General features: G+C 69.2%; 51 protein-coding genes and 2 pseudogenes. 26 read left to right on the top strand and 27 right to left on the bottom strand.

Going from position 1 to position 42,232, the window contains the following annotated elements:
- On the top strand, positions 1-1,130 hold a 1,130-nt coding region (locus tag AC1DXK_RS16610), incomplete at its 5' end, for an ATP-binding cassette domain-containing protein (RefSeq protein ID WP_477298372.1).
- 449 nt (positions 1,131-1,579) lie between these two features.
- Here AC1DXK_RS16610 and AC1DXK_RS16605 read toward each other — a convergent pair.
- The 6 genes from AC1DXK_RS16605 to AC1DXK_RS16580 all read right to left on the bottom strand — a co-directional run bounded on the left by AC1DXK_RS16605 (position 1,580) and on the right by AC1DXK_RS16580 (position 6,366).
- Positions 1,580-2,254: an antibiotic biosynthesis monooxygenase family protein gene (locus tag AC1DXK_RS16605; RefSeq protein WP_457105951.1), complete on the bottom strand. Its 675-nt coding sequence runs from the start codon at positions 2,252-2,254 to the stop codon at positions 1,580-1,582.
- A 544-nt stretch (positions 2,255-2,798) separates the two neighbouring features.
- On the bottom strand, positions 2,799-3,095 hold the full coding sequence (locus tag AC1DXK_RS16600) for a DUF6166 domain-containing protein (RefSeq protein ID WP_457105952.1): 297 nt from the start codon (positions 3,093-3,095) through the stop codon (positions 2,799-2,801).
- Entirely contained in the window at positions 3,092-3,310 is a 219-nt protein-coding gene (locus AC1DXK_RS16595) for a hypothetical protein (RefSeq protein ID WP_457105953.1), read from the bottom strand. Before AC1DXK_RS16595 ends, AC1DXK_RS16600 begins: the two co-directional genes overlap by 4 nt.
- A gap of 28 nt (positions 3,311-3,338) precedes the next feature.
- Complete coding sequence (locus AC1DXK_RS16590) at positions 3,339-3,728, bottom strand: hypothetical protein (protein WP_457105954.1); 390 nt, start codon at positions 3,726-3,728, stop codon at positions 3,339-3,341.
- Positions 3,729-3,791: 63 nt separating this feature from the next.
- Positions 3,792-4,583 carry a sterol desaturase family protein gene (locus AC1DXK_RS16585; RefSeq protein ID WP_457105955.1) on the bottom strand — a complete coding sequence of 264 codons (792 nt, stop codon included), beginning with the start codon at positions 4,581-4,583 and terminating at the stop codon, positions 3,792-3,794.
- Positions 4,584-4,941: 358 nt separating this feature from the next.
- Entirely contained in the window at positions 4,942-6,366 is a 1,425-nt protein-coding gene (locus AC1DXK_RS16580) for an MFS transporter (RefSeq protein WP_457105956.1), read from the bottom strand.
- A 164-nt stretch (positions 6,367-6,530) separates the two neighbouring features.
- Between AC1DXK_RS16580 and AC1DXK_RS16575 the strand changes: the two genes are divergently transcribed.
- Positions 6,531-7,292: a GntR family transcriptional regulator gene (locus AC1DXK_RS16575; RefSeq protein ID WP_457105957.1), complete on the top strand. Its 762-nt coding sequence runs from the start codon at positions 6,531-6,533 to the stop codon at positions 7,290-7,292.
- Between the two features lie 138 nt (positions 7,293-7,430).
- On the opposite strand, the pseudogene AC1DXK_RS16570 reads toward AC1DXK_RS16575, so the two are convergent.
- Both AC1DXK_RS16570 and AC1DXK_RS16565 read right to left on the bottom strand, forming a co-directional pair.
- Positions 7,431-7,639 (bottom strand): annotated as a pseudogene (locus tag AC1DXK_RS16570) (integrase); the annotation flags it as partial.
- Positions 7,640-7,877: 238 nt separating this feature from the next.
- The gene (locus AC1DXK_RS16565) at positions 7,878-9,605 is read right to left on the bottom strand and encodes a diguanylate cyclase (protein ID WP_477298368.1); all 1,728 of its coding nucleotides are present in this window, start codon (positions 9,603-9,605) and stop codon (positions 7,878-7,880) included.
- 527 nt (positions 9,606-10,132) lie between these two features.
- Between AC1DXK_RS16565 and AC1DXK_RS16560 the strand changes: the two genes are divergently transcribed.
- The 5 genes from AC1DXK_RS16560 (at position 10,133) to AC1DXK_RS16540 (ending at position 15,377) form a co-directional block, all read left to right on the top strand.
- Positions 10,133-11,089 carry a GlxA family transcriptional regulator gene (locus AC1DXK_RS16560; RefSeq protein ID WP_457105959.1) on the top strand — a complete coding sequence of 319 codons (957 nt, stop codon included), beginning with the start codon at positions 10,133-10,135 and terminating at the stop codon, positions 11,087-11,089.
- Between the two features lie 102 nt (positions 11,090-11,191).
- Entirely contained in the window at positions 11,192-11,638 is a 447-nt protein-coding gene (locus AC1DXK_RS16555) for a (2Fe-2S)-binding protein (protein WP_457105960.1), read from the top strand.
- A gap of 10 nt (positions 11,639-11,648) precedes the next feature.
- Positions 11,649-13,871 carry a xanthine dehydrogenase family protein molybdopterin-binding subunit gene (locus AC1DXK_RS16550; protein ID WP_457105961.1) on the top strand — a complete coding sequence of 741 codons (2,223 nt, stop codon included), beginning with the start codon at positions 11,649-11,651 and terminating at the stop codon, positions 13,869-13,871.
- Positions 13,872-14,028: 157 nt separating this feature from the next.
- Positions 14,029-14,307 (top strand): hypothetical protein, encoded by a 279-nt coding sequence (locus AC1DXK_RS16545; protein ID WP_457105962.1) that lies wholly within the window; start codon positions 14,029-14,031, stop codon positions 14,305-14,307.
- A 14-nt stretch (positions 14,308-14,321) separates the two neighbouring features.
- Positions 14,322-15,377, top strand: coding sequence for an SLAC1 anion channel family protein (locus tag AC1DXK_RS16540; RefSeq protein ID WP_457105963.1), 1,056 nt, complete (start codon positions 14,322-14,324; stop codon positions 15,375-15,377).
- 792 nt (positions 15,378-16,169) lie between these two features.
- Here the strand turns inward: AC1DXK_RS16540 and AC1DXK_RS16535 are convergent.
- The 8 genes from AC1DXK_RS16535 to AC1DXK_RS16500 all read right to left on the bottom strand — a co-directional run bounded on the left by AC1DXK_RS16535 (position 16,170) and on the right by AC1DXK_RS16500 (position 18,848).
- On the bottom strand, positions 16,170-16,328 hold the full coding sequence (locus AC1DXK_RS16535) for a hypothetical protein (protein ID WP_477298365.1): 159 nt from the start codon (positions 16,326-16,328) through the stop codon (positions 16,170-16,172).
- A gap of 127 nt (positions 16,329-16,455) precedes the next feature.
- Entirely contained in the window at positions 16,456-16,674 is a 219-nt protein-coding gene (locus AC1DXK_RS16530) for a hypothetical protein (protein WP_457105965.1), read from the bottom strand.
- 155 nt (positions 16,675-16,829) lie between these two features.
- Positions 16,830-17,102 carry a hypothetical protein gene (locus AC1DXK_RS16525; protein WP_457105966.1) on the bottom strand — a complete coding sequence of 91 codons (273 nt, stop codon included), beginning with the start codon at positions 17,100-17,102 and terminating at the stop codon, positions 16,830-16,832.
- Between the two features lie 9 nt (positions 17,103-17,111).
- Positions 17,112-17,357 (bottom strand): hypothetical protein, encoded by a 246-nt coding sequence (locus AC1DXK_RS16520; protein WP_457105967.1) that lies wholly within the window; start codon positions 17,355-17,357, stop codon positions 17,112-17,114.
- 255 nt (positions 17,358-17,612) lie between these two features.
- Positions 17,613-17,849, bottom strand: a complete 237-nt coding sequence (locus AC1DXK_RS16515; protein WP_457105968.1) for a DUF7241 domain-containing protein — start codon at positions 17,847-17,849, stop codon at positions 17,613-17,615.
- An 82-nt stretch (positions 17,850-17,931) separates the two neighbouring features.
- The gene (locus AC1DXK_RS16510) at positions 17,932-18,129 is read right to left on the bottom strand and encodes a hypothetical protein (protein ID WP_457105969.1); all 198 of its coding nucleotides are present in this window, start codon (positions 18,127-18,129) and stop codon (positions 17,932-17,934) included.
- 41 nt (positions 18,130-18,170) lie between these two features.
- On the bottom strand, positions 18,171-18,533 hold the full coding sequence (locus tag AC1DXK_RS16505; RefSeq protein ID WP_457105970.1) for a DUF6481 family protein: 363 nt from the start codon (positions 18,531-18,533) through the stop codon (positions 18,171-18,173).
- A gap of 105 nt (positions 18,534-18,638) precedes the next feature.
- A complete protein-coding gene (locus tag AC1DXK_RS16500) occupies positions 18,639-18,848 on the bottom strand; it encodes a cold-shock protein (protein WP_043346616.1) in 210 nt (69 codons plus the stop codon).
- Between the two features lie 432 nt (positions 18,849-19,280).
- Here AC1DXK_RS16500 and AC1DXK_RS16495 point away from each other — a divergent pair, with 432 nt between their 5' ends.
- Positions 19,281-20,609, top strand: a complete 1,329-nt coding sequence (locus AC1DXK_RS16495; protein ID WP_457105971.1) for an alpha-amylase family glycosyl hydrolase — start codon at positions 19,281-19,283, stop codon at positions 20,607-20,609.
- Between the two features lie 156 nt (positions 20,610-20,765).
- On the opposite strand, the gene AC1DXK_RS16490 is transcribed toward AC1DXK_RS16495, so the two are convergent.
- Positions 20,766-21,134, bottom strand: a complete 369-nt coding sequence (locus tag AC1DXK_RS16490) for a hypothetical protein (protein ID WP_457105972.1) — start codon at positions 21,132-21,134, stop codon at positions 20,766-20,768.
- A 241-nt stretch (positions 21,135-21,375) separates the two neighbouring features.
- Entirely contained in the window at positions 21,376-21,750 is a 375-nt protein-coding gene (locus AC1DXK_RS16485) for a hypothetical protein (protein WP_457105973.1), read from the bottom strand.
- Between the two features lie 989 nt (positions 21,751-22,739).
- Between AC1DXK_RS16485 and AC1DXK_RS16480 the strand changes: the two genes are divergently transcribed.
- The 10 genes from AC1DXK_RS16480 to AC1DXK_RS16435 all read left to right on the top strand — a co-directional run bounded on the left by AC1DXK_RS16480 (position 22,740) and on the right by AC1DXK_RS16435 (position 28,836).
- The gene (locus AC1DXK_RS16480) at positions 22,740-22,940 is read left to right on the top strand and encodes a hypothetical protein (protein WP_457106039.1); all 201 of its coding nucleotides are present in this window, start codon (positions 22,740-22,742) and stop codon (positions 22,938-22,940) included.
- 95 nt (positions 22,941-23,035) lie between these two features.
- Complete coding sequence (locus AC1DXK_RS16475; RefSeq protein ID WP_457105974.1) at positions 23,036-23,209, top strand: CsbD family protein; 174 nt, start codon at positions 23,036-23,038, stop codon at positions 23,207-23,209.
- Between the two features lie 67 nt (positions 23,210-23,276).
- Positions 23,277-23,783: a CsbD family protein gene (locus AC1DXK_RS16470; RefSeq protein WP_457105975.1), complete on the top strand. Its 507-nt coding sequence runs from the start codon at positions 23,277-23,279 to the stop codon at positions 23,781-23,783.
- Positions 23,784-23,825: 42 nt separating this feature from the next.
- Positions 23,826-24,758: a PhnA-like protein gene (locus tag AC1DXK_RS16465; RefSeq protein WP_477298360.1), complete on the top strand. Its 933-nt coding sequence runs from the start codon at positions 23,826-23,828 to the stop codon at positions 24,756-24,758.
- A gap of 56 nt (positions 24,759-24,814) precedes the next feature.
- A complete protein-coding gene (locus AC1DXK_RS16460; protein WP_457105977.1) occupies positions 24,815-25,018 on the top strand; it encodes a CsbD family protein in 204 nt (67 codons plus the stop codon).
- A 76-nt stretch (positions 25,019-25,094) separates the two neighbouring features.
- Positions 25,095-25,478 carry a CsbD family protein gene (locus AC1DXK_RS16455; protein WP_457107524.1) on the top strand — a complete coding sequence of 128 codons (384 nt, stop codon included), beginning with the start codon at positions 25,095-25,097 and terminating at the stop codon, positions 25,476-25,478.
- Positions 25,479-25,863: 385 nt separating this feature from the next.
- Positions 25,864-26,376: a peptide-methionine (S)-S-oxide reductase MsrA gene (msrA, locus tag AC1DXK_RS16450; protein ID WP_457107523.1), complete on the top strand. Its 513-nt coding sequence runs from the start codon at positions 25,864-25,866 to the stop codon at positions 26,374-26,376.
- Positions 26,377-27,255: 879 nt separating this feature from the next.
- Positions 27,256-27,519: a hypothetical protein gene (locus AC1DXK_RS16445; protein ID WP_457107522.1), complete on the top strand. Its 264-nt coding sequence runs from the start codon at positions 27,256-27,258 to the stop codon at positions 27,517-27,519.
- A 67-nt stretch (positions 27,520-27,586) separates the two neighbouring features.
- Entirely contained in the window at positions 27,587-28,135 is a 549-nt protein-coding gene (locus tag AC1DXK_RS16440) for a cytochrome b (RefSeq protein ID WP_457107521.1), read from the top strand.
- 5 nt (positions 28,136-28,140) lie between these two features.
- The gene (locus tag AC1DXK_RS16435) at positions 28,141-28,836 is read left to right on the top strand and encodes a VIT1/CCC1 transporter family protein (protein ID WP_457107520.1); all 696 of its coding nucleotides are present in this window, start codon (positions 28,141-28,143) and stop codon (positions 28,834-28,836) included.
- A 3-nt stretch (positions 28,837-28,839) separates the two neighbouring features.
- Here AC1DXK_RS16435 and AC1DXK_RS16430 read toward each other — a convergent pair whose 3' ends face one another.
- The 3 genes from AC1DXK_RS16430 to AC1DXK_RS16420 form a co-directional block, all read right to left on the bottom strand.
- Positions 28,840-29,088 (bottom strand): hypothetical protein, encoded by a 249-nt coding sequence (locus AC1DXK_RS16430; RefSeq protein ID WP_457107519.1) that lies wholly within the window; start codon positions 29,086-29,088, stop codon positions 28,840-28,842.
- A 118-nt stretch (positions 29,089-29,206) separates the two neighbouring features.
- On the bottom strand, positions 29,207-29,458 hold the full coding sequence (locus AC1DXK_RS16425; protein WP_457107518.1) for a hypothetical protein: 252 nt from the start codon (positions 29,456-29,458) through the stop codon (positions 29,207-29,209).
- 133 nt (positions 29,459-29,591) lie between these two features.
- Positions 29,592-29,951: an ArsR/SmtB family transcription factor gene (locus AC1DXK_RS16420; RefSeq protein WP_457107517.1), complete on the bottom strand. Its 360-nt coding sequence runs from the start codon at positions 29,949-29,951 to the stop codon at positions 29,592-29,594.
- A gap of 105 nt (positions 29,952-30,056) precedes the next feature.
- Between AC1DXK_RS16420 and AC1DXK_RS16415 the strand changes: the two genes are divergently transcribed.
- Positions 30,057-30,803, top strand: coding sequence for a glucose 1-dehydrogenase (locus AC1DXK_RS16415; protein ID WP_457107516.1), 747 nt, complete (start codon positions 30,057-30,059; stop codon positions 30,801-30,803).
- Between the two features lie 138 nt (positions 30,804-30,941).
- On the opposite strand, the gene AC1DXK_RS16410 is transcribed toward AC1DXK_RS16415, so the two are convergent.
- The 4 genes from AC1DXK_RS16410 to AC1DXK_RS16395 are packed head-to-tail and all read right to left on the bottom strand — an operon-like array spanning position 30,942 to position 34,761.
- Positions 30,942-31,271, bottom strand: a complete 330-nt coding sequence (locus AC1DXK_RS16410) for a DUF6285 domain-containing protein (protein WP_457107515.1) — start codon at positions 31,269-31,271, stop codon at positions 30,942-30,944.
- Positions 31,268-32,311 carry a phosphotransferase family protein gene (locus AC1DXK_RS16405; protein WP_457107514.1) on the bottom strand — a complete coding sequence of 348 codons (1,044 nt, stop codon included), beginning with the start codon at positions 32,309-32,311 and terminating at the stop codon, positions 31,268-31,270. The genes AC1DXK_RS16410 and AC1DXK_RS16405 overlap by 4 nt, the downstream gene beginning before the upstream one ends.
- A 16-nt stretch (positions 32,312-32,327) precedes the next feature.
- Entirely contained in the window at positions 32,328-33,506 is a 1,179-nt protein-coding gene (locus AC1DXK_RS16400; protein WP_457107513.1) for an acetyl-CoA C-acyltransferase family protein, read from the bottom strand.
- A 49-nt stretch (positions 33,507-33,555) separates the two neighbouring features.
- Positions 33,556-34,761, bottom strand: a complete 1,206-nt coding sequence (locus tag AC1DXK_RS16395; RefSeq protein WP_457107512.1) for an acyl-CoA dehydrogenase family protein — start codon at positions 34,759-34,761, stop codon at positions 33,556-33,558.
- 156 nt (positions 34,762-34,917) lie between these two features.
- Between AC1DXK_RS16395 and AC1DXK_RS16390 the strand changes: the two genes are divergently transcribed.
- Positions 34,918-35,619 (top strand): TetR/AcrR family transcriptional regulator, encoded by a 702-nt coding sequence (locus AC1DXK_RS16390; protein ID WP_477298355.1) that lies wholly within the window; start codon positions 34,918-34,920, stop codon positions 35,617-35,619.
- Positions 35,620-35,952: 333 nt separating this feature from the next.
- Positions 35,953-37,902, top strand: a complete 1,950-nt coding sequence (locus AC1DXK_RS16385; protein WP_457107510.1) for a putative bifunctional diguanylate cyclase/phosphodiesterase — start codon at positions 35,953-35,955, stop codon at positions 37,900-37,902.
- Positions 37,903-37,942: 40 nt separating this feature from the next.
- Here the strand turns inward: AC1DXK_RS16385 and AC1DXK_RS16380 are convergent, their stop codons facing one another.
- Both AC1DXK_RS16380 and AC1DXK_RS16375 read right to left on the bottom strand, forming a co-directional pair.
- Positions 37,943-38,563 carry a glutathione S-transferase family protein gene (locus AC1DXK_RS16380; RefSeq protein ID WP_457107509.1) on the bottom strand — a complete coding sequence of 207 codons (621 nt, stop codon included), beginning with the start codon at positions 38,561-38,563 and terminating at the stop codon, positions 37,943-37,945.
- A 179-nt stretch (positions 38,564-38,742) separates the two neighbouring features.
- Positions 38,743-38,988 carry a DUF6894 family protein gene (locus AC1DXK_RS16375; RefSeq protein WP_457107508.1) on the bottom strand — a complete coding sequence of 82 codons (246 nt, stop codon included), beginning with the start codon at positions 38,986-38,988 and terminating at the stop codon, positions 38,743-38,745.
- Between the two features lie 235 nt (positions 38,989-39,223).
- Between AC1DXK_RS16375 and AC1DXK_RS16370 the strand changes: the two genes are divergently transcribed.
- The 5 genes and pseudogenes from AC1DXK_RS16370 to AC1DXK_RS16350 all read left to right on the top strand — a co-directional run.
- Entirely contained in the window at positions 39,224-40,324 is a 1,101-nt protein-coding gene (locus AC1DXK_RS16370) for an SMP-30/gluconolactonase/LRE family protein (RefSeq protein ID WP_457107507.1), read from the top strand.
- Positions 40,325-40,431: 107 nt separating this feature from the next.
- The gene (locus AC1DXK_RS16365; protein ID WP_457107506.1) at positions 40,432-40,836 is read left to right on the top strand and encodes a hypothetical protein; all 405 of its coding nucleotides are present in this window, start codon (positions 40,432-40,434) and stop codon (positions 40,834-40,836) included.
- A gap of 197 nt (positions 40,837-41,033) precedes the next feature.
- Positions 41,034-41,207, top strand: a complete 174-nt coding sequence (locus tag AC1DXK_RS16360) for a hypothetical protein (RefSeq protein WP_457107505.1) — start codon at positions 41,034-41,036, stop codon at positions 41,205-41,207.
- Between the two features lie 58 nt (positions 41,208-41,265).
- The gene (locus tag AC1DXK_RS16355; protein ID WP_457107504.1) at positions 41,266-41,493 is read left to right on the top strand and encodes a hypothetical protein; all 228 of its coding nucleotides are present in this window, start codon (positions 41,266-41,268) and stop codon (positions 41,491-41,493) included.
- 162 nt (positions 41,494-41,655) lie between these two features.
- Positions 41,656-42,232 (top strand): annotated as a pseudogene (locus AC1DXK_RS16350) (hypothetical protein); the annotation flags it as partial.

Here is a 42,232-nt window from a genome sequence, read left to right as displayed (position 1 = left end):
ACCGCGCGACGGCGGCCGCGCTCCTCGCCTTCGTCGGCTACCGCGGCGCCCTCGACCGCCCGGCCGCCGAGCTGCCCCATGTCGACCGGCGGCTCGTGGAGATCGCCCGGGCGCTCGCCGGCGGCCCCGCGGTGCTGCTCCTCGACGAGCCCGCCGCCGGCCTGTCGCGGGCCGATACCGACCGGCTGGCCCGGCTGATCCGCCGGATCGCCGACAGCGGCGTCGCGGTGGTGCTGGTCGAGCACGACATGCCGCTGGTCATGGGCATCTCCAACCACATCCTCGTCATGGATGCCGGCCGCCCGATCGCGCGGGGCACGCCCGCGGAGATCCGGCGCGACCCGGCGGTGCTGCGCGCCTATCTCGGCGGCGCCGATACCCCAGCCCGGCCGCGGAGCGCGCCGTGGCAGGGGCCGGCGGACGCCGTCCTCTCCGTCCTCGAACTGACGGCCGGCTACGGCGCCGCGCCCGTCCTCGACGGCGTCCATCTCGACGTGCGGCCGGGCGAGACCGTCGCCCTGCTGGGCGCGAACGGCGCCGGCAAGTCCACGGCCATGCGGGCGCTCGCGGGGCTGCTGCGTCCGGTCGCGGGCACGATCGTCTTCGACGACCGGCGCGTCGAGGCGCTGCCCGCGCACCGGATCGCCCGCGGTGGCCTTGTCCTGGTGCCTGAGGGCCGGCAGGTCTTCCCGGAGCTCACCGTCGTCGAGAACATCCGCCTCGGCGCCTTCGGGCGCGGGACACCGATCGACCCGGCCGAGATCGAGCGCCTGCTCGACCGGTTCCCGCGGCTGCGCGACCGGGCCGGGAGCCGGGCGGGCCTGCTCTCCGGCGGCGAGCAGCAGATGCTGGCCATCGCCCGCGGATTGATGGCGCACCCGCGCATCCTGCTCCTCGACGAGCCGTCGCTCGGCCTCGCCCCGGCGATGATCAACGCCCTCTACGCCACCGTGGCCGAGTTGCGCGACGAGGGCGTGACTATCCTGATCGTCGACCAGATGGCGGCGCTGGCCCTCACGGTCGCCGACCGCGGCTATGTGCTGGAGCAGGGCCGGGTCGTCGCGCGCGGAACCGCGGCGGAACTGTCGGAGGACAAGGGCCTGGAAGCGGCCTATCTCGGTGCGGCGTAACGGGGACACGGTGTGGAGACGCGTTTGTGAGACGGTCGCTCCGGGTACAGCGCCCTGCCCGGACAAGCCTGGGGGATGCGGCTGGCGGTCCATCTCGGGCCGAACCTCGACAGCCTCGCGTTCGGCGAGGGCCTGGGCGTAGAGCTGGCGCCGGGCGGCCCGCAGCCGGTGCGCTGCCGACCGGCGCGGACCGTCGCGCCGACATCTGAGCGACCACGGGAGGGGCTATCGCCGATCGCGCTCCGGCGCAGTCGGCCCAAACCATTGACGGCAGCGCGATGCCTCTCGCCGGCGACCGCTCGCTCTCTGATCGGTCTCACGAGGGTGCTCCGCGGCCCGCCCGGTTGTGCGGCTGCCGCGACGGCATCCCAGACGTGGATTTTGCGTGTCGCAATTGCCATGCAGCCTCGGCCGCCTGCCGTGTCGGTAAGGCGGAGCAAGCGCCAGGCTCACCGTTTCTCCCGTCGATCGACCGGCGGGTAGAACTGCGGGCTCTCGCGGCGGTCGAACATGCCGTAGTCGCGGATCACCCGCACGGTCCGGATGCGCATGCATTCGGCCTCGGCCGGCGCGACAGGCTTGAACGCCGAGGCCACGTCGGGGTCGACCCATGACAACAACAGCATGACCTTGCCTGGATTGTAGATCGAGTCGAACACGTCTGACGCCACGAGGCCATCGGCTGCGGGCGCGAGCCCGAGTGCACCGACGAGACCGTCGGGCAGGGACTGGCCCGCACGCGGCACCGTCTCGCACAATTGGCACACCTTGGCGCCCCCGATCTCGGTGGCGTCGAACCGCTGCTCGCGCACGGCATGTCCGTGAGGCACGTGGGTATCGGCCGTCACCTCGCCGACCCGAAGGTGATAGTCGGAAAAGACCTCGACCCTGCCCTTCTCCTGGACGACGTGGTGGCCCGCATGGGTTCGCCAGCGGATCACCGACTTCTCGTCCCGCCACGTCGAGTGCGACAGCACCCAACCCGGCCGGGTCCGACTCGTGAAGCGCTCGTTGTCGATGAAGCCGTCGATGTTCTCCAACTCAGGCTTCAGCAGCTTCCCGTGCTCGAGGTACGCATCCGTGCAGCCCTCGCCGGGATGGACTTCGAAGATGACCGAGAACATGGCTTCTCCTGTTGGAGCGGGACTTTCTAGGCTGGCGTGCCCTGGCACAGAAAGGCGGCAGACGCCTGCCTGCGCACGCCACGCCGGGCTCCACGGTGCATCAGGTGCGTCCGGCGCACGATCGTGAGGTTGCTCGGGTCGAACGGCCCGCTGAGAGCATCACACAGTCAGCGTGCGTCGGCATCACTAGCCGGGCCGATCCAGGTGTCACGGAAGTCGCACACGGGCGCGCGGATGAGCGATGGGTCTTGTAGCATCTCGCCGCTCCAAGCGCGCAGGATCTCAACGAATGCCAGTGCACACCGTCAACCCTGCGGCCACGCCTGACGCGGATTCAGATGTGCTTTCGCCTCTCGATCAGGGTCTGAACCGTTTCGTACTTTGGGCGGCGCGAATATCGAGGATCGTCCGCTTGCCGGTCTTCTCGGTCGGCTCCTTCGGCGATGGTGCCGTTGCCGCACGCATGTCCGCCCTTCCAGGATACGACGTGGGTCGAGGCGGCTAAGCCCGGCCGTCGACTTCAGTTCGCGCTCGCGGTGTTCGCCTAGCGCAGGCGCTGCAGAACGCGATCGATGTCAGCCGTCGTCATCTCCCACTCGTTTTGGAAGTTGGCCACGACGCTGCGCATGAACTGCGGTTGGAGGCGTTCCGCCTCGGCCGTGTCACCGAGGTGGTCGACCAGCATCGCGTACGCGAGTTGCGAAGGCTCGGATCCCTCGTAGCTCCACTCGAAGCCGTTGCGCGAGTAGCGCTTGGAGTCCGTCCTGTCGGGAAGCGGCTTTCCATCGACCGTAACGACGATCCCGTCGATGGTACGGTCCCCCAGGTAGACCTTGTTCATGACCGTGCCTCCCTCATCTGGTGGCGCGGGGTGCGGCCATCGGAGCGGGAGCGCATCACCTCGGGGAAGATCCAGAGGCTGACGACCATGAAGGGGCCGAGGAACGCGACGGCCCATTGTGGGCCGGGTTGACCGAGGTAGCCCATGTAGAACCACCCGGCGAGCGCGGCCAAGGCGACGGCGACGGACAAGCCAAGCTTGATCGGAAACGGCATCGGATTCTTCCCGGATCGGTGGTCGTTCTTACACGGTGAGGACGGAACCGACCTGCAGCAGCAGGCCGAGTGCCCCGCCGAGCCCGGCCAGCATGATGGCGAGGCCGACCAAGCCGTCACGCCACCGCTGGGGCCAGACGTTGAACAGGCCCGGGGCGAACAGGATGGCCATTCCGCCCACGATGACCAGGCTCGTCCAGCGCAGGTTGGCGGCACCGTAGGCCAGACAACCGCAGACCAAGGCCAGCAGAAGCACGACGTTGGCTGCCAGCAGCAACAGGCCAAGCGGCCGCCCCTTCAGGTCAGGGCGGGTTTCCAGCGGAAACATGCCCGCGAGGACATAGAAACCGACGCTGGCGACGCCGGCAAAGAGGGCGAACCACGCGAGGGCGGCGACGTTCGGTTCGATCATGCTCATGGACAACCTCCCAAGTGTCGGGGCGGCGTCCCGTGGGCGCCGCTCGTCGCGTGTAGCGGAGGCTTACTCGGCCGCCTGCATGGCGCTGGACTTCGAAACACCGGGTGTGCGTGAAGTCCTGCGCATGTCCGTCCTCACGTGGCGGGTGTCGTAGCCGTTGAAGAGCGTCCCGAGCAGGCCACGGTTCAGGTCGGACGTGCCGAACAGCCAGTCCATGATCGGGAAGGTCAGGTTCATGTTGCGCTCCATCATGATCGATTGGTCGTGATGGGCCGTGTGATGCCGGCGGTTCGTGTTGATGAACGGCATGTTGCGGACAAACCAGTTATCCTCGACGTGGCAGCAGAAGTGCATGAACTCGTAGATCATGTAGATGCTGGTCGTCGTTGTGATGAACAGCCAGCCGACGTTCGGCGTGAACACGTTGCCGAACACGATGGCGCCCGGGATCGACATCAGCGTGAAGGTCGCCAGCGCGTAGGGTGGAAAGAACGTCACCCGGTAATCACGATGATCGGCGAAGCGCATCTCGTGGTCGGTGAAGAACTGATGGTGCTGGAGGGTGTGCCGATTGTAGACGGCGCGGCCGATCGGATTGCTCTGCGGTCGATGCATCACGTAACGATGCAGCCACCACTCGAAAAAATTGCAAAACAGGAACACGACCGGCACCGTGGCGAGTTCCGCCCAGGTCGGCCCCTTGATGTTCGAAGTATAGATGTACAGCGCCGTCAGGCCAATCGTGTAGATGATCGCGATGTGCAGGAAACCGTTGTACCAGCCCGCGACGCGCTGCCGATAGTTGGCTCGGTAGTGTCGTTGCCGCTCGCTCATCCTGGTGACTGCGAGTTCCATCGGGAGTCTCCCTTGTTCGATATCTCTTGAGGCGGCCGCCGCAGTCACTCAAACGAAGATGTTTACTGGAACGCTATCGCCGCTACGGCCTGCCGAGCGGTCTGGGCGGCCACTGCTCGGGACGCGACCACAGCTTGGCCGCGGGACGAGCGCGGGCCGCGGGTTGGCTGCCCGTGCATCCGCCGCATCCCCACAGACCTGTGCGCCGCCGCCTGTCATCCGCGTCGCGAGCCTTGGGGAACATGACGCTTTCCGTGATATGCAGCTAGCAGGATATCAGTGATATATCAATCGTCAATTGCAACGCGGCATTCCGGCGGCGCGGGGGTGCGGGCCGCTCGCATCCCCGCGGGTCCGCTCAGTGTGAGATCGCTTCGAGCGACTTGCCCTTGGTTTCGATGCCGAGGATGCCGACGCTGGCCGCTGCGATGACGAACGATCCGGCCCCCAGGGCGAACACCCCGCCGTGGCCGAGCGTCGGCAGGATGATTCCGATCACGTAGGGGCCGATGAGCGAGCCCACGCGGCCGACGGCCGAAGCGCAGCCGGCTCCCGTCGCGCGCGCGCGGGTGGGATAGAGCTCGGGGGTGTAGGCGTAGAGGACCGACCACATCCCGAACAGGAAGAACTGCATCATCAGCCCGAAGCCGATCAACCAGGCGAAGCTCGGGGAGTGGCCGTAGAGGTAGGCCGCGACGGCGCTGCCGAGTAGCATCAGCACGGCGGTCGGCTTGCGGCCCCAGCGCTCGACGAGGATGGCCGAGGTGATAAAGCCCGGCACACCGGCGAGCGAGATTAGGATCGTGTAGGTCACGGATTTGGCGACGCTGTAGCCCGCATCCTGCAGCAGGACTCCGAGCCACGTGGTGAGCCCGTAGAAGCCCAGTAGCGCGAAGAACCACGTCAGCCAGATCATGACCGTGCGGCTCGCGTAGCCCGGGCTCCAGAGCTCGAGGAAGGAGAAGCGACGCTCGCCCTGCGCCAGTTCAGGCCGGACCTCCGGCTCGGACAGTGAGCGGCCGTCAAGACGCGCGGCCACCTTCGTCTCGATGGTCGTCATCACGCGATCGGCCTCAGCGTACCGGCCGCGGTCCGCAAGCCAGCGAGGAGACTCCGGCACCAGGAAGCGGATCACGAACAGGAACAGGGCCGGCAGCGCCTGGGCCAGGAACACCGCTCGCCAGTCGAAGTAGCTCAACAGGACGTAGCTGAGGCACCCCGCCGCAATGAAGCCCAGGGGCCAGAAGCCTTCCATGATGGCGAGGTATCGGCCACGCTTGGCCGTTGGCAGGAACTCGGAGACGATGGCCAGGGCCACGGGGAACTCCATACCCATGCCGAACCCGAGGAGCAGGCGGGCGTAGCCGAGCATGGTCGCATCCGACGCGTAGGCGCACCACGCGCTGCCGAGCCCCCAGAATACCATGCTGATTTGGAAGACGAGCTTCCGGCCGAAACGGTCGGCGAGCATACCGGAAATCGCCGCGCCGGCGAACATGCCGATGAAGCTCATGCTCGACAGAAGGCCGACCTGGGCCGTCGAGAGGCCGAACTCAGTCTTGATCGAGCCGAGCAAGAAGGTGAGCGAGCCGAGGTCGATCGAGTCGAAGAACCAAGCCGTCGCGATGATGAGGAAAATATTGCGCTGGAACCGGGTCATCGGCAGGCGTTCCAGCCGTGCCGCGATCACCGCGCTCGACCCAGCTGCAGCGCGGGCGGGGGTTTCCGCTGTAGCCTGTTCCGGCAGCAGGCCGCCCGTGGGTATCGCGATTTGCCCTGCCATTCCTTGCCTCCCAGCGTTTTAGTATGCGCATAGTGTTATTGCAGGATACTGCTAATCTGCGCAAGATATATCAGCGATATGCCCCTTGCGTAGGGAAGCGCACGGCACCATGCAGGACGGCGGGCAGCGGCGAGCGGGCTGGGAAGGGTAAAGGGGCGTCGTCGATGAATTTCGTGACCGGGAAGACGACGTCGGTCCGCGCCGCGCAGCGTGGCGAGAAGCGGGCCAGGAAAGCCGTGAAGGGGGCGATCAACGGGGCCGACGGGGCTGCCGGAGGCAATGACCTGCCCGACCTGACGCTCACCGACAGAGCCTACCAGCAGTTGGAGGAGATGATCACGACGCTTGTGCTCCCGCCCGGCATGGTGCTGGGCGAGCAGAACCTGGTTCAACGTCTCGGGATCGGTCGCACCCCCATTCGCGAGGCTTTGCAGCGTCTCGCCCGCGATGGCCTCGTCGTGGTCATGCCGCGCCGCGGCATCCTCGTCTCCGAAATCAACGTGCGCACGCAGCTGCGCCTGCTGGAGACTCGACGTGTGCTGGAGCGCTTGATCGCCCGCCTCGCCGCGGAGCGTTCCACGAAGGAGGAGCGGGACGTTTTCGCCGGTCTTGCGCAGGATATGCGCGAGGCATCCTCGGCGTTGGACGACTTGGCGTTCATGCGCCTGGACCGTCAGTTCAATGACCTGATCGCAACGGCATCGCGCAATGAGTTCGCAGTGCGCTCATTGGAGAGCATGGCGGGCCTGTCACGGCGTTTCTGGTACCAGCACTACAAGCAGGCGGCCGATCTGCCGCTGACCGCCAATCTCCACGCCGATGTCTGCGAAGCGGTCGCTCGACGCGACGTCGATGCCGCCGGTGCCGCCTCGGACAAGCTCGTCGACTACATCGAGAGCTTCGCTCGCAAGACCCTGGATCATTGAACCGCGTAGGTTCAGAAGAGCTGACCACACGATGATACCGAGCGTTGGTTTACGTTGATACGTCTGAAGTGTCGGACGGCGGCTCGGCTATTGGCGCAACCTTTTTGAGCGTCCTGCGCCACAGATGTGAGGAGCGTCGATTGTGAGCTCGACGATGTCGCAGCCGCGCAGCTTGCTATCGATGGCGAGGTCGAACATGGCGCGGTCGCGCACGCGCCGTTCGCGGTCGAGCCGGAACCGGATAGCCCAGACTTGCCGAGGTTTCAGCGCGCGCATGGCGCCGAGCTTGCGGCCAGCGCTCCAGGCCTGCGACCCTTCGCGGCCGGATCGTATGCGGATCGTCCCATCGTCTGTCTCCTCGCCGGCCGATGCCGCTGCAGCGAGGGCAGCATAAGCTGACGGACCGCTTGCGACCCGTACCAGCCGCCCAGACCAACCCCTTCGCCTCTCCGAAGCCGCCGTTCGTTCTGTGCCATGCAACTTCGGCATGGGGTAAGCGGCTGCCGTCGACCGATCGTTTAGCAGCCGTCCCGGCAGCGATCGAACCGTACTTCCGGTGCGATGCGTTTCATTCTCGTGGCCACACTAGGCGGCCGCTCGAAGGTCTGGCGATACTGTCGCATCAAACGATCGCACGCAGTTGCGCCCACCCGACTTGGCCGCATAGAGAGCGCGGTCTGCTCGTTCAATCGTGTGGTCGACGTCAACGTCCGTGAACTCCGCCTCGGCCATGCCGATGCTGATTGTCGCTCTGAGGCACGGCCCCTCGGGCTCGAACACGGTGGTTGCCACCGTCTGACGGATCCGGTCTGCGAAGACGGCCGCGCCTTTCAGATCAGTCTCACGGAGCAGGACCACGAACTCCTCGCCACCGAAGCGCGCAACCTTGTCGGTCGTCCGGATCGCGTCGCTGATGATGCGTCCGACTTGGCGGATGACCTCGTCGCCTGCGGCGTGGCCGTAAAGGTCGTTGACGCGTTTGAAGTGATCGATGTCGATCATCAGGATGCAAATCGATCGCTTGTAGCGCCTAAAGTAGCTCATCGCGTCGTTGGCCAAGGGCAGGAATGCGCGCCGGTTGAGCAGGCCGGTCAGCGCATCGGTGTCGGCTAGAACCTGCATCGCATGCAGATCGGCTCCAAGACGTCTGACCCGGTCCTCGGCGGCTTCAACTGCGTGCGTTGCCTCGGCCTCACTGAGGCGTGCATCCGCCTCAGCCGTGCCGATGCGCCTCAGCAGTGACCTGATTGAAGTAGACAGGCGCAGGACCTCGGGAGAGCCGTGCACATGGCGCGTCATCCTCGCATTCGGCTCGCGGCCGATGCGGCCGACGGCTTCGGTGAGCTGCGCCAAGGGCCGGGTCAGCCGCGCCGCGACCCACCAGATCGCGACGACGCCGAGTACAGCCGTGGCGAGCCCGAGCAGGAGGATCAGTCTGGTAAGACGGTTTGCCCCGGCCAGGGCGGTGTCGACCGGCTGCAGCGCGACGACAATCCAGCCCAGGCCCCGATAGTTGCCACGCCCGCGAGTTGCGGCGGCCGCGGCGAGCTGATCGCCTCCAGTGCTGTGAACGATGAAGTGCCCGGACGCGAGATCTGCGGCCGTGTACGGCGTCGCTCCAGCGTCGGATCCGAGCAGAACCCTGCCGGAGCGATCGAGGACGACGACGTCCTCCCTCAACTCCGGCCTACGTGACGACAAGACCTCACGCCGAACGACGTCAGCCCATCGCCAGCTGAGATGAGTACCGAGAACACCGACGATCTGGCCCGAGACATCGCCGACCGGGACGGCCACATCCACGAACCGGAACGGCGTTCCGTCGCTGTTGGGAGGAAGCTTGGATGCCAGCAAAGTCGCCGCGTGCACATCCTCGACCGCGGCCTGCCGGAAGCCGTCGGCAAACCAGGGGCGCTCGCTGACGCTCGCCCCTTCGAGAATGCCGCCTGTGGCGGCACGGACTTGGCCGCCGCGATCGGCAAACCCGATCCAGGCGTAATCCGGCAGCGTCCTCTGCATCGTCTCCAGCACTTTGCGCAGGGCGCCGGTGTTCTCCAGCCAGTGGGGCTGCAGCGGCTCAAGCGCTCCGACGTTGCGGATTTCGCGCAGGCGCTCGGCCATATCCTGATCGAGCCGATCGGCCATCGACCGGKCAACCTGCAGGAGGGCGTTCTGCGCCATATCGGTGGCCTGCCCGCGCGCCAGCAACGCGGACCCGAGCGTGGTCACGCAGACAATTGCAAGGCCGATGGTGCCGGCGAGCAGGCTGATCTGACGCCGTAAAGAAATGCGGTCCGCGAGCCGCTTGAACATCTTGAACGATCCTCGACCAGCGAGGATTATGCGGCCCAATCCGTGACAGCGAATGAAATTTATTCGTAAACAATGCGCTGCTTGTGCGGTCCGGCGGCAACCGCGCACCCACCCGTGACGGCGGAAGATTGTGTCTCACCAAGACACATAAAGGCGGATGTTCCGCGCTTCTGCAGAGGGACGGAAGCGGGCGCAGCGGCGACGTCCGCTTCAATGCATCCGCCGCCCGTAAGCGGTCGGGCAGAAATCCACCCAGCCCCGCCGTTCAAGGGCGCCCGCTGACGGGACCGGTCGTGGCCGTCAGCGGAACGGCCGCCGCGCTTGCGGACACAGGCTCCGCTCCGGCCGAACTTTGCCGCTCACCACGTCTTGTGGGGCGCCGAGAAGCCGTTGCGCGGCCCTATGCCGGCTCGCCTCGGGCGGAGGGGGCTGGAGGAAGAGGCCTCGTTTTCAGCCGTCCTGCTTGTCGTGGCTCGCCTGCGGCCTGATGTACACAGGCTCGGACGGGTCGGCGAGAGGAGTCCGCGATGGCTGACGTCCGGCGCGTTGGACTCGTGCTGTGTCCGGACTTCGATTTCATGGGCTTGGCCGTGACCTCGCCCTTTGCCGTCGCCAACCGGTACGTCGCTGACACGACCTACGACATCCGAGTGCTGTCGGAGGCGGGCGGCCTCCTCCGCTCGGGGTGCGGCCCCGTCGTCGGCACCGAGCGGCTGAGCGATCCGTCCGCCTTCGACACGATTATCGTCGCCGCGGGGATCAGCCTTCCCGAGCCGAGCCCGGATCTTGTCGCCTACCTGCAAGAGGCGGCCCGTTCGACGCGCCGCTTGGCGGGTCTGTGCCTCGGTGCCTTCGCCCTGGCCGATGCGGGCCTGTTGAGCGGGCACCGTGCGACGACCCACTGGCGCTACGCGCCCCAATTCCGCGCGCGCTATCCCGACTGCCACCTCGACATCGACAAGATCTACGTCGCGGACGGCAACATCTGGACGTCCGCTGGCATGTCGGCGGGGATCGATCTCGCGGTCGGCATGGTCGAGCGCGACCATGGCCGGCAAGTGGCCCGTACCGTAGCGCGGGGCCTCGTCATGGAGCGCCGCCGGGCCGGGGGCCAAGCCCAGCACTCGGCCCTGCTCGACTTCGACGCGCCGAGCGACCGGATCCAGAGCGTCCTCGCCTATGCGCGGCAGAACCTGCGGCGTCCACTGACCACAGACGATCTCGCAGCGGTCGCCTGCCTGAGCCCGCGCCAGTTCACGCGGGCTTTCCGGGCCGAGACCGGCGTCTCGCCGGCCAAGGCGGTCGAGGTGATGCGCGTCGAGGCTGCCAAGCACATGCTGGAGCAGAGCCGCCTGCCCATCGAGGAGATCGCCGAAGCCACCGGCTTCGGCAACCGCGAGCGGATGCGCCGGGCTTTTGTCCGCGTCCAGGGGGAAGTCCCGCGGGCGATCCGCAGGGCGGCGGGACCGCTCGCCGTCGTCTGACGCATCGGCATGGCCGAAAACGTGGCAATTATGACGTGGTGGGTGCCGAGACCTCAGCTTAAGCATGGCCGGGGGGCTACTTCCTGTCGGGGATTCGCGGCCATGGTGAGCCTGACGATCAACGGTCGCCAATATGCAGTCGATGCCGAGCCCGATACGCCGCTGCTGTTCATCCTGCGCGACACGCTCGGCCTGACCGGCACGAAATACGGCTGCGGCATCGCCCAGTGCGGAGCCTGCACCGTCCACTTGGACGGGCAGGCGACGCGGTCGTGCCAAGTGCCGCTGGAGAGTGTCGGCAACCAAGCCGTCACCACCATCGAGGCGATCGAGCAGGACACGGTCGGCCGGAAGGTCGTCGACGCCTGGGTCGCGCTGCAGGTGCCGCAATGCGGCTATTGTCAGTCCGGTCAGGTCATGGCCGCCACCGCCTTGCTCAAGCAGACGCCGCACCCGACGGACAGCGACATCGCCGACGCGATGACGAACCTCTGCCGGTGCGGAACCTACAACGCCATCGCCGCCGCCGTGCGGCAGGCCGCCGCCTGAGGCGCCCGCCATGCAGCCGCTCCCCCGCCCCGCAGCCCCGTCCCGTCGCCGCGTCCTCGCGGGTGCCGGCAGTGCCCTCGTCCTCAGCGCCCTCCTGCCGGTGCGCCTCGCTCGCGCCGAGGCGCAGGGTCCCGCGGAGGGCGCAGGTGCCCTTGCGCCGAAGCCGGGGACGCGGGTGGCCGCCTTCCTGGAGATCCACCCCGACGGCACCATCAGGCTTCTCAGCCCCTTCGTGGAGGGCGGCCAGGGCGTCGCCACCGGCCTGGCGCAGATCGTCGGCGAGGAATTCGACGTACCGCCATCCCGCTTCGTCGTGGAATGCGCGCCGCCCGGCCCGGACTACGCCGTCGTCAACGGTATCCGCATGACCGGCGGCAGCTTCTCGACCCGGTCGAGCTACGAAACCATGCGCCGCCTCGGCGCGACCGCCCGCGACCTGATGATCCGCGCGGCGGCAGCCAAACTCAAGGTACAGGACGGTGAACTCACCACCCGCGACGGGGTCGTGCTGCACGCGGCCACCAACCGGGCGCTCTCCTACGGCGACCTCGCCGCCGAAGCCCTGAAGCTGAAGCCGAACGAATCCGTCCCGCTGCGCGACCCGGCGACATTCCGCTACATCCGCCAGCCCATTCCCCGCCTCGACGTGCGGGACAAATCCACGGGCCGGGCGATCTACGCCATCGACCAGACGGTCGAGGGCATGCTCTACGCCGCCGTACAGCACGCGCCGCGCCTGGGCACGGAGCCGAAGGGCCTGGCAAACGAGGCCGAGGTCAAGGCCATGCCGGGCGTGCACTCGGTGCACCGACTGCCCGGCGCCGTGGCGGTCGCCGCCGATAGCTGGTGGCGGGCGCGTAGGGCGGTCGAGGCCCTGAAGGTCGAATGGACGGCCGCCGAGGCCAGCGGCATCGGCACCGTCGCGGCTGACTTCTCGTCCGAGGGCATGCTCGCCGCCCTCAAGGCCTCCGCCGATCCGGGCCATGTCGCGGAGGAGCAGGGCGACGTCGCCGCCGCCTTCGCCAGGGCCGCCAAGGTGGTGGAGGCCGATTACGAGGCCCCCTACCTTGCCCACGCGCAGCTCGAGCCGCCCTCGGCCATCGCCCACTTCGACGGCGACGGGACCCTCGACGTCTGGCTTCCGAACCAGATGCCGGAGGTGTTCCAGGCCGTCTCGGCGAAGGTTGCCGGGCTTCAGCCGGCCCAGGTCCGCATCCATTCGCCCATGCTCGGCGGCTTCTTCGGCCGCCACTTCACCTATGAGGCCGGCAATCCGTTCCCGCAGGCGATCCTGCTCGCCAAGGCTACGGGGCGGCCCGTGAAGGTGCTGTGGTCGCGCGAGGAGGAATTCGCCCGCGATGCCGTGCGTCCCTTGAGCTTCAGCCGCTTCCGCGCGGCCCTCGACGCGGCGGGGCAGCCGGCGGCGATCGAGGTCCGCACCGTCGGTGAAGGTCCGATCGGCCGCTACTTCAGCATGATGATGCAGACCCCCGTCGACCCTTCCGCGGTCGAGGGCATCGTGGAGAAGCCCTACGCGGTGCCCAACCGGCGTATGACCTTCACGAAGGTCGCCCACCCCGTGAACATCGCGTTCTGGCGCTCGGTCGGGCACTCGATGAACGACGCGTTCTACGAGAGCTTCCTGGACGAGGTCGCCCAGGCTGGCGGCCAGGATCCGTTTGCGCTCCGCAGGGCGCTTCTCCAGGGCAGCGCCCGGCACCGGACTCTTCTGTCGACGGTGGCAGAGATGTCCGGCGGCTGGCAGCGCGGGCCATATCCCGCCGAGGGTGGGATGCGCGCCCGCGGCATCGCCATGGCCTCGCCCTTCGGGTCGGAGACGGCGACGATCGCGGAAGTCTCGGTGGAGGGCGGCGAGGCCCGCGTCCACAACCTCTGGATCGCGTTCGACCCCGGCAGCATCGTCAACCCGGCCATCGTGAAGGCACAGGTCGAGTCGGCGGCGGCGCTGGGCCTGTCCTCGGTCCTGTTCGAGCAGATCGTCTACCGCGACGGCGTGCGGCAATCGCAGAACTACGACACCTATCCGGTCCTGCGCCGCGCGCACATGCCGAAGGTCCATGTGCGCATTGTCGAGAGCGGCGCGCCGATGGGAGGGGTCGGCGAGCCGGGCCTGCCGGGTGTGCCGCCCGCCGTCCTCAACGCCATCGCGGCGCTCACCGGCCAGCGGATCCGTGCGCTTCCGATCGCCAACACCAAGCTTTCCTCCGCCTGACGCGGGATCCGCGATGACACAGCTCACAGGCACGGCGCTCGTAACGGGCGCCTCCTCGGGGATCGGTGCGGCTTAGGCCGCGCACAAGGCCGTCGTCCTCGCCCTGACGCAGGGGCTCGCAGCCGAGGTCGGCGGCAAGGGTGTTCGCCTCCAGGCGGTGCTGCCCGGCGTCACCCGCACCGATTTCTTTGATTGGGCTTGCGCGGATATCGGCCAGATCCCTGCGGAGATGATCATGGAAGCCCGCGACCTCATGGCAGCGTCGCTCGCCGGCCTCGATGCGCGCAAGACCGTCACGATCCCCGCGCTGCCGGACATCGCCGACTGGCAGGCCTTTGAGGCCGCCCGCCTCCGACTGGGTCCCAGCCTATCCCACCGAGTGCCGGCTGCCCGCTACACTATCGGCGGATACGACAGGCGTTCGGTGCCTGCCTGAGTGGGAGTCGGTCGATGCCGCAGATCGTCGAGAACGCGGACGGCGCACCCGCCTCCGAGGCCGCACTGACCGCCCATCGCGCTCCGGAGCAAGCAAAGCTTCCGGGAGGCTGGCGGCAGATCGAGGGGTTGCCCGTCGGCGTGTTCGCGGCGGTGATGGGGCTGACCGGCCTCAGCGTCGCCTGGAGGTTGGCGCATGCCCGGTACGGGTTCCCTTTCTGGGTCGCGGAGGCCATCGGGCTCGTCGCCTGCGCGGCCTTCGTCGCCATCGCGGCGGGTTACGCCGTCAAGGCCGTCATCGCCGCCCAGGCGGTGCGGGCCGAGTTCCGCCATCCCATCGCCGGCAACCTGTTCGGCACGCCATTGATCAGCCTGCTTCTCTTGCCGTTCCCGCTGGCGCCCCTGAGCCTCACCCTGGCGCGCATATCCTGGATTGTCGGTGCCTTCGGCATGACCCTGTTCGCGTGGCTGATCGTGACCCGTTGGCTGAGCGACCGGCAGCAGGTCGCGCATGCGACGCCGGCCTGGATCGTGCCTGTGGTCGGCCTCCTCGACGTGCCGCTCGCCCTTCCCGTACTCGGCCTGCCGCCGATGCAGGGCGTGATGGTCTTCGGGCTGGCCGTGGGGCTGTTCTTCGCCGTACCCTTGTTCACGCTGATCCTGTCCCGCCTCCTGTTCGAGCCGCCCCTGCCCGCTGCACTCCAGCCGTCGCTCCTCATCCTCGTCGCGCCCTTCGCGGTAGGATTCTCGGCCTATGTGGCGACGACGGGCACGGTCGATCTGTTCGCAGAGGCGCTCTTCGCAGTCACACTGTTCCTGCTCGCCGTGCTGCTGCCGAAGCTCGCCCGGTTCGGTCGGAGCTGCCCGTTCCGCGTGTCGTGGTGGGGCGTGAGCTTCCCCCTCGCCGCAGCGGCGGTCGCGGCTCTTCGGGTTGCGACGGCGGAGACGGGACGTGCGACCGACATTCTCGCCCTCTGCCTGCTCACGCTCGCGACGCTGGTCATCGCCTGGCTGTTCGGTCGGACCCTGATCGGCCTCGCTCGCGGAGAGCTTCGCACACTGGGGCAGTGACATCCGGGGGCCGGGCAGTGGCTTGTTCGCGACGCTGAGTTCCAACGTGCGCATCAGAGAAGCTGCGAGAGCGAGATGCGTGGCCGCGAAGGGCGCGAAGCGGAACGGCGGCTTTAGCAATCCAAGATCCGAGGACTTATTCCCGCCGGACGCACGCTCGCCTGTTTACGACCGCCCCTTCCCGGCTCGCATGAGCAGAGAACAGACCGCCAAGTCGCGGAGACATTTCGATAAACTCATCCCACAGACGCTCAGCCGTCGATGTCCCGGGACGGTACCCTGTATTTACCGCTCGGACAGGGACGTTACGCGCCGAGACCGGTTCGCATCCGACTGCCAGCACCACCAAATTCTTCACGGCAGCGCTTTAGGCTGCCACAGCGAGAAGGTAGCGGGCATCTGGCCGGACATGCCGACGGCGCTGGGTCACGGCCTTGGGTCTTTCGAAACGATGCGGTCGGACCGGCCGCGAGCCAGCGCCTCCGGACGGGACATGCGACGTTCGCGGCGCCCTGATCGGTTTGGGCTGGATAAGCGGTGGCGTGCGCGGCTTCGGCCTCTGGCGCCATGTGGTCGGGCCGGGATCGGCAGGTGGCGGCCTGCGCCAACTCCGACCCACCTGCGGACGGCCTGCACGCCCGGCCCAGACCCGATCGACCCTCGGATCACGCCTGGCCAGGACATCGGGGCCTGGAGATCGGGGCTCTCGGGCGTCGGACACGGATCCCGGGCGAGGGATCGCGGAGTCCGAACCGGGGCAAGCCCGATCCCGAGAGCCCCGTGAGCGAGCCGTCAGGTCGACACGGGCGGCTTGCTGGTCTTGAAGTTCTTGGTTTTGGGCTCCGGCTTGCGGAATTCGGGCTTGTCGGCGAGCAGGCGCTTCACACGTTCGTTGAATTCCTCAGGCGTGACCGCCTGCGCTTTGCCGGTCGTGAATTCGCGTGCCATCATGGCCTCCGCTTCGTAGCCCAGGGCACGGGATTGCGCGGAGGGATGCGCTGCCTATGCGCCTTCTGACGCCGAAGCGCCACCGCCCCGGCACGACGCGTGCGGCCCACCGGCATGTCCCTGCCCCGCATCAGGCCGCCGGTCGCCGAACCAGCCGCCAGGCCGCGATGGCCGTGCGGCGATCCTCGAAGGTCGCACGCAGGCGCGTGCCCGGCGCGCCCTGGCGCTCCGCCCCGTAGCCATGGTGCAGCACTGCATCCGGTCCGAAGGCCCGCTGCATCTCGGCACGCCACAGCCGGTCCGTGACGGCGAGCACGCTCTCGGTTTCGGCCAAGCGTTCGATGTCCATCCGGGACCGTCCTCAGCCTGCCGTTCGTTGCCCCAACGCGCGGCGCGCGGCAGAGGTCCCCTTCCGATCCCCAGCGCCGGATCGCCGACCGGGATCCGCCGTGACGTCCTGCGATCGCAGGCGCGTCCGCAGACGCGTAGGGGCGTCGCGCCGCGTCAGAGCGCCCGCGCGAGACCCGCCTCCAGATCGAGGGCGCTGGCCGTCTGTTGGGAGAGTCGCACCCCCGTCGGCTCGACCTCCGCATCCGCCTTCACGGCCCGACGCACGATGGCGAGCGCATCGGCCTCGGAAGTCGTGATCGCGGCGTAGAACATCACCAAGCGGCCGGATGGCTCGGCATCGTCGGGGCGCGAGACCTTGAGGATGTAAGCCGTCTGATTGGGCTCGATCAGCGCCGCGGCGGGGGAGTGGGAATCGGCCTTCGACATGGCTGGGTCCTACACGCTCAAGCGCTTCGTGTTCGCGGCGACGTGCTCGCGGTAGCGCGCGATGACGGTCTCGGGTGAGCCGCCCCTCATGAGCGTCGCCATGGCTTCGGCCGCCGCGTCGACCTTCTCGACCACCATCGACTGCGCCTCGGCCAATCCTTCGCTGCCGCCGCCGGCGAGACGGACCAAGCGCAGGGCGATGACGCTCTGCGACTCGATCGCGAGCATCAGAGAGGACAGAAAGAGATTGTACACGGCAGACTCCGCGCCGCTGCAGTTACGGCAAAGCTCAAACGCGGCTGAACCGCGGAATGATCCGAGATGCGAACGCAGGGCAGCTGCGCCTGCCCGGTCCGGCTTCAGTGAAACGGGCGTCCGATCCCGACGTTGGTCGATGCGTATGCCACGAGACCTACGCCAAGCCGTCGCCGGCCGCTTCGGTCCACTGCGGACGTCCGTGGACCGGTCGTTTCCTATCCGTGAGATTCCGGTCGCGCCGGAGCGCCGCGCTCAGCCGACGGGTCGCCAATCCCGGAGCGAGAGGGTCCACGCCTGGGCATCGTGGTATTCGACCGACAGACAGCCGTGGCGGACGATCCGGGCCAGCATGACCCTGTCGCCGAGAGCCGTGATCTGGATGACCGTCGGGCCGTAGCCGGCATCTCCGACGAGGCATGTCCCGACGGTCCAGCCGTGCTCGCGGCAGATCTCCGCGGCGTACCGGTTATCGTGCCGCGTGCTCGCCATGACCGGACGGTCTCTCCTGCGGTGGGCTCGCGCGCCTGTCGCGCCGCGATCCCGACGCGGTGCCGGGACCGGCCTGAAGCGATCAGGAGGCCGGCGTGAGTTCGCCTTCCCGTGCAGCCCGTTCGCCCACCTCGGACCGGATCCGATAGGTCGGCTCGCCCGAGCGGTCGTCCGGCAGGAGCCGGATCACCTCGAACAGGCCGTCGACAATGCTTTTGTTGCCGGCGTAGCTGATCCCCAACTGCCGGACATGCTGACCGACCTTGAACTTGTGAGACATGTATCGTCCTCCGGAAGAGTGCTGTGGGGGCGGGGGCCGGCCTACCGGCGGGCTCGGGCCTTGCGGGCCGCAAAGCGGGCGTCGCGCGCCGCCTTCTGTTCGGCGGCCTGGGCCGCCTGCCGCTCGGTCGCCTCGGCCGCCAGGCGGACCTGCTCAGCCGCTTCGCGCTCGCTGGCAGCGAGGATGTCGGCCTCGCGCTGGGCCGCCTCCGCCTGCCGCGCGGTCTCGCGCTCGGAGTTCCGCACGTCGCGTGCCTGAACCACCGCGTGCCGGGCAGCCTGTCGAGCGAGGACGACCGGATCGTCGGCTGCGGGGCGAGCCCGGAATCGCGCGAGGGTGTCCTGTCGTGCCTTGGCATTCGCCTCGAGACGATCAACGAGCTGGCTGGTTCTGAATTGGCCCACGAACACTCCTCATGCGCGCTGGAGTCCGACTCCGGCGGCGGGAAATAAATGAAGCCGTTCCCGGGGGAACGGCTTCGCAAGACGGTCTCGGAAGAGGCGTGAGGCTCAGACGGCCTGGAGGCTGCCGGCCGACTGCTTGCCGCTGCGGCGGTCGGTTTCCATCTCGTAGGAAACCTTCTGGCCTTCGGTCAGGCCCTGCATGCCGGCGCGCTCGACGGCGGAGATGTGCACGAAGACGTCCTTGCCGCCGTCATCCGGCTGAATGAAGCCGAAGCCCTTGGTGTCGTTGAACCACTTAACGGTGCCGATGCTCATAGGTATTCCATATCATTATAGGCAAACAAAGAGGTCGAGCGCATGCATTACACGCGCCCGGTCGCTGGTCGTCGAAAATGGGAGAGATGCAGAGCGCTCGCCCTGTTCAGGCGATGCGGCCGAATATCTGGCCAAAAGTCGATCCAACACACATAGACCATCCGCGAGATAATAACAACCACACGGCACGGATGCGGACATCTCGGTCCGGCGCGGCGAAGAAATAGGCTTTGCAGCGCGGCGGCGCATTGGCGTGCGTCGGACGCGCCGCGAAGTCCCGATCGGCCGCCTCCTATCCTGCGAAGGGGGATCGGAGCGCCGGCAGCCCGAGGGGGGCCGGAGACGCGGAATGGCGCGCGGGCGCAACGATTGCGGCGGACCGCGAGTTCGCTCGCGGACGAGGACCGGCGGAGATCCGGCAGCGGAGGTCAGGTGGCATCTTGGATTGAACAGGCTGTCTGGTGGCAGATCTTCCCCCTCGGCTTCGTCGGCGCCGCGCCCGAGGCCGACCCGGGCGTGCCGGTCGCGCACCGTCTCTCCCATCTGCTGGGCTGGCTGGACTACGCGGCCGACCTCGGCGCGTCCGGGCTGGCGCTCGGGCCGATCTTCGCGGCCTCCACGCATGGCTACGACACCATCGACCACTTCCGGATCGACCCGCGCTTGGGCGACGAGGCCGACTTCGATGCGCTGATCGAGGCCGCCCACGCCCGCGGTCTGCACATCCTGCTCGACGGGGTGTTCAACCATGTCGGGCGCGCCCATCCCGCCTTTCAGGACGTCCTGCAACACGGCCCCGAATCCGGACAGGCCGGCTGGTTCCGGCTGTCGTGGCCGCGGGGCTCCGGCCCGGGCCTCGAGCCGGACTACGCCTGCTTCGAGGGCCATCGGCAGCTCGTCACGCTTAATCATGAGAACCCGCAGGTCGCCGATCACGTCGCCGCCGTCATGGTCCATTGGATCGCCCGCGGCGCCGACGGGTGGCGGCTCGACGCAGCCTACGCGGTTCCGCCGCACTTCTGGGCGCGCGTGCTGCGCCGGCTCCGCCTCGCGCATCCCGAGGCCTACATCGTCGGCGAGGTGATCCACGGCGACTACGCCCGCTTCGTGCAGGACACCGGCCTGGACGCGGTGACCCAGTACGAACTCTGGAAGGCGATCTGGAGCGCCCTCAACGACCGCAACCTGTTCGAACTGGCCCATGCCCTGGACCGACACAATGCCTGCCTCGACACGTTCGTGCCGCTGACCTTCGTGGGCAATCACGACGTGACGCGCATCGCGAGCCGGCTCACCGACGAGCGGCACCTGCCGCACGCCCTCGCGATCCTCCTGACCTGCGGGGGGACCCCCTCGGTCTACGCCGGCGACGAGCAGGCCTTCCGGGGCGTGAAGGAGGAGCGCGTCGGCGGCGACGACGCCATCCGGCCGGCCTTCCCGGCGACCCCGGCGGATCTCGCACCGTATGGCTGGCCGATCTACCGGCTGCACCAGCAGCTCATCGCGCTCCGGCGGCGGTATGCCGGGCTTCACCGGGCGCGGAGCCGGACCCTGCACCTCGCGAACGAACAACTGGTGCTCGCGATGGGCGACGGGGCGGCGCAGGTGATACTGGCCCTGAACCTCGCCGACACGGCCGCGCTGCTGCCCGTGCCGGATGCGGGGGCGATCGAGGCGGGTGACGGTGATCTGGCGCAAGCCGGCGGCCGCGATGCCCGCGTGCGCCTTCCGGCCCATGGCTGGGCCGTCCTGACTGCCTGATCGCCCTGCCGGCTCTTACGGTTCGGCGACGCGTCCCGAAGGAAGGGAAAGGCGCGCCGTCCGGTACGGTTTGCATGAGGCCCGGCCGTCGCCTGCGCTGCCGGGACCGGGCGATCCAGAGGCCGTTGATGCCCGGAGAAGGCGGCCCTCCCTGATTCAGAGTCCGACACTCGCCGCGCCGGCCGCAGCGGCCTGCTCCACGGAGGCGCCCCCGCGCAGGGCCATGGCGATGGCCGTCGACATGGTGTCGATGGCGAGGGCACGATCCTGCCCGTAATCGTAAGAGCTGTTGTTGCCGGAACTCAGCCTCGCATAGTAGCTGTCCGGAAATCTTTTATCGATCCGCAGCTTCAGCATGCGCGTGGCGGCGTTGTAGTCGTCCTCGAAGTTTCGGGCTCTGCCAGCATGTTCGCCTTCGAAGGTACCGGCCTCTCGGTCCTTCGCCATCGCACGCGCCCGGCGCGCCTGCGTCTGGCCGACAAGCAAGGCGTTGATTTTGGCGATCAGCCAACGAATGACGGGCATTGACGCCTCCTGCGGTTCGGGAGGGACAACGCCTCAGAACGCGATTGGAAGCGCGGCTTCGCCGCCGCGACGCATCGATCGCCTGCCGCAGGCGCGTGCCGACGCCCCGCCGAGGGCGAATCGACGGATCATCCCGCTGATCGGAGCCCGCCCGCAGGTGGCGGCCTGAGGCCCGCTTCGCCCGGTCGTCGCAAACACACCCGGCCCGCGGCGGCAGGCATGGGCTACCGCATCCCGTAGCTCACCCGGTGCGGCGCGCCGTCCAGCGACCCGAACACGCGCCCAGGCCGGACAGCGTCCAGCGGCCGATCCCGCCCGATCCGCGCAGGCGGCCCGAGACCGAGACGCTGGCGAGCCCCTTGCGGATCGTGCCGGTGATCCGGCCGTCCTCGCCGGCCCGGCCGGACGCGTCGATGCCGTTGCCGCCGCCATCGTCCACGGTCCCGTCCCGGATGACGATGGGGTAGCGGTAAGGTCCGGTACAGCTCCCACTCTCCGCGGTGGCGACGACCGACCAAGCCCCATCGAACCGGTTGGCCGCGGAGGCGTCTGTCGGAGCGCCGGAGAGGGTGAGGAACAGGGCGGGCGCGAACATGGCAGCACGAAGTCGGGTCATGGTCTCCTCTGTGAAGGCCTCGAACTCGGATACGGGACATCGCGTCGGGGTGGCCCTGTCGAAGGCCGCGGCGCGATGGCGGACCGGCAGCCGGCGCGGATGCCCGACCCGGCTTGCGCGCCAGGGGCTGTCCGCGGACCGATGCCGGGGCTGAAGCGCCGGGTGTACCGTCGACGGGGCCGGCAGGCTCCGGACCTGGGAGACCGAACCTGCTCGTCGAGCGCCCCTTGCCGGGACAGGGAAAGGGCAACGGGCCGGACACGCGCTCGGAGTGGCGCGAGCGCCCGGCCTCGCGGCCGTGCCGGACAAGAGGGCCATCCGCCCGGCACAACCTCGCAAAAAGGTCCGGAACTGCGGATGCACCGATGGGGCGACCCCGCGTTCCGAGGCTCGATATGAGCACTAAGCCCTTCCTGTGAATGAGAGATATTTACCGGTACGCGGAATTTTTTTAACGCGGCGGCCTGAACGGACGTCGACGGGGAAGGGCGACCGTGTCCTTCCTCCGGACCGGGGCGAACCTGTTCAGCATCGCCTGAAGATCCCGGTCGAGAGGCGCATGCGGGCCAGCGCCAGCGTGAAGCGTCGCAGATGCGGCACGGCGGCGGACAGGGCCTCCGAGCGGCGTGCCGGCACGCCGCCTAGACGAGAAACCAATTCGATGTCCACAACTTCTGGGAAGTTTTGTCGAAGGTTCGTCCGCTAGTCTGCGCCTGGCCCATAGATCACGGCGGCCTGTCCCGTAGGGCCAGGCAGTCGTTCATCGATGTGCGGCCCGCGAGGCCACCTCGAATCCGGTCCGAGGTTCCAGCGAGATCGCGCAGCCGGGCATTCCGATCGGCTGAGGATTAACGTTTGGCGCAAATCGGCCGCGTCCATGATGCGTGTATACCAAGAAAATAACGCAGATGAGGGAACCGCCTTGTGCGCAACCCGTTTGTGCCCCGCTGCCGATCGGGCACTGACCGCACGAGGGGGTAGAGCGAGCTGTGACGGCGGAGGTCGACAGGCATGAACTCCGGCAGATCATCGCCGGCCTGAGCGAGGGCGTGATCCTGGTCGAGCCCGATCAGACCATCGCGTATGCCAACGCTCCCGCCCTCTACCGCAAGATTGGCATCCACAGGCGCAGCGAGGCCGGCGTCTGGGGACGCGAAAACGGATTTCCGCTCAGCACATCTGACGGATGAATACCGCTCTACCGGTATAGAAAAACCATTGATGGCGCAGCTTCGACGCACATCTCCAGGCCGGCCGGGGTTTCCTCAAACACCACGAGGCGCCCGTGACCGAGAACAGGACAACGACTTCCGCCGAGCATCTCAAGGGCTCGGTGAAAGAGGCCATCGGCAAGCTCACCGGCGATGCCCGGACGGAGACCGAAGGCCGACGCCAGACGCGCGACGCATCCGCATCGAAGGCCGGCGAAGCCGAGCCCACGGGACCGGGACGGCGCTGACGGATGTGACCCGGCTTCTCACGGTGAGGGGCCGCCCACGACGAGCGAGATCACGAGGGAGAACGACATGGTCGATACGGATCGGATCACGGGGGCCGCCAAGGACATCGGCGGCAAGATACAGGGCGCGTTCGGTGATCTCACCGGCTCGAAGCGGGACTCGGCGGAGGGTCGCGTCCGCGAGGCGGCCGGACAGGCCGAGAACCTGTACGGGCACGCCAAGGACACCGTCCGCGACGCGGCCGACCACGTCGCCGACACCGCCCGCGACGTCGGCGGCAAGATCCGGGATGCCGTCGGCGGCATCGCTGGATCTGGCGACCTCGAGGCCCGTGCCCGCCGCGCCCAGGATGCCGCGGAAGACCACTACGCCCGGGCGGAACGCACCGTGCGCCACGCCGCCGACGAGGCCTACGACTACGCCGAGGAAGCCTACGAGCGGGGCGGCCAGTCCCTGCGGCGGAGCGGCCGGGCGGTCGGCCATCAGGTCGCGGAATACCCGCTTGCCTCCCTGCTGATCGCCGGCGCCGTCGGCTTCGGCCTCGGGCTGCTGGTCGGCGCCCGCCGCGACTGAGCCACCCTCGACGTTCGACGAACCACCACCCGGAGTGACAGCGTGACCATCCAGACCACCGCATCCCCTCTTTCCACCCCCGCCTCCCACCTCGCCGCCGCCGACACGCGCGCCGTCCTGCTCAACGAGGTCTCCTGGGGGGCGATCTTCGCCGGTGCCGTCACCGCCCTGGTGACCCAGGTCATCGTCAACCTCGTCGGCGTCGGCGTCGGCCTGGCCTCGGTSGGCACCACCGCCGCCGACAACCCGGCCGCCTCGACMGTGTCGATGGGGGCGGGTGTCTGGTTCGTCGCCTCCGGGATCGTCGCCTCGCTGGCCGGCGGCCTGATCGCCGGCCGGCTCTCGGGCAAGCCGCTGCCGGGCGCGGCCGCCCTGCACGGCCTGGTGTCCTGGGCGGTGACGACGCTGGTGGTCCTGTACCTGTTGACCTTGGCGGCGAGCGGCTTCGTGGGCGGCACGCTGAGCACGGTCTCGGGGGCGCTTGGGGGCGCCGGTAACCTCGTCGGCGGCACCGTGCAGACCGCCGCCCAGGCCGCGGCGCCGTCGCTGTCGAAGATCACCAACCCGCTGGACGGCATCGAGCGGACGGTCCGCCAGCAGGCCGCCGGCCAGGACCCGCAGGCCGCCCGCGACGCCGCCGTGGCGGCCATCAAGGCGCTGTTCACCGGGGATGCCGGGCAGAAGCAGCAGGCCGAGGCGCGCGCCGCCGACGCGCTGGCCAAGGCCCAGAACATCGCGCCCGACCAGGCCCGCCAGCAGGTCCAGGATTACGAGAAGCAGTACGAGCAGGCGGTGGCCACCGCCAAGCAGAAGGCCGAGGCCGCGGCCGTGACGGCCAAGTCCGCCGCCACCCAGGGCGCCTTCTACGCCGCCCTCGCGCTGATCCTCGGTGCGCTGGCCGCGCTCTTCGGGGGCCGCCTCGGCGCCCCCAAGCCCGCGACCCTGCTCGGCRCCTACGAGACCCRGCGCGCCTGATCGCCCCGCGGCCGGATCCACCCCGATCCCACCCCCAACCGCAAGGAGCGCACGCGATGAGCAGCACCACCGACAAGCTCAAGGGTCTGGCCAACGAGGCCGTCGGCACCGTCAARCAGGCGGCCGGCAAGGCCACCGGCAACGACAAGCTCGTGGCCGAGGGCAAGGCGCAGGAGCTGAAGGGCGAGGCGCAGAAGACGGTCGGCGACGTCAAGGACGGCGCCAAGACCCTCGCCGACAAGATCACCGGCACGCACTGACCGCGGCCGGGTGGGGCCGGCCGGACCGGCCCCATCCCCGGATCGCAGCAGCCCCAGCCCGACACAGGAGCCCCCCATGAACCGCGACCAGATCCGTGGCGCGTCCCGTCACCTCAAGGGTCGCGCGCAGACCGCCGTCGGCGGCCTGACCGGCGACCCGGCGCGCCAAGTGCGCGGCGCCGTGAACCAGGTGGCCGGCGGCGCCCAGTACGCCTACGGCCGCGCCCGCGACCGGGCCGACGACCTCGCCGAGGACGGCCGCCATCTCGCTCACGAGGCATGGGCGCGGGCCGACGACCTCATCGACGACGGCCGCCGGCTCGCCCGGGACGCCCGCCAACGCGGCGCGACCTACGGCCGGCGGGCCGTCCGCACCCTCGACGGCAACCACGCCAACACCGTGCTGGGCTTGGCCGCCCTCGCCTTCGCGGCGGGCTGGCTCGTGCGCCGCGCCCGCTGAACCCGGAGACACCCGATGCTGCACAAGATCCTGACGGCGTTCATCGTCCCCAAGCTCGTCGCCTTTCTCGGACGCCGCTACGGACGGCGTGATCGCACCGGCCGGACATTCTGAACGGGCACCCGAGGCGCGGGTGACCGCTTCGCCGTGATCGACGATGCCAATCAGAGAGCCGGATCCGCGATCCGGACCTGATCCATCCGGGACAGATCGTCATACTACCGGACCCGGTCGCGGGTGCGGTCGGAAACACCGCTTGCGACGGGCGCGAATGAGGGGTCGCGCCGCGGGTCGTCACGGATGGATCCGGCCGTGCACGCGCGATGGCGGCGAAGTGTCCTCGCCCGCCCCATATAGGCGCGGCAGACGAGGCGAGTGACGGGACATGACGATGACAACCGAGAAGGCGGTGCTGGCGGGCGGGTGCTTCTGGGGCATGCAGGATCTGATCCGGCGCCAGGCGGGCGTGGTGTCGACCCGGGTCGGGTACACCGGTGGCGACGTGCCGAACGCCACCTATCGCGACCACGGCACCCATGCCGAGGCCATCGAGATCATCTACGATCCGACCCAGACGAGTTTCCGGCGCATGCTGGAGTTCTTCTTCCAGATCCACGACCCGACGACCCCAAACCGCCAGGGCAACGACAGGGGCCTCAGCTACCGCTCGGCCATCTTCTATCAGGACGACGAGCAACGCCGTGTGGCGGAGGATACCATCGCCGACGTCGACGCCTCCGGGCTGTGGCCGGGGAAGGTCGTGACCGAGGTGGCGCCGGCCGGGCCGTTCTGGGAGGCCGAGCCGGAACACCAGGATTATCTGGAACGGCGTCCCGGCGGATACACCTGTCACTTCGTCAGGCCGGGCTGGGTCCTGCCCGCACGGACCCCGGCCTGACAGGACCCGTGAGCGGGTTCGGCACGACGGGGTCGGCGGCGTCCCGCCTCAGGACTCCACGGCCCTGACCGGGCCATCGGCACCGGGACGGCGCGGTCGCTGAAGTGCGCCGGTTCGGTGCGGAGATCGGCGCCGGCCTGCCCCCCCGGATGCCGGCCCTGGGCGGGCGCCGCGCCGGCCGGCCGGCGGGGCGCATGGGTTGCGTCAGACGGACCGCCGCCCCTGTGCGGTCCGGGCTGACCGAGGACCGCCGCTCGATCGAGGTGACCGCGGCGGGCGGGCGCTCGGCATCGGCCCAGAACAGCTCGCCGACACCCCCGACCGGACGGGTGAGCACTGCCCCTCCACGGTCCTGCGCGTCGTCAACGGGATGCTGCGCGCCGGGGGCCTCGACAGCCCCGACCATCGGCACCGCGGCCCGCGTCGAGGCCGACCCAAGGCTCGGCGCCGGCCTATGCGTCGCCGACTCCGGCGGCGGGCACGGTCGAGATCCCGAACCGTAAATTCGGTTTCATTCCGGAACGCCGGGGGTGCCGAATCCGTCCCTGCTTCGTGACATCCGTCCCGCCGTTTCGGGCGACGCCCGCCTCGCCGCCACGCAGGGGATCGAAGGTTCTCGATGATCCGTTCGAACAACGCCGCCGCGGCCACGCTGCTGCCGCCTTCGACGACGTGCGCTCAGCTTCAGCGGACCGGCACCGACGCGAACACCCGACGGGACCGCAACGACGACACCCCGGTGGAGCTGAAGGGGCGAAAGCCGCGGCGCAGGCGCCCGCCGCGATGCCCGCCAAGTCCTGGCCGGGCCGGGCTCCGCGGCCATCGACGCGGGGCCCGCGCTTGAGGTGCCGTCTAGATTAGAGTAATTCCAAATCTGCGATGGATTCGCCCGACCGACCGGCGCCCCGCGGCGTCCTCACCCCCGGCCAACGGGCCATGCTGCTCCGTCTGGCACGGGAGGGGGCGCTCCTGGCGCCCAGGCCCTGGGAGATGCGGACGATACGCTCCCTGCGGGAGCGCGGCCTCGTCCGGCCAAGGCTATCAGGCCGGGACGCCGCCGGCCTCTGGTTCATCAGCGCCAAGGGTGTGCGCGCCCTCGCCCGGGCGGGGGCGGCGTCGGCGCCCGGGCGATCCGAGCCGTGACGTGGATCGGGTGCGCCGATTCCCGTCATCGTCCGGCAGCATCGCGGGTCTATCCAGGAAAGCGAGCATGAAGCAGACTGTCGAAACGATGCGGACGGTCCCGGGATACGACAGCGTCACCATCGCCCTGCACTGGTTGACCGCAGGGCTCGTCCTCGGTCTCTGGCTGGTGGGCACCTTCCTCGAAGACCTCGTGCCGAAAGGGACCCTGCGCTCCGGCCTCTGGTCGGCGCATTTCGACGTCGGCTTCGTCCTCGCCGCCCTGCTCGTCGCCCAGCTGGCCTGGCGTCGGACGCGGGGCCGCAGCCTGCCGGTCGAGGATGCCGGCCCCCTGCATCGACTGGCGAAAATCACCCACGCGGCCCTGTACGGGCTGCTCTTCGTCATCGTCGGTCTCGGCATTGCCAACGCCTTCGTGCGCGGCGTGACGCTCATCGGCCCGCTGAGCCTGCCGCCGATCGGCGACCCGGCATGGCGGCGTCCCCTGACGCACTGGCACGGCCTCGCCGCCAACGTCCTGATGGCGGTCGCCCTGTTCCACGCCGCGGCCGCGCTCGTTCACCACTACCTCTGGCATGACGCCGTCCTGCGCCGCATGCTGCCCTGGAGACCGTGACATCCATGCGCCCCGTCCATTCCGAGAGACACCTGATCGACCGGATCGGCTGGCTGCGGGCCGCCGTGCTCGGGGCCAATGACGGCCTCGTCTCGACCGCCAGCCTGATCGTGGGGGTCGCGGCCTCCGCCGCCGCTCCGGGGGAGATCCTCGTGGCGGGCTGCGCCGGCCTCGTCGCCGGTGCGATGTCGATGGCGGCGGGCGAATACGTCTCGGTCAGTTCCCAGGCGGACACCGAGCAGGCCGACCTCGCCCGCGAACGGCGCGAACTGGCCAACGACCCGGCGGCCGAGCGGGAAGAACTCGCGCGGATCTATGTCGGGCGCGGCCTCGACTACGCGCTGGCCCTTCAGGTGGCCGACCAGCTCATGGCCAAGGACCCGCTCGGCGCCCATGCCCGGGACGAACTCGGCATCTCCGAGATCACGACGGCGCGCCCGGTCCAGGCGGCCCTGACCTCGGCCGCGACCTTCTCGGCCGGCGCGGCGCTGCCGCTGGCGGTGGCGGCGCTCTCGCCGGCGAGCCTCGCCGTCTACACGGTGTCGGCCGCATCACTGGTCTTCCTGGCGGTTCTCGGAGCCCTGGGCGCGAAGGCCGGCGGTGCTCCCATCGCGCGGGCGACGGCGCGGGTGACCTTCTGGGGCGTGCTCGCCATGGCCGTCACCGCCGGGATCGGAAGCCTCGTCGGAAAAGCCGTCTGACGGCTACCGCTTCGGATCGTGGCAATGCATCTTCGGCGGCGCGGTGGCGCAATCGAGGGAACAGGTCTGGTCGGGCCGGCAGAACCATTGCAGGGCGCCCGTCTTCATGCATGAGCCCGAACAGTGCCGGTGGGCAGCGTCCGTCGGCTCGATGAAGGTCGGGTCCGCGTCAGGCGAGCGGGCCGATCGCTGGGCGTGAGCCGCGGACAGTCCGGCCACCGTGGCGAGCATCGCGAGTGTGGTGCGGATCATGAGCGTCGGATCCCCGGATCGTCCCGGATGCGGCCGCGGGCCGGCGGATCGCCGGCCCCGCGTTGCGCGGGACTCCCGACCCCGTCGAGCATCGTACAGCAGGACGGGGCCGGCGTCGTCAGCCCTTCTTGCCCTGCTTGAAGCTCTGGATGGCGTTCTGGCAGCCCGGTGACAGCTTCGCCATGTTCTTCTCGAAGCACGCCTGAGTCTCGGGGCCGTCCTCGGGCGGCATGTTCCCGCAATAGGTCGTGAAATCGCCCATGCATTGCTGCTGGAGCGCCGCCTTGTCGTCGGCCGACATCGGTGCCGCCAGGACCGAGGAGCCCGCACTGGACAGAAGCAAAACGGCCGTGACCAAGCGTACCGACATGTCGATCTCTCCCTGCGCTTCGATAAGACGGTGAGAAAGCCCGCATAGCCGGAAACCGTTGCATGCTGGAGGGGAGTTTCGCGTCATGCCGGCAGGAAACGACCGACCGCCCCGCGACGACAGGCGGACCGCATCAATCGCCGGTGACGACACTCACCGGGTCAGAGCCGGCATCCGAAGCGTAGGCGTTGACGATCCCGGCCAGCAGACCGGGAAAGCGCGCATCCACCTCGACCCAACGCGAATGGTTGCGAAGTTCGACCCCGTGACGCTCGCTGCGGATCAATCCCGCCTCGCGCAGCACCTTGAAGTGGTTGGACAAGGACGACTTCGGAATCACCCGATCCCCGACAGCGGCGACGGCCGAGCAGGCCTCGACGCAGCCAGCCTGCATGATCTTGGCGAAAATGGCCGCGCGGCTGGGATCGGACAGCGCATGCAGGATCGCTTCCGGTCGAACATCCTCGATGGCGGGATGGAACAGGGGTCTCATGAATCGTCCATAGGGGCTTGATCCGCGATCCCATAGTTCCGAAATTCCGAACTATGGGATCGCGATCGCCAGCATGGAGGCGGTCCCGCTCGGAGGATAGCACACATGTCGAAGCTTGCCGGCAAAGTCGCCGTGGTGACCGGCGCATCCAAGGGTATCGGTGCCGCGATCGCTCGCTCGCTCGCGCAGGAAGGCGCCGCCGTCGTGGTCAATTATGTCTCCAGCAGAGCCGGCGCAGATGCGGTGGTCGAGGCCATCACCGCGACCGGTGGGACTGCCATCGCGGTCCAGGCCGACGTCTCGAAGGCCGAGCAGGCGCACCGCCTGATCGAGGCGGCGGTGCATCGGTTCGGCCGGCTCGACGTGCTGGTCAACAACTCCGGCCTCTACGAATTTGCGGCTCTCGACGAGATCACCGAGGCGCATTACCGCCGCCTCTTCGACGTCAACGTCCTGGGCGTCCTGCTCACGACCCAGGCGGCGGCACGTCATCTCGGCGAGGGCGGCAGCATCATCAACATCTCGTCGGCCATCACCCATGTGCATACGCCGACCGCGGCAGCCTATGCCGGAACCAAGGGCGCCCTGAACGCGATCTCGGGTGTTCTGGCCAACGAACTGGCTCCGCGCCGGATCCGGGTCAACGTGGTGAGCCCGGGCTTCGTCGTGACCGAAGGCACGCATTCGGCCGGCATCGTCGGCTCAGACATGGAGGCCGGCCTCGTCGCACAGACGCCGCTCGGCCGGGCCGGCCAACCCGACGACATCGCCGGCGTCGTCGCGTTCCTCGCCTCCGAGGAGGCCCGCTGGCTGACCGGCGAGGTGATCACCGCCAGCGGCGGCATTCGCTGACGCGGGGCTGCGGCCCTGAGCGTGCCCGCATCCGCGGCCCGCGCGGGATGGCGGCCGGGGCGGCCTGGGATCGGGCGGGCCGAGGCCCGGACGAACCGGGGCCGTCGGCCGGCGGCAGCCACGCCGTCGCCGGAGCCGCTACCCGGGCGCCTTCCGGATGCCGGCGGCGATCCGTGTCGTCTCGGCGAGGGCGTCGTGGAGCGCCGCGTCCCCGTCGAACCGGCCGGCGCGGATCGCCGCGACCAGGTCCGTCGGTGAGTCGGCGGCCCCCAGTGCCCGCTCCCAAGCCCCGGCGGCGGCCTCGGCCTGCTCGATCTCCCGCATGGCGATGCCCATCGCGTTTGCGGCCATCAGGAGGACGTAGCGCTGCCGTCCCGACAGGGCCGGGGCGACCTCGTCGAGGAGGCTCTGCCGGGCGACGGCGAGGAGCGCGGCGCCGGAGGGTGCGTCCGGGAAGGCTGAACTCATCGGGTGCCCCATCGTTCGGGCGCGGTCTCGCGCAGGACCACGGCCTCGAGTTCGGGCGCCATCCGTCCGGTGAGCGCCAGTTCCAGGGACGTCTCCTGACCCGAGACGTGGCGATGTCCCTGCTCCAGGGCGATCACCGCCCAGCGCAGATGCGCCATGATCTCCCAGTAGCGCACCGCCTGCGGGTCGATCCCGCGCCCGCTCTCGGCCTCGTAGCCGCGATAGAAGTCCGCCCGCGGGGCGATCCCCCCGGCCTCGAGATCGGGCCGCCCGAACCGCCAGCAGGCGGCGCAGAACCAGCCGATATCCTGGACCGGATCGCCCCAACCGGCGAATTCCCAGTCGAGGATCGCCGTCAGGCCTGCGGCGTCGATCATGTAGTTGCCGGTGCGGAAGTCGCGGTGCACCAGGATCGGCTCCGCGCAGGCGGGCGCATGGCGTTCCGCCCAGCGCAGGCCCCATTCCAGGGCCGGGCGCACGGCACCGATCCCGTCGAGGTTCGACCGCAGGGTACGGATCTCGGCCAGCGCCGGGCTCGCCTCGGGTGTCCCCAGGAAGGCGAGGTCCCCCGTCAGGGCGGCGCGGCCGGGGCCGTCAGTGCGCAGGATGCCGTGGATCCGGGCCAGCTCCCGCCCGAGCTGCTCGGCCAGGGCCGCGCGGTCACCGCCGAGGCTCGTGTCCTTCACCACCCGCGGCCCCAACCCGATGCCGGAGACGAGACCCATCAGGGCGAAGGGCGCTCCGACCACGCCCGGATCGGCGCAGAATCCGACCGGCTCCGGCACGCGCACGCCGGCGGCGAAGGCCGCACGCAGGATCCGGAACTCCTCCGCCCGCGGACGGCTCGACGCGATGGTGGCGGCCGCGTCCTTGCGCAGGACGAAGCTCCGCTCGGTCCCGTCGACCCGGCAGCGCAGCATCCAGTTCTCCTGGATGGATCCGCCGCTCAACGGCCGGACGTCGTCGAGGGTGACCGTCCCGGCCTCCAGGGTCCGGCGGATCCAGGCGCAGAGCGCCGTCTTCTGATCAGCGTCCAGCATCGGGCTCAGGGCCGCGTCACTGGACGCGCTCGACCGCCATGGCGATGCCCTGGCCGCCGCCGATGCACATGGTCACGAGCCCGTAGCGGCCGCCGGTCCGGGCCAGCTCGTAGAGCGCCTTCACGGTGATGATCGCCCCCGTGGCGCCGATCGGGTGGCCCAGCGCGATGGCGCCGCCGTTCGGGTTCACCTTCGCGGGATCGAGGTCGAGGGCGCGGGAGACCGCGCAGGCCTGGGCCGCGAAGGCCTCGTTCGACTCGATGACATCGAAATCGCCAGCCCGCATCCCCGTCCGCTCGAGCAGACGCCGCACCGCCGGCACCGGACCCATGCCCATCTCGGACGGGTCCACGCCGGCATGGGCGTAGCCGACGATCCGGGCGAGCGGCGTCGTGCCGTCCCGCTCGGCGCGGGCCGCGCTGGTCACGACCAGGGCGGCGGCGCCGTCGTTCAGGCCCGAGGCGTTGCCGGCCGTGACGCTGCCGGTCTTGGAGAAGGCCGGGCGGAGCTTGGCGAGATCCGCGGCGCTCGTGGCCTTCGGGTGCTCGTCGGTGTCGAAGGCCACCGTCTCGCGCTTGCGCTGGACCTCGATCGGCAGGATCTGGTCGCGGAACCGGCCCTCCCGAATCGCCCGGGCCGCACGCGCCTGGCTCTCGGCCGCGAAGGCGTCCTGCACGTCGCGGGAAACGGCGTAGCGCTCGGCCACGTTCTCGGCGGTGACGCCCATATGGCCGTTGCCGAACGGGTCGCTCAGCGCGCCGAGCATGTAGTCGACGAGCACGGCGTCGCCCATGCGCTGCCCGGTTCGTCCGGAGGTCAGGAGGTGGGGCGCGCGGCTCATGCTCTCGACGCCGCCGGCCAGGGCCGTCTCGGCATCGCCGAGCAGGATCGACTGTGCTGCCGAGACGATCGCCTGCAGGCCGCTGCCGCAGAGGCGGTTGACCGTCATCGCCGGTACCTCCTTGGGGAGGCCGCCCTCCAGGGCGGCGACGCGGGCGATATAGGCGTCCCGCGGCTCGGTGGGGATGACGTTGCCGAAGACCACGTGGCCGACCGCCTCGGGCGCCGTCCTGGCCCGCCGCAGGGCCTCCGCGACGCACTTGGCTGCCAATTCCGAAGGCGGCGTGCCGGCGAGGCCGCCGCCGAACGTGCCGATCGCGGTGCGCACCGCGCCTGTGATGACGACCTCGGTCATACTCTCGGACTCCCTGCCTCGATCAGCCTGTCGGGATGTACCGCCCCGCTCACGCCCCAACATCCCACGACCAGAAGCCGTCGCCCTCGGCTTCGAGGTTGCGGTTGAGCACCATCTTGTGGACCTCGTCGGCCCCGTCCACGAGGCGGGCCTGCCGGGCGTAGCGGTAGATCCACTCCAGCGGCGTGTCGGTGGAGTAGCCCCGGGCACCGTTGATCTGGATCGCCGTGTCGGCGGCCGCGTGCAGGAGGTTGGCCACGTGCACCTTGGCCATCGAAACCTCCTTGCGGGCGAAGCTGCCCTGGTCGAGAGCCCAGGCGGCCTTCATCACCAGGAGGCGCCCGATCTCGATCCGCATGGCGAGGTCGCCGAGCATCAGCTGGATGCTCTCCCGGTCGGCGAGGCGGATTCCGAAGCCGTGCCGCTCGGCCGCGTAGGCCCGGGCGATCGCGACGCAGCGCTTCGACAGGCCGAGCCAGCGCATGCAGTGGGTCAGCCGCGCCGGGCCGAGGCGGATCTGGGTCAGCTTCAGCCCGTCGCCCTCGCTCATGAGCACGTTCTCGGCCGGGATCTCCAGGCCCTCGAACAGCAGCTCGCAATGGCCGCCATGCTCCTCCGGTCCCATGATCGGGATGCGGCGCAGGATCCGCCAGCCGGGCTGATCCCTGTGGAACAGGAAGGCGGTCAGCCCTTTCCGCGCGTCGTCGGAGGTGCGCGCCATCAGGATGAAGTGCGCGGCCTCCTCGGCGCCGGTGATGTACCATTTGCGGCCGGTGACCACGTAGGCGTCGCCCCGCCGCTCGGCCCGGGTCTGGATCATCCCGGGATCGGAGCCGCCGCCGGGATGCGGCTCGGTCATGGCGAAGGCGGAGCGCACGTCGCCGCGCACGATCGGCGCGAGCCAGCGCGCCTTCTGGGCCGGGCTCGCCACCTTCTCCAGCACCATCATGTTGCCGTCGTCGGGCGCGGCCGCGTTGAACACGACCGGCCCGAAGATCGAGCGGTTCATGGCCTCGTAGCAGACCGCCATGCCGACCGTGTCGAGCCCGGCGCCGCCGGTCTCGGGCTTCAGCTGGAGGCACCACAGGCCCTGGTCGCGGGCGAGCCCGCGCAGACGGGCCAGTTCGGTGAGGCTGATGTTGCCGTGTCCGTCATAGGCCGCCGGATCAGCCTCCAGCGGCAGGACGTGCGTCTCCACGAAGGCCGCGATCCGGTCGCGGTAATCCGCGACGCGCGGGCTGATGGTGAAATCCATGAGTCCATCTCCCGTGCCGCTCCCGGCGATAAAAATCGAGCGAGCGCTCGCTTTTTATCGCTTGGATTCGGCCCTGGCAACGAGATACTGGCAACGGGATCAGGCGCAGGGGCCGTCCCCGGCCTTCATCCGGCAGGCCCGCGCGACGAGGGATCGATGGGACCCGCAGACGCTCCCCCGGCCGCCCTTCCGGCGAAGGAGGCCTACGCGACCGAGGCGATCTGCGTGCGGATCCTGGCGCGCCACCGGGACCGGATCAGCGTCCGGAAGGACCACGTCGCCACTGCCAACCTCGCCCGGATCATCGAGGCGGTGCTGACGCTGTCGAGCCGACAGGGCTTCCACGAGACGAGCCTGCGCGACCTCGCCCAGGCCTCGGGCCTCAGCATGGGCGGCCTCTACTCGTACTTCGACAACAAGAACACGCTGCTGGTGATGATCCTCACCGAGGTGGCCGAGACGGCCGAGGCCGCCCTGCGGCAGGCCCCGGCGGGGCTCGCGGCGGATCCGGCCGCGCATCTGCGCTGGCTGATCGCAACCCACATCCGCCTGACCGAGGCGATGCAGCCCTGGTTCGTCTTCGCCTTCATGGAGGCGAAGGGGTTCCCGGCCCCCGCCCGGACGATGGCGACGGCGAGCGAGGCCGCCACCGAGCGCATCTTCGCCGAGGTCCTCGCCCGCGGCGTGGCGGCGGGCGTCTTCACGGTCGCGGACGTCGATCTCACCGCCGCGCTGATCAAGCCGCTCCTGCAGGACTGGTACGTGAAGCGGGCCAAGCATCGGAAGCGCGGCATCCCGATCCAGCGCTACATCGRCGGTGTCACCGCCTTTGTCGAGAAGGCGATCGCGGCGGCCTGAGCCGGGAGGGGCGATGGACCCTGCGGCCGCCAGCCGGCGAGGCCACGTTCAGTCGGCTCCGCCGAAGCAATACTTATAATGGCGATTCTGATAGTGAACCGACCACGCAGATTGTGAAATCAGGCAATCCCGGTGACCGTCCAGGCGCGTCGCGATGCATTCGAATGAGGATCGCGCCGATCGGCGGGTGGGGAGTCTGCCGACCCACGCGACGCGAGCGCCGAACTTGTGAGCCCGCGCCACGGATGACCAGCATCCCAACGTGATCAATCCATAAATCTCTCTTTAATGAAAAGAAAATAGTAATTTCGGCATCGTGTAGACGCAGATCCGATGACCCGCCCGACACACCCGCTTTCGATATTGATCGCGACGCTCACCGGGTCGAGCCGTGGTCTGACCGCCGTCCGCCAGCTCGCGGAACTGAAGAAGCAGGTTCCCGCCCTCTACGGGCTGCTCTCGGTCAATGCCGGCGCCCTGGCCGTGACGCACTACGCCCTCGCGCCCTTGTCCCTGACGGTCGGCCTCCCGGCGGCCGTGATCGCGTTGTGCCTGATCCGCGCGGTTCACTGGGTGCGGCTGCGCCCGGAGACGTTCAGCGAGGCGCAGGCCGCCCGTCATCTGCGGCGGACGACGGCGCTCACGGTCTTCTTTTCGGTCGCCTTCGTGATCTGGGCGATGGTCCTGAACGCGTTCGGCGGCCCCTACGAGCAGGGCCACGTGGCCATCTTCGTGGCCGTCACGGTGATCGCCTGCATCTTCTGCCTGACCCATCTGCCGGTGGCGGCCTTCCTGGTCACCGGCATCGTCATGAGCGTGTTCCTGTTCTGCTGCGTGACGAGCGGGAACAACGTCTTCCTGGCCATCGCCGCCAACACGGCCTTCGTGACGGCCGTGATGGTCCGGATCCTCAACACCAACTATCGGGCCTTCGTCGACCTCGTCGCGTCCCAGGCGGTGGCGAGCCGGCTCTCCGAGGAGAACGCGCGCCTCGCCCAGACCGACAGCCTGACCGGCCTGCCCAACCGGCGCTACTTCTTCCAGAAGCTCGACGAGGCGATCCAGGCGCCGTCGGATGCGGACGTGCCCTTCGCCCTGGCCATCTTCGACCTCGACAGCTTCAAACCGATCAACGACACCTACGGGCACAATGTCGGCGATCGTGTCCTGGCGGAAGCGGGCCGGCGCCTCGCGGCCTTCGCGAGCGCCGACGTGGTGGTGGCCCGGCTGGGGGGCGACGAGTTCGGCGTGCTGCTGCGCGCCCCCGGACCGGCCGCGGCGGCGCTCACCATCTGCGACGGCATCTGCACGGCCTTGCAGCAGCCGATCCGGATCGGCGACATCCGGGTCGTCACGGGATGCTCCGGCGGGCTTGCCCTGCCCTGTCGGGCGGGGCACGACGCGGATGCCCTGTTCGACCGCGCCGACTACGCGCTCTACCATTCGAAGGAGCAGCGGCGCGGCGCGACGACCCTGTTCTCACAGGAGCACAAGGACGCGATCCACGCCGAGCAGGCGGTGGAGACGGGTCTGCGGACGGCCGATCTCGCCGCCGAGATGGCGCTGCATTATCAGCCGATCCTCGACACCGGGACGGGCCGGATCGCCTTCGTCGAAGGTCTGGCGCGGTGGACGAGCCCCTCCCTGGGCCGGGTCGCGCCGGACCGGTTCATCGCGGCGGCCGAGCGTTGCGGCATGATCCACACGGTGACGCTGCTGCTCCTGCGCAAGGCCCTCGCCGACTGCGCGCGGCTTCCGCCCGGGATCGGCCTGTCCTTCAACCTCTCCGCCCACGACCTCGCTTCGCCCGAGACCGTCCTGGCGATCCTGGCGGCGGTGCGTGGCAGCGGCCTCGACCCGCGCCGCCTGACGCTCGAACTCACCGAGACCGCCCTGATGCGCGATTTCGAGCACGCGAAGGCGGCCATCACGACGCTGCGCAGCCTCGGCATCCAGATCGCGCTCGACGATTTCGGGACGGGCTACTCAAGTCTGGGCTACGTCCACCGTCTGCCCCTGGACAAGATCAAGATCGACCGCAGCTTCATGGCCGACATCGACACGGACCGGGGCTGCAGCCTGGTCTCCACGATCCTCGACCTGTGCCGCAACCTGAACCTCGACGGGATCGCCGAAGGGATCGAGACCCAGGCCCAGCTCGACGTGGCGCGGCGGCATGGCTGCCGCTACGTCCAGGGCTATCACATCGGCCGGCCGATGCCCCTCGACGAACTCCTCCCGTGGCTCCGGCACGACACCAGCGCGGTGCGCCTGCGGGCCTAAGGGATCGGATCCGGGCTCGGCGGTCCGTCCCGTCCCCACCTCAGCTCAGGGCGACCTCGAAGCCGCGCCTCACGGCGGGCCGGGCCATCAGGCGGTCGTACCAGCGCCGGACCTGCGGGTAATCGGCGAGGTCGACCTGATGGCGCTCGTGGCGCCACGCCCAGCCGAGGATGGCGAAATCCGCCACCGAGAGCGGTCCCGCCACGTATTCGACCTGCGCGAGGCGGCGGTCCAGCACGCCGTAGAGGCGCCGCGTTTCCTTGAGGTAGCGCGCGAGTCCGTAGGCGCGGTCGGCCCCGTCGACGGTCAGGAAGTGATGGACCTGACCGGGCATGGGTCCGAAGCCACCCATCTGCCACATCAGCCATTCCAGCGCGGCCACGCGCTGCCGCCGGTCCTCGGGCAGGAACCGGCCGGACTTCTCGGCAAGGTACAGCAGGATCGCCCCGGACTCGAACACCGAGATCGGGGATCCGTCCGGCCCGTCGGGATCGACCAGGGCGGGGATCCGGTTGTTCGGGCTGATCGCCAGGAAGTCGGGTGCGTGCTGCGCCCCCTGGGTGATGTCCACCGGCTTGACCCGGTAGGGCAGCGCCATCTCCTCCAGCGCCACGCTGATCTTCCGGCCGTTGGGCGTGTTCCAGGCGTAGAGGTCGATCATCGGGGGCCTCGGCTTGATCCGCGCAACGGTAGAGAGGGCCGCCCGCCGCGGCAATTCCGGTCCAGCGACAGGTCCGGCGCGGTCTCGATCGCGACCGTCGATGCTCACCCCGCGGGCCGGCAGGGCGCGGTCGGGCCGGTGTTCCGCTTCGAAGCCCAGAAGCGAATCGCCGGCGCCGGTCAGGCCGCCGCGCTGGTGCGTCCCGGTAGGGGCTCGAACGGCTGGACCAGGACGCGCCGACCGGACAGGTCGTGCACGCTCACCCGCCATTCGGACCAGTCGGTCTGGTTCGCCAGCGACTGCCGCACGGCGGTCGCGACCGTCCGGGCGCGATCGATCAGGCGGCCGGTGGCGCGAACCTCCGTGCCGCGCGCGTCGAACACGCATTCGAGACCGTTGGTGCAGTGGAACCGATACCGCGCCATCCCTCGCTCCTCTTCGGCGGCCTCCCGGCCGTCAACACCGTTTGTTCATTATATGTTCTAATCCTGCCGGGATCCAGCCCTGCCAAAGGATCGCGGGTGCCGGTTCCAAGATACGGTCTCCCCCAGGCCGGGCCGTCGTTCCGGCCACGTGCGGCCGATCGGGCCGGCAGGGAACACCGCGTGCTCCGCGCGCTTAGCCGCGCAGACGACCATTCCCCCGGCCAGGGATCTCACGATGCGCGCCACGCTTCCTGCCCTCCTGCTGGCGGCCTGTCTGGGCACACCCGGCTGCGCCGCCGAGGCGCCGGCCGGGTCCGACGCGCTCACGCCGATGGTCCAGTCGGACAGCCTCGTCTTCAACGGCATCACCCGGTCCCGGGACGGCCGGCTATTCTCGCCGTTCCAGCGCCAGACCCGGAACAGGGGGATCGAACTCGGCGAGTGGCGCGACGGCAAGGCCGTGCCGTTTCCCGATGCGGCCTGGAACGCCTGGACGGAGGGCGACGACCCGGCCCGGGCCTTCGTGGCGGTCAACGCCATCCGGATCGGTCCGGACGGGGATCTCTGGGTGGTCGACAAGGGCGCGCCCGGCATGGGCGCCGCGCCCCTGCCCGGCGGCCCCAAGCTCGTCCAGATCGATCTCGCCACGAATGTCGTGCGCAAGGTCTACCCGCTCCAGTCGGCCACCACCGAGAAGAGCTTCATCGACGATTTCCGGTTCAACGGCCGCCATGCCTATCTGACCGACGCCGGTCAGCCCGGTCTGATCGTCCTCGACCTCGAGACCGGCGGCCTGCGGCGGGTGCTCGACGGCCATTGGTCGACGATCGCGCAGCGCCCCCTCACCGGCCAGGGCCGGGTGCTCCGGGATGACAAGGACAAGCTGCTCTTCATCCACGCCGATCAACTGGAAGTCTCGCCGGACGGCAAGACCTTCTACTATCAGGCTTGCACCGGACCGCTCTACAGTATCGAGACGCAGTATCTCGACGATCCGACCGTGCCCGACGCCGTGCGCGCCGCGCACGTGAGGCTCCACGCGGCCACCGTGGCGACGGGCGGCACCGCGATCGACGCCGCGGGAACGATCTACGCCAGCGACACGGACGGGCTGCGGATCCTCAAGATCGCGCCGGACGGCACGATGAGCACGCTGGTGCAAGATCCCCGGCTGGTCTGGGTCGACGCGATGTGGATCGACGAGCAGGGCGGCCTGTGGATCCCGGCGGCGCAGATGAACCGCACGCCGGCGATGAACGGCGGCGAGGCCTCGGCCGTGAAGTTTCCGACGACGATCTACCGGATGCAGATCGACGCCAAGCCGCTGCGCAACTGAACCCGGTATGCGACGCTCGATGCGCGGGTTCGAGAACCCGGGGCCGGGTTTCCAAGTTGGGCGAATCGGGGGCTTGGCCCCCCGCGCGACGACGGGAGGACGTGACCATGCGCAGGATGCCATCGCCGGGGCGGGTCGGCGCCCTTCTGCCAATCGCTCTCCTGCCAAGTGCTCTCCTGCCAAGTGCTCTCTTGGCGGCCGGCCTGACCGCCGGGTTGGCCGCGCCGGCACGGGCCGACGCCGCCCTCGTCCTCCAGGAAACCCGCCTCCACACGCCCCCGGACTCCCACGAGCCGCAGAGGGCGATGATCAACCTGCGCAACACCGGCCCGGACCTGGCCACGAACGTGACCGTCCTGTGCACCTTCACGGGCGCCGGCGGGACGGTGCTCGATACGCAGCAGGCCTCCGTGGCGGAGGTCGTGGGCCTCGCCGACGTGCAGGCCGAGACGATCTACTATGGCTGGCCCCGGGCGAGCGGCGCCACCTGCCGGATCGCCGAGCCGCGCTGAGCCGCGCTCCGGGCATCCGGGCGCCGCCTGTCGCGAAGCGCCATTTTTTGCCGCACGCTCCAGATTTTACGAGTCATCGTCAAGTATTATAGTGATAAGCAATCTTCCGGATCGCCTCGAATATTGACCAAACGGCCAAGCTCTCGAACGATGGCGCCGATCCGGGGTGGGCGGTACTGCTCATCGCCCGAGGGGTGTTGCCCGAGCATCGTGCGGCCCGCCTCATGCTCGCCCTCGGGGCCACGGCTGCGCAGGCGCAGTCCGGCCTCGGCAACGGGCTGGGCAATTCCGGGGCCGGAAACGGCAATGGCAACCTTGGCTCGCGCAACGGCATCGGGAACGCCTCTCTGCCCGCCCTTTTCCGCCGCTAGGCAGCCGCCGGCAGGACGGTCGCGCGGCGCCGCCGATCCCACCCGACGGAGCCTCCCCATGCGGTACGCCCTCGTCGCCCTCTTGGCCCTCGCCCTCGGCATGACCGCTCTGCCCGCCGCCGAGGCCCCCGGCATCGTCGGCACCGGGCCGGCCGGCGCGAGGGACGGGAATGGCAACGGCAATGTCGGCTCGAACAACGGCAATGGGAATCAGACGAACGACAACGGGAATTTCGGCACCGGGAACGGGCGCGGCAACGGCGGGGGGCGCACTCCCCGGCGCTGACCAGACCCCGATCCCGGCCGGCGTGAAGACTGACAATAGACCGCATTTATTGACGCAAATTTTACTTTACTGTAATCGTGGCCGGCATCTAAGCGAGAATGCGCCCGGATTGGAGTGCATCCGATGGACGATATTTGCCGAGACAGCGCCGGACGCGCGGCGATGCTGGCGCTCGCTCTGTCCGTCGCGATCACGGCGGCCACGCCCGCACGGGCGGCCGACGGCATCCCCGCCTCCGATCTGACGGCCTCGACCGAATCCGATCCGACCCGGGCCACGGCGTCCGGTCTCCTGATCGCCACGCGCGACGCCGCGGGACCGCCGGGTGCCGACCTGCCGCTGGAGATCAYGCTCGTCCGCGCGCCCAACGTCTCCATCGAGGCGATCAAGCTGCTGGGTCTGCCCCACGGCGTGACGATCAGCGATACCACCAACATCTTCGCGGCATCGATCGACCACGCCGACGTCGATGTCAGCGACTGGGATCTCTCGAAGATCCGGATCATGCAGAGCGACCCGCGCGCGGGCAGCTTCTCGATCGCCGTGGCGGCGATCTGGACGCCGGAGAGCGGCGGGCACCTCGACGTGACGTCGAGCCGCCTCACCGTGAGATTCGCCCCGGACAGACCCGACCCCGCCGGCGGGAAGCCCGGCCCGGACGAACGGCGCGCCGACCCGAGCGACGAAGCCAATCTGGCCCCGCGGATGCCCGCCGCTGCGGTCGCGGCCGGGCAGGACG

Source organism: Methylobacterium sp. P3_A11 (assembly GCF_056403155.1).
The sequence above is the reverse complement of the archived record's forward strand: the minus strand, read 5'-3'. Positions and strand labels throughout refer to the sequence as shown.

Bases quoted from the DNA above. Each gene is read 5' to 3' on its own strand.
- AC1DXK_RS16485 (WP_457105973.1), bottom strand. From the start codon at position 21,750: ATGACCCGACTTCGTGCTGCCATGTTCGCGCCCGCCCTGTTCCTCACC.
- AC1DXK_RS16445 (WP_457107522.1), top strand. From the start codon at position 27,256: ATGGATTCGCCCGACCGACCGGCGCCCCGCGGCGTCCTCACCCCCGGC.
- AC1DXK_RS16440 (WP_457107521.1), top strand. From the start codon at position 27,587: ATGAAGCAGACTGTCGAAACGATGCGGACGGTCCCGGGATACGACAGC.
- AC1DXK_RS16515 (WP_457105968.1), bottom strand. From the start codon at position 17,849: ATGGCGAGCACGCGGCACGATAACCGGTACGCCGCGGAGATCTGCCGC.
- AC1DXK_RS16405 (WP_457107514.1), bottom strand. From the start codon at position 32,311: ATGCTGGACGCTGATCAGAAGACGGCGCTCTGCGCCTGGATCCGCCGG.
- AC1DXK_RS16365 (WP_457107506.1), top strand. From the start codon at position 40,432: ATGCGCAGGATGCCATCGCCGGGGCGGGTCGGCGCCCTTCTGCCAATC.
- AC1DXK_RS16380 (WP_457107509.1), bottom strand. From the start codon at position 38,563: ATGATCGACCTCTACGCCTGGAACACGCCCAACGGCCGGAAGATCAGC.
- AC1DXK_RS16395 (WP_457107512.1), bottom strand. From the start codon at position 34,761: ATGGATTTCACCATCAGCCCGCGCGTCGCGGATTACCGCGACCGGATC.
- AC1DXK_RS16535 (WP_477298365.1), bottom strand. From the start codon at position 16,328: ATGATGGCACGCGAATTCACGACCGGCAAAGCGCAGGCGGTCACGCCT.
- AC1DXK_RS16375 (WP_457107508.1), bottom strand. From the start codon at position 38,988: ATGGCGCGGTATCGGTTCCACTGCACCAACGGTCTCGAATGCGTGTTC.
- AC1DXK_RS16585 (WP_457105955.1), bottom strand. From the start codon at position 4,583: ATGGAACTCGCAGTCACCAGGATGAGCGAGCGGCAACGACACTACCGA.
- AC1DXK_RS16600 (WP_457105952.1), bottom strand. From the start codon at position 3,095: ATGAACAAGGTCTACCTGGGGGACCGTACCATCGACGGGATCGTCGTT.
- AC1DXK_RS16415 (WP_457107516.1), top strand. From the start codon at position 30,057: ATGTCGAAGCTTGCCGGCAAAGTCGCCGTGGTGACCGGCGCATCCAAG.
- AC1DXK_RS16490 (WP_457105972.1), bottom strand. From the start codon at position 21,134: ATGCCCGTCATTCGTTGGCTGATCGCCAAAATCAACGCCTTGCTTGTC.
- AC1DXK_RS16575 (WP_457105957.1), top strand. From the start codon at position 6,531: ATGAATTTCGTGACCGGGAAGACGACGTCGGTCCGCGCCGCGCAGCGT.
- AC1DXK_RS16510 (WP_457105969.1), bottom strand. From the start codon at position 18,129: ATGTCTCACAAGTTCAAGGTCGGTCAGCATGTCCGGCAGTTGGGGATC.
- AC1DXK_RS16500 (WP_043346616.1), bottom strand. From the start codon at position 18,848: ATGAGCATCGGCACCGTTAAGTGGTTCAACGACACCAAGGGCTTCGGC.
- AC1DXK_RS16530 (WP_457105965.1), bottom strand. From the start codon at position 16,674: ATGGACATCGAACGCTTGGCCGAAACCGAGAGCGTGCTCGCCGTCACG.
- AC1DXK_RS16590 (WP_457105954.1), bottom strand. From the start codon at position 3,728: ATGAGCATGATCGAACCGAACGTCGCCGCCCTCGCGTGGTTCGCCCTC.
- AC1DXK_RS16425 (WP_457107518.1), bottom strand. From the start codon at position 29,458: ATGTCGGTACGCTTGGTCACGGCCGTTTTGCTTCTGTCCAGTGCGGGC.
- AC1DXK_RS16430 (WP_457107519.1), bottom strand. From the start codon at position 29,088: ATGATCCGCACCACACTCGCGATGCTCGCCACGGTGGCCGGACTGTCC.
- AC1DXK_RS16455 (WP_457107524.1), top strand. From the start codon at position 25,095: ATGAACCGCGACCAGATCCGTGGCGCGTCCCGTCACCTCAAGGGTCGC.
- AC1DXK_RS16560 (WP_457105959.1), top strand. From the start codon at position 10,133: ATGGCTGACGTCCGGCGCGTTGGACTCGTGCTGTGTCCGGACTTCGAT.
- AC1DXK_RS16605 (WP_457105951.1), bottom strand. From the start codon at position 2,254: ATGTTCTCGGTCATCTTCGAAGTCCATCCCGGCGAGGGCTGCACGGAT.
- msrA (WP_457107523.1), top strand. From the start codon at position 25,864: ATGACGATGACAACCGAGAAGGCGGTGCTGGCGGGCGGGTGCTTCTGG.
- AC1DXK_RS16550 (WP_457105961.1), top strand. From the start codon at position 11,649: ATGCAGCCGCTCCCCCGCCCCGCAGCCCCGTCCCGTCGCCGCGTCCTC.
- AC1DXK_RS16370 (WP_457107507.1), top strand. From the start codon at position 39,224: ATGCGCGCCACGCTTCCTGCCCTCCTGCTGGCGGCCTGTCTGGGCACA.
- AC1DXK_RS16580 (WP_457105956.1), bottom strand. From the start codon at position 6,366: ATGGCAGGGCAAATCGCGATACCCACGGGCGGCCTGCTGCCGGAACAG.
- AC1DXK_RS16540 (WP_457105963.1), top strand. From the start codon at position 14,322: ATGCCGCAGATCGTCGAGAACGCGGACGGCGCACCCGCCTCCGAGGCC.
- AC1DXK_RS16555 (WP_457105960.1), top strand. From the start codon at position 11,192: ATGGTGAGCCTGACGATCAACGGTCGCCAATATGCAGTCGATGCCGAG.
- AC1DXK_RS16420 (WP_457107517.1), bottom strand. From the start codon at position 29,951: ATGAGACCCCTGTTCCATCCCGCCATCGAGGATGTTCGACCGGAAGCG.
- AC1DXK_RS16470 (WP_457105975.1), top strand. From the start codon at position 23,277: ATGGTCGATACGGATCGGATCACGGGGGCCGCCAAGGACATCGGCGGC.
- AC1DXK_RS16355 (WP_457107504.1), top strand. From the start codon at position 41,266: ATGCGGTACGCCCTCGTCGCCCTCTTGGCCCTCGCCCTCGGCATGACC.
- AC1DXK_RS16525 (WP_457105966.1), bottom strand. From the start codon at position 17,102: ATGTCGAAGGCCGATTCCCACTCCCCCGCCGCGGCGCTGATCGAGCCC.
- AC1DXK_RS16385 (WP_457107510.1), top strand. From the start codon at position 35,953: ATGACCCGCCCGACACACCCGCTTTCGATATTGATCGCGACGCTCACC.
- AC1DXK_RS16410 (WP_457107515.1), bottom strand. From the start codon at position 31,271: ATGAGTTCAGCCTTCCCGGACGCACCCTCCGGCGCCGCGCTCCTCGCC.
- AC1DXK_RS16400 (WP_457107513.1), bottom strand. From the start codon at position 33,506: ATGACCGAGGTCGTCATCACAGGCGCGGTGCGCACCGCGATCGGCACG.
- AC1DXK_RS16595 (WP_457105953.1), bottom strand. From the start codon at position 3,310: ATGCCGTTTCCGATCAAGCTTGGCTTGTCCGTCGCCGTCGCCTTGGCC.
- AC1DXK_RS16435 (WP_457107520.1), top strand. From the start codon at position 28,141: ATGCGCCCCGTCCATTCCGAGAGACACCTGATCGACCGGATCGGCTGG.